This is a genomic window from Methylobacterium platani, assembly GCF_001653715.1.
Lineage (GTDB): Bacteria > Pseudomonadota > Alphaproteobacteria > Rhizobiales > Beijerinckiaceae > Methylobacterium > Methylobacterium platani.
This window is the reverse complement of the sequence record NZ_LWHQ01000041.1, coordinates 1-52,665: the sequence shown is the minus strand read 5'-3', so window position 1 is coordinate 52,665 and position 52,665 is coordinate 1. Positions and strand designations below refer to the sequence as shown.

Sequence of the window (52,665 nt, the reverse complement as noted above, 5' to 3'; positions counted from 1 at the left end):
TTTCAGACACGACGCTCTAGCCGGCAATCTCGAATCACCATAGCTTCCAAATAAAAGAAGCCCCGCGGCTCGCGCCGCGGGGCTTCTTTATTGCTCATAGGGTCGGACGGCCTCAGCCCACCCGCACCCGCCAGATCTCCTCGGCGTATTCCCGCATCGTCCGGTCCGACGAGAACCACGCCGTGCGTGCCGTGTTGAGGATCGCCGAGCGCCACCAGGTCTTCGGCCGGCGCCAGGCCGCGTCGACCTCGCGCTGGGCGCGCCAGTAATCGTCGAAATCGGCGGTGAGCAGGAAGCGGTCGCCGTGGGTCAGTTCGTCGACGAGCGGGCGGAAGCGGCCCGGCTCCTCGGGGGAGAACCCGCCCGCGGCGATCATGTCGAGGGCCCCGCGCAGCCGGGGCGAGGCCGCGATGGCCCGTCCCGCGTAGCCCGGCTGGGACTGGACGCGCTGGACGCCGGCCGCATCGAGGCCGAAGATGAAGATGTTGTCGGGACCGACATGGTCCTTGATCTCGATATTGGCGCCGTCGAGCGTGCCGATCGTGAGCGCGCCGTTGAGCGCCAGCTTCATGTTGCCGGTGCCCGAGGCCTCGAGGCCTGCGGTCGAGATCTGCTCCGACAGGTCGGCGGCCGGGATGATCGATTCGGCGAGGCTCACCGAGTAGTTCGGCACGAAGGCCACGGTCAGGCGGCCGGCCACGTCCGGATCGGCATTGACGCGCTTGGCCACGTCGCTGGCGAGCCGGATGATGAGCTTGGCCTGGTGGTAGCTCGGCGCCGCCTTGCCGGCGAAGAGCTTGACCCGGGGCGTCCAGTCGCGGTGCGGCTCGGCCTTGATCGCCTGGTAGAGCGCGACCGTCTCCAGGATGTTGAGGAGCTGGCGCTTGTACTCGTGGATGCGCTTGATCTGGACGTCGAACAGCGCCTCGGGATCGAGGGCGATGCCGGTCCGCTCCTCGACGACGCGGGCGAGCGCCTCCTTGCGCTCGCGGCGAACCGCCGCGTAGCGCGCCTGGAAGGCGGCATCGTCGGCGAAGGCGGCCAGTCCCTCGAGGTGGCGCGGATCGTCGAGCACCTTCGCGCCGACCGCCTCGACGGCGAGCGCGGTGAGGCCCGGATTGGCGTTGTGGAGCCAGCGCCGGAAGGTGATGCCGTTGGTCTTGTTGACGATCTTGTCGGTGTCGAGGGCGTGGAGCGGGGCGAACACCGTCTGGCGCATCAGCTCGGTGTGCAGCGCCGAGACGCCGTTGACGCGGCGCGCGCCGAGGAACGCCAGATGGCCCATGCGGACCCGCTTGCCGTGGCTCTCGTCGATCAGCGAGACCTCGGCGAGCCCCTCGGGCGAGGCGCCGTGCTTCGACACCTCCTCCAGGTGCATCCAGTTGATCAGGTAGATGATCTGCATGTGGCGCGGCAGCAGCCGCTCCATCAGCTCGACCGGCCAGGTCTCCAGCGCCTCCGGCATCAGGGTGTGGTTGGTGTAGCCCAGCGTCTGCGTGGTGACGTGCCAGGCATCCTCCCAGGACAGGCCGTGCACGTCGACGAGGAGCCGCATCAGCTCCGGCACGGCGATGGCCGGGTGGGTGTCGTTGAGCTGGATCGTCGCGTGGTCGGGCAGCGAGCGCAGGTCGCCGCGCTCGGCGACGTGGCGGCGCACCAGGTCCTGCAGCGAGGCCGAGGTGAAGAAGTATTCCTGGCGCAGACGCAGTTCCTGGCCGGCCGGCGTGCCGTCGCTCGGGTAGAGCACCCGCGAGATCGCCTCGGCCCGGGCGCGCTCGGCGACCGCCCCGACATGGTCGCCGGCATTGAAGCGGGCGAGGTCGATCGCCTCGGGCGCGCGGGCGGCCCAGAGGCGGAGCGCATTGACGTGCTTGGCGCCGCGGCCGATCACCGGGGTGTCGTAGGGCACGGCGCGCACGGTCTCGGCCGGGCGCCAGACGCGCCGCAGCGTGCCGTCCGGCTGGACGCTCATCGCGACGTCGCCGCCGAAGCCGACCTCGCAGGCGGCCTCCGCCCGCTCGAACTCCCAGGGGTTGCCCTCGGACAGCCAGGTCTCCGGCACCTCGCGCTGGACCCCGTCCTCGATCACCTGCCGGAACAGGCCGTGATCGTAGCGGATGCCGTAGCCGAAAGCCGGGATCGCGAGGCTCGCCATGCTCTCCATGAAGCAGGCGGCGAGGCGGCCGAGGCCGCCGTTGCCGAGCGCCGCGTCGGGCTCGGCGCCCGCCACCGCGTCGAGGTCGACGTCGAGGCCGGCGAGGGCCGCCCGGACGGTCTCGGCGACGCCGAGGTTGCCCATCGCGTCGGAGAGCAGGCGGCCGATCAGGAACTCGAGCGAGAGATAATGCACGCGCTTCGCCGGCACGATCCCGGCCGAGATCGCGCTGGCGGCGACGGCGCGGTCGCGCAGCGCCAGCGCCGTCGCCACGAACCAGTCGCGGTCGCGGGCGGTGGCGGGCGTCTTGCCGAGGCCGTAGGCGAGCTTGGCCAGGATCGCGGTGCGCATCACCGCGACCTCGTCGCCGGCGGGCGCGGCGGCCGCGGCCTGAGGCATCCAGGAGCGCGGCGCCGCAGCATCCTGCTGGGCTTCGTCACGCTGGCGACCGGACAGAAGAACTTCGTTCAGCACTTTGGAACCCCCTTCGCTGCCGCAGGTCTCGCGTTGCTGCAGCGCGATCTCGCGTCGCGTGCTATGCAGCAAACCTTGGGCCACGGCAGCATCGTGTGGCTGTGGAACGGCAATGTCGAGACGCCGTGACAAGCTCGAGCACGCCATTGACCGCGTGTTGCTGTCCCGACACGTCTCACGGAAACGAGACTTGATTTTGGCGAAGCGGCCTGAAGCGAGTGTGAACGCGCTTCCCGCCGTCCGCATGCCGGACCTTAGGATTAGCCGATGCCCCTGGGGAAGGCCTGCCCGTCGGGGCAGGGTTGCACCTTCGGTCTAACTCCACGGTCGTCGCGAACCGCTCTTCCGGCGGATCGGTAGCGGAGCGCAGCCGCACCCCGCCCGCCGCAAGGGCGCGGTCGCGCCCCCCTCCCCGTCGGCGGTGTCATGATGGTGTCGCGGCCGCCGGTGATGCAGGCGTGCCACGCTCCGGGCCTCGCGCGCAGGCGCACGGGAACCGGACACGACGGGACGGCTTCCCAGCAGGGCGCCGTCCGGCCTCCGTTATACGGCCCCTCGCCCCTCCGCTCAACCCCAGCGTCAAATTCAATTGCGCCCAATGCGGCGCTCGCCAGGAGCCCAGCATGGCCAGGAGCCCCGCATGACCGAGGACGCGAAGCCCGCAGGCGCGCAAGCGGCGCCGGCCCGGCTGCTGGCCGGCGAGCTATGGTGGAAGGCGGGCGTCGTCTACCAGGTCTATCCGCGCTCGTTCCAGGACACGAACGGCGACGGCGTCGGCGACCTCCGGGGCGTGACCGCCCGGCTCGACTACCTCGCCTGGCTCGGGACCGACGCGGTGTGGCTGTCGCCGGTGTGCCGCTCGCCGATGGCGGATTACGGCTACGACGTCTCCGATTACTGCGACATCGACCCGCTCTTCGGCACGCTCGCCGATTTCGACGCCCTGGTGGCCGAGGCGCATCGCCGGCGCCTGCGGATCATCATGGACTTCGTGCCGAACCACACCTCGCAGGAGCATCCGTGGTTCCGCGAGGCGCGGGCGTCGCGCGACAGCGCCAAGCGCGACTGGTACATCTGGCGCGATCCGGCTCCGGACGGCGGTCCGCCGAACAACTGGATCAGCAATTTCGGCGGCCCGGCCTGGACGCTCGATCCGGCGACCGGGCAGTACTACTACCACGCCTTCCTGCGCGAGCAGCCCGACCTGAACTGGCGCAACCCGGAGGTCCGCGCCGCGATGATGGACGTGCTGCGGTTCTGGCTCGACCGCGGCGTCGACGGCTTCCGGGTCGACGTGATCTGGCACCTGATGAAGGACGATGGCCTTCGCGACAACCCGGTCAACCCGGATTACGTGCCGGGCGAGCCGGAGATCAACCGCCTGCTTCAGCTCCACTCCGCCGACCAGCCCGAGGTGATGGGCGTCATCGCCGAGATGCGGGCGGTGCTGGAGGAGTACGACGCCCGGGTGCTGATCGGCGAGATCTACCTGCCGCTGCAGCGGCTGGTGGCCTATTACGGCGCCGACCTGTCGGGCGCGCACCTGCCGTTCAACTTCCAGCTGATCCAGACGCCCTGGAATGCCCAAGCCGTGGCGGACCTGGTGGCCGAGTACGAGGCGGCCCTGCCGGCCGGGGGCTGGCCGAACTGGGTGCTCGGCAACCACGACCAGCCGCGCATCGCCGCGCGGGTCGGCGACGCGCAAGCCCGGGTGGCCGCCGTGCTGCTCCTCACGCTCCGGGGCACGCCGACGCTGTATTACGGCGACGAGATCGGCCTCGGCCGGGTGCCGATCCCCCCTGAGCGGGTGCGCGACCCCTGGGAGCACAACGAGCCCGGTCGCGGCCGCGACCCGGAGCGCACGCCGATGCAGTGGCAGCCCGGCCCCCAGGCCGGCTTCTCCACGGTCGAGCCGTGGCTGCCCCTCGATCCCGCCGCCCAGACCCGCAACGTCGAGTGCTTGCGCGACGATCCGGCCTCGATCCTGACCCTGCACCGCCGGCTGATCGCGCTCCGGCGCGAACACCCGGCGCTCAGCGTCGGCGCCTACCGGGCGGTGTCGGTCGCGGGGCCCGTCCTCGTCTACGAGCGCCTGCACGCCGACGAGGTCCTGCGGATCGCCCTCAATTTCGGGCACGATGCTTGCACCACCGAGGTGCCGACGGGGTCGGGCTGGGAGGTACTGCTCTCGAGCGCCGGCGGCCGGCGCGGCGAGGGCCCGCGGGACGGGCATTTCGCACTTGCGGGAGACGAGGCGCTCGTCCTCGCCCGGCGCGCTCCGGCGGCGGAAGGCTGACGCGGCCTTTACCCGCCTAAGCTCTGCGCCCGACGCGGCACAGCTTTGCGGATTGGCGGAAACGGGAATTTTTTCTTCTCCTCTACGTCGATTTTTCTTGCCGCCCCGGCGTGCCATGATATTGTGCAGTGCACTGGAACCGGGGCGGGAATGGCGCGTTGTCGTGGCGGTACGCCGCGAACAACGACCGCACGCAATCTGCCCGGCTCGCGGCGTGGGGGCTCTTCATGACATTTCCGGCGTCGGCACGGTCGGCTTCGCAGGCGCCGGCTCTGCCGTCCGGCGGCTCCCCGCGGGGAACCGTCGAGGGCTTGCGCGGCTCGCTCAAGCCGCGGATCCTCTACGCCACGCCGGAGATGGCCGATTTCGTGAAGACCGGCGGCCTCGGCGAGGTCGCGGCCTCCCTCCCCCGGGCCCTGCGCCAGCACTACGACGTGCGCATCCTGATCCCGGGCTACCGCCAGGTGGTCGAGCGCCACCCCGACATGGCGGTGGTGGCCCATCTCGCGGGCAGCGCCGAGATGCCGCCCTGCGACCTCGGCCTGATCGAGACCGGCGACGGCCTGCCGGTCTACGTCATCCTCAACGCCGCCCTCTACGAGCGCGACGGCTCGCCCTACGGCGACCAGGGCGTCGATTTCTGCGACAACGACCTGCGCTTCGGCCGCCTCAGCCTGGCGGCGGCCGAGATCGCCGGGGGCGTCGACCTCGAGTGGCGCGCCGACCTGCTGCACCTCAACGACTGGCAGACGGCGCTCGCCCCGGCCTACCTCGCCTGGCGCGGCCAGCGCACGCCGAGCGTCTTGACCATCCACAACCTCGCCTATCAGGGCCTGTTCCCGTGGGAGAATCTCGGCCGCCTCGGCGTCCCGGAGAGCGCCTTCCAGATCGACGGCGTGGAATTCTACGGCAAGCTGTCCTTCCTCAAGGCCGGCCTGTTCTACGCCTCCCATGTCACCACGGTGAGCGAGACCTACGCCCACGAGATCACCACGCCGGAATTCGGCTGCGGCCTCGACGGCCTGCTGCGCACCCGCGCCCACCAGGGCCGGCTCGCCGGCATCCTCAACGGCATCGACGAGAGCTGGGATCCGCGCACCGACCCTCACCTCGCCACCCGCTTCGAGCCCGACGACTGGAAGGGCAAGCGCGCCAACGCCGATGCGGTGCGCACCCGCTTCGGCCTCGGCGTCTCCCGCGGGCCGCTCTTCGCCATCGTGTCGCGCCTCGTGCACCAGAAGGGCGTGGACCTCACCCTCGCGGCGGCCGAATCGATCGTCGCCGAAGGCGGGCAGCTCGTCGTCACCGGCCAGGGCGAGCCGCGCTTCGAGGCCGCCTTCCTCGACCTCGCCCGGCGCCATCCCGGCGCGGTCGGCGTCCGCGTCGGCTTCGAGGAGACCGACGCCCACCGGATGTTCGCCGGCAGCGACTTCCTGCTGATGCCGTCGCGCTTCGAGCCCTGCGGCCTCGCCCAGATGTACGCCCAGCGCTTCGGCTCGCTGCCGATCGCCCACCGCACCGGGGGGCTGGCCGACACGGTCGAGGACGGCGTCACCGGCTTCCTGTTCGGCGAGGCCTCGCTCAAGGGCCTCAGCGGCGCGATCCGCCGCGCCTTCGACACCTTCGCGTCGAAGCGCCGCCTCGGCACGATGCGCCGCAACGCGATGTCGCGCGAGTTCGGCTGGGACAAGGCCGCCGACGGCTATTCCTCGCTCTACACCCGCGTGGTCGGCAACGGCCCGGAGATGATGCGGTCGCGCGCCGTCGCCTGACGCAGCCGCTCGCCGTTCCGACCGTCGCCCGACCCCGCGGTGCCCACGGCACCGCGGGGTCGATTGCGTTCGCGGCTTCAACGCCTACCGGCATGGGGGAAAAGCGTCGTCCACCAGCCGGCGGAACCTCCGGCCCGTCATCGGGAATGCCCGCGACCCGCCCCTCTTCCGCGCTTGACATCTCTCCCTGCGGCAGCAACACATGAGCACGTGTTCATGCGTTGATATGAGGTGAGGCGTGCGCCAGCTCTCACCGGAGCAGGTGGGCGACGTGGCGGAGGTCTTCCGGCTCTTGGGCGAGCCGAACCGCCTGCGCATCGTGCTCGGCTGCCTGGAGGGGGACCGCACCGTCGGCGAGATCGGCGAGGCGCTCGGCCTGTCGCAATCGCTGACCTCGCATCATCTGCGCCTGCTGCGGACGGCGCGCATCCTGCGGGCAATCCGCCACGGCAGGCACGTCGCCTACGCGATCGACGACGATCACGTCCGCGACGTGCTGCGCAACATGGTCGCCCACCTCACCGAGCCGCACGAGCACCGCCACGACCACACCGACCGAGAGGAACCCGAACCATGACCAGCCCCACCACCGAGACCGTGAAGTGCGCCTGCGAGGATTGCGTCTGCGTCGTCCCGGCCGCGAAGGCGGTGTCGCGCGACGGCAAGTCCTTCTGCTGCGAGGAATGCGCCGAGGGTCACCCCCACCATGCCGGCTGCGACCACGCCGGCTGCACCTGCCACGGCTGAGTGGAGGCTTGAGCCTTCACCGGGGTCGCATCGGCCCCGAAATGGTCTAGACAAGCGCCGACCAAGGATGCCCGGGCCCCCGCCCGGGCCGGGACGGACGACGTGCGATGATCGCGGGCTGGACGGTGGTGCTGACGGCCCTCGTCTATATCTGCGGCCTGTTCGCGGTCGCCCATTGGGGCGACGTCGCCGGGCGGGCGCTGATGCGCGACGCGCGGGTGCGGCCGACGATCTACGCCCTGTCGCTCGCGGTCTACTGCACCTCCTGGACCTTCTTCGGCTCGGTCGGCCTCGCGAGCCATGCCGGCCTCGACTTCCTGACGATCTATGTCGGCCCGGTCCTGGTGGTGGGCCTCGGCTACCGGCTGGTCGCCCGGGTGGTGCGGATCGCCAAGGCGCAGAACTCGACCTCGATCGCCGACTTCATCGCCGCCCGCTACGGCAAGAGCGAGCGCATCGCCGCCCTCGTCTGCCTGATCTCGGTGGTCGGCGCGGTGCCCTACATCGCCCTGCAATTGCGGGCGGTGGCCGCCTCGCTCCAGGTCTTCCTGCGCGCCACCGACGGCATCGGCGCGCCGGCCGGCATGCTGGGCGATCTCGGGTTGTTCGTCGCGCTGGTCCTGGCGGGCTTCGCGGTCGCCTTCGGCACCCGCCACGCCGACGCCACCGAGCACCAGGACGGGCTGACCCTCGCGGTGGCGCTCGAATCCCTCGTCAAGCTCCTCGCCTTCCTGACGGTCGGCGGCTTCGTGGTCGGCTGGATGCTGCGCGACCTGCCGGCGGCCGCGAGCGCCGTGCACGGGGTCGGGGCGCTGGCCGGGCAGACCTCCGGCCCCGCGACGCTGGTCGTGCAGACCCTGCTCTCGGCGGCGGCCGTGCTGCTGCTGCCGCGCCAGTTCCACATGGCGGTGGTGGAGAACCGCGCGGTCGCCGATGTCGGCCGGGCGGCCTGGACCTTCCCGCTCTATCTCGTACTCATCAACCTGTTCGTGGTGCCGCTGGCCCTCGCCGGCCTGGCGCTGTTTCCGGACGGGACGGTGCAGCGCGACATGACCGTGCTGGCGCTGCCCCTGCACGAGCGCGCCGACGGCATCGCCCTCGTCGCCTTCATCGGCGGCCTCTCGGCCGCCACCGCGATGGTGATCGTCGAATCGGTCGCGGTGGCGATCATGATCTCGAACCACCTCGTCATCCCGGTCACGCTGCGCCGGCGCAACTTGGTGGCCGGCGCCGCGCCGTCGCCGGAGCCCGGCGCGCCGGATCTCGGCGGCTACGTGCTGGCGGTGCGGCGCGTCGCGATCGTCGCGGTGGTGCTGGTGGCCTACGCCTATTCGCGGGTCGCCGGCGAGGTCGCGCTCGCCTCGATCGGGCTCCTCTCCTTCGCGGCGGTGGCGCAGATCGGCCCGGCCTTCGTCGGCGCGCTCTACTGGGGCCGCGGCACCGGCACCGGCGCCGCGGCCGGGCTCACCGTCGGCTTCGCGGTCTGGCTCTACACCCTGCTGCTGCCGAGCCTGATCACCGGCGACGGCTGGGGCGCCGCGCTCATCGCCGACGGGCCGTTCGGCATCGAGGCGCTGAGCCCGACGGCCCTGATGGGCATCGACGACTTTCCCCGCCTCGTCCACGGCACGCTGTGGAGCCTCGGCCTCAACACCCTGGCCTATGTCGGCTTCTCGCTCCTGCGGCCGCCGACCGCGATCGAGCGCCTGCAGGCCGAGGCCTTCGGGCAGGTCTCGGGCTTCGACGAGGCGGGCCCCGCCGCGCCGAGCTTCCGGCTGTTCCGCAGCGCCGTCACCGTGGGGGAGTTGCGCGCGACCGTGGCGCGCTTCCTCGGCGAGGAGCGGGCGGTGCGGGCCTTCGAGGAATTCGCGCAGGGCCAGGGGCGCGGCCCCTTCCGGGGCGATGCGGTGGCGGGCCTGCCGGAGCTGCGCCACGCCGAGCACCTGCTCGCCTCGGCGATCGGGGCGGCCTCGGCCCGGCTCGCCCTGTCGCTGCTCCTGCGCCGGCGCAACGTCTCGCCGAAGGCCGCGCTCAAGCTCCTCGACGACGCCTCGGCGGCGTTCCAGTACAGCCGCGACGTCCTCCAGCACGGCCTGGACCACGCCAAGCAGGGCATCACGGTCTTCGACCGCGACATGAAGCTGATCGTCTGGAACCGCGCCTTCGCCGACCTCTACGACCTGCCGCCGGACATGATCCAGACCGGCATCGGGCTCGAGGCGATCGTGCGCTTCAACGCCGGCCGCGGCGCCTACGGGGCGCGGGACGCCGACACCCTGGTGCGCGAGCGCATCGCCGCCTTCCGGCTCGAATCCGGCCCCCAGCGCCTGCGGCTGCACCCGAGCGGCCGGGTGATCGAGATCCGCGCCAACCTGCTGCCGAACGGCGGCGTCGTCGCGACCTATACCGACGTGACCGACTCGGTCGCCGCCGAGGAGGCCCGCACCCGCCTCAACGAGGAGCTCGAGACCCGGGTGCGCGAGCGCACCGAGGAGCTGACCCGCCTCAACGCGGCCCTGACCCGGGCCAAGGCCGAGGCCGACGCGGCCAATGCCTCGAAGACCCGCTTCCTCGCCGCCGCCAGCCACGACATCCTGCAGCCGCTCAACGCGGCGCGGCTCTACGCCAGCGCCCTCGTCGAGCGCGACCGCGGCACCGACCCGACGCTGGCCGAGAACGTCGACGCCTCGCTCGACGCCGTCGAGGAGATCCTGACGGCACTGCTCGAGATCTCGCGGCTCGATACCGGGGCGCTCAAGCCCCAGCTGTCGATCGTGCGGGTGTCGGACCTCTTTCGCCAGGTCCAGCGCGAATTCGGCCCGACGGCGCAGGAGAAGGGCTTGCGCCTCACCGTCCTGCCCTCGTCGCTGGCCCTGCGCTCCGACCGGCAATTGCTGCGCCGGCTGCTGCACAACCTCGTCTCGAACGCCATCAAGTACACGCCGGAGGGACGGGTCCTCGTCGGCGCGCGCCGGCGGGGCGACCGGGTGGTGCTGACGGTGGGCGATACCGGCCTCGGCATCCCGGCGGCGCAGCAGACGCTGGTCTTCCGCGAGTTCCAGCGCCTCGACCAGGGCGCGCGGGTCGCCCGCGGCCTCGGCCTCGGCCTGTCGATCGTCGAGCGGACGGCGCGCCTCCTCGACCATCCGGTGACCCTCGCCTCCCAGCCCGGCCGCGGCTCGGTCTTCTCGGTCTCGGTGCCGGGCGCGCCCTTGCGGCCGGCGCTCGAGGCGCAGGGCGAGGCGCCGCGCCCCGCCGTCGTGCCGCTCGCCGGGCTCACCGTGCTGGCGGTCGACAACGAGCCGGCGATCGTCGACGGGATGCGGGTGCTCGTCGGCAGCTGGGGCTGCGCGCTCCACACCGCCGGCTCGCTCAGCGAGGCCCTGGCCCTCGTCCTCGGCGGCCAGGTCCGTCCCGACGTCATCGTCGCCGACTACCACCTCGACCGCAGCACCGGCCTCGACCTGATCGCGGGCTTGCGGGCGGCGCTCGCCGCCGACATCCCGGCGGTCCTCCTGACCGCCGACCGCTCGCCGGACGTGCGCGACGCGGCGGCCGCGCAGAGGGTCCAGGTGCTGGGCAAGCCGCTCAAGCCGGCCGCGCTCCGCGCCCTGCTGACCCAGTGGCGCGGCCGGCAGGCGGCGGAATAGGACGCTACTGGCGCACCCACATCACCCGGGCCATCCAGGCGATGTCGGCGGACGGGATCACCCGGTCGGGCTCGCCCGGCACCGGACCGCACAGCTCGGCCGCCCGGGCGGTGCGCCGCTTCAGCTCCGCCGCCAGGATGCCGCCGTCGCCGAGGCAGGTCACGACGCGGTCGCCCTTGCGCATCACGGCGGTGGGCGAGACCACCAGCACGTCGCCGTCCCGGTAGAACGGCGTCAGGTCCCCGTCCTGCACCGCGATGGCAAAGCAGCTCTCCGGCCCGAGCCCCGGCAGCTCCATCTCCTGGAGCGCGCTGCCGTTGCCCGGCAGCCCGTTGGCGCCGATCTGGCCGGTCGCGTTCCGGCTGGCGATCAGCGGCACCACGATGCGGGAATCCGTTCCCCGCGGCTCGATCAGGCGCAGGAAGTCGTCGAGCGTGGCGCCGGTGGCGGCCAGGATCTTGGCGACCGATTCGGTCGACGGCCAGCGCTTGCGCCCGTCGGGACTGACCCGCTTCGAGCGATTGAAGCTCGTCGCGTCGAGACCGGCGCGCTTCGCCAGGCCGGACGCCGTCAGGTTGTGGCGCTGGGCCAGCAGATCGATCGCCGACCAGATTCGCTCGTGGGACAGCATGGGGGCCTGGCCTGACGCGGGGCGGTGTTCACCGCCGAACTAACAAATGTAAACTACCGAACCCTCACCGAAAGGCAACGGCGTTGCCGACCTGTCCCGCCGCCGTTATCGCTCGCGGCCGAACCGCCGAGGAGGCCCGCGCCGCCCATGCCCCTGATCTACAAGATTTGCCCCCGCGCCCTGTGGCGGGACGCCGAGGCCGCCGGCCGCTTCGACGGCGCGCCGGTCGATCTGGCGGACGGCTTCATCCACTTCTCGACCGCCGCCCAGGTCCCCGAGACTGCCGCCAAGCACTTCTCGGGACAGGACGATCTTCTCCTGATCGCGGTCGACGAGGCGGCCCTGGGCGAAACGCTGCGCTACGAGCCGTCCCGCGGCGGCGCCCTGTTTCCCCATCTCTACGGCCCGCTGCCGCTCTCGGCGGTGACGAGCGTGACGCCGCTGCCGACCGGACCGGACGGCCGCCACATCTTCCCCGGCTCCATCAAGGGTTGACCGTGATCCCGGCCCTCTTCCCCCTCGTCCGCCCCCTGCTCCACGCGCTCGACGCCGAGACCGCCCACGGCCTGACCGTCGGGGCCCTCGCCCGGCTCCCTCTGCGGCAGCCGCCGGCCGACGATCCCCGTCTCTGCGTAACCGTTATCTCGCGGCAATTTCCCAACCCGATCGGCCTGGCCGCGGGATTCGACAAGGGCGCGCAGGCCCCCGACGCGCTGCTCGGGCTCGGCTTCGGCTTCGTCGAGGTCGGCGGCGTGGTGCCCCGGCCGCAGCCCGGCAACCCGCGCCCGCGGGTGTTCCGGCTGCCGGAGGACGGCGCGGTCATCAACCGGTTCGGCCTCAACAGCGAGGGGCTCGACGTGGTGCGGGCGCGGCTCGCCGCCCGGCGGGACCGTCCGGGGATCGTCGGGGTCAATATCGGGGCCAACAAGGACGCGACCGACCGGCTGGCCGATTACGTCGCCTGCACCCGGGGACTGGCCGGCCTCGTCGACTTCATCACCGTCAACGTCTCGTCGCCCAACACGCCGGGCCTGCGCGACCTCCAGGGTGAAGCCTTCCTCGACGACCTGCTCGCCCGGGTGGTCGCGGCCCGGGACGAAGCGGGAGCCGGCACGGCGGTGCTGCTCAAGATCGCCCCGGATATCGGCCTCGACGGCCTCGACGCGATGACCGCGACGGCGCGGCGCCGGGGCATCGACGCCCTCGTCGTCTCCAACACCACCGTGGCGCGGCCGGCGAGCCTCAGGGGCGCGTCCAGGGCCGAGACCGGCGGCCTGTCGGGCCGGCCGCTCTTCTCGCCCGCGACCCGGCTCCTCGCCGAGACCTTCCTGCGCGTCGGGGCCGGGCTGCCGCTGATCGGCGTCGGCGGGGTCGATTCGGCGGAGGCCGCCTGGACCAAGATCCGGGCCGGCGCCAGCCTGGTCCAGCTCTACTCGGCCCTGGTCTATGCCGGCCCGGGCCTCGTCGGCGAGATCAAGGCGGGGCTGGTGCGCCGGATGGAGGCGGAGGGGCTCCGCAGCCTCGCCCAGTTCGTCGGCCGGGACGCCGCGGAGCTGGCGCGGACGGCGTGACGCCTCCTCACAGCTCCGGATTGGTCGGCTCGGTGCGCCGGGCCACCACGGTGTAGCAGAGCCGCTTCTGCCCGAGCAGCGTCTGGCGGTGATACGTCACCGCCGATTCGCCGAAGCCCAGGATGGCGAGCAGCTCCTGCATCGTCGTCGGCGCGATGGTCCACCAGGCGTCGAAGCGGATGCGCTGGTTGCTGCGGGGCAGGAGGAAGACCGGCAGGCCGAGGCTGCGCGGCAGGAAGCGCAGGAGATGGAGCGATTTCGGCAGCATCTCGGTGACCACCACGGTCTCGCGGGTGAGCCGCAGGACGCCGTGGAGCGCGCGGAACGGGTCGCGCAGGCGCGTCAGCGCGTTGCCGAGGACCGCGACGTCGACCGGGCCGACCGCCTCCGGCACCCCGTAGAGCGAGCCGCCGGCCCGCCGCGCCCGCGAGTCCAGGGCCGCGTGGGCGTACCACCAGGCGTTCTCGAACCGGTGCAGGTGGTTGCGGATCTCCGGGGCGATCACGGCGCGCTCGAAATCGGGATAGGGCACCATCTCCCAGACCGCCTCGCCGGCGAAGTCGTAGGCCACCACCTCGGCGCCGCGCGCCTCCATGGCGAAGCCGAGGAAGCCGCTGGTGGCGCCGAAATCCAGCACGCGCTTGCCCGCCACCGCGACGCCGCCGAGATAGGCGTCGAGCCCCGCCCGCAGGTCCCAGGCCCCCTCGACCGTGCCGTGCCCGGGCAGGTCGATCGTGTGGTTGAAGGCGCAGGTCGACAGGTCGTCGACCGCGCGGGGCGCCAGGTACGGATCGTCGGGGGGCGTGCTCGGGTCCGCCGTCGTCATGCGGGAATCGTCTCGGGAAGCGGCGGGAATGGTGCGGGCGGGCTCAGGCGTCGCCCCGGGCCCGCGGATGGGCCGGCATCCCGTCCGGCAGCGCGACCCAGGACAGGCGGCGGGAGACCCAGACATGGTCGCGCGGGGGGAAACGCTCCGGGTCGTCGAGGCTCGCCAGGGTCAGGTCGATCTCGTCGGGCGTGTCGTCGGACCGGAAGGCGAGCGGCGTGCCGCAGGCCGGGCAGAAGGCGCGCTCGGCCCGCGGGCTCGAGCGGGACCAGGCCGGGGCGCCGGAGAAGCGGCATCCCTGCCGCGGCACCGTGAGCCAGCCGACCATCGGCGCGCCGGTGGCGGCCCGGCAGTCGCGGCAGTGGCAGATCGTGGCGTTCCGGGCCTCGCCCTCCGCCGCGTAGCGCACGGCACCGCAGCGGCACCCGCCGGAGAGGCCTTGATCTGCGCTCATCGCGTCGCGCCCGTCAGGACGGGCTCCCGCACCGGCGGGAAGGCGCCGGCCGCGAGCCGCGGATAGAGCAGGGCCTGGCCGAGGCCGCGCGCGGCGAGGAAGGCGAGCATCGACAGCCACAGGCCGGCATTGCCGAGGTCGCGGGTCAGCGCCAGCATCGCGGCGTCGACGGCGAGCGCCGCCAGCATCAGGTTGCGCATCGCCCGGGTCCAGGTCGCCCCGACATAGACGCCGTCGAACGCGAAGGCGGCCGCCGCCGCGAGCGGCGTCAGGGCGGCGTAGGCGAGGTAGTCGCGCGCGAAGGCCCGCACCTCCGGCGCGGTGGTGACCGCGTCGACGAACGGGCCGCCGACCGCGAGGAACAGGGCCGAGACCGCCAGCGCGAAGCCGAGGCACCAGCCGAGCGACAGCCGCACCGCGCCCCGGAAGGCGCCCTCGTCGCGGGCGCCGAGCGCCTGGCCGCACAGGACCTCCGCCGCGGTGGCGAAGCCGTCGAGGAAGAAGCTGCCGACGAGGAAGAGGTTCTGCAGCACCGCGTTGGCCGCCAGCGTGACGTCGCCGGCGCGGGCCCCGAGGCCGGAGAACAGCGCGAGCGCGGTGATGAGGGCGAGGGTGCGCACCATCACGTCGCCGTTGACCGCGAGCATCCGGGTCAGGCCGGCCCGCTCGACGATCTCCGCGGCCGGGACGCGCCAGGGCCGGGCGCCGAGACGCCGCAGCACGACGAGGCCCAGAGCCGTGCCGGCCATCTCGGCCAGCACCGTGGCGAGCGCCGCCCCGGCGACGCCGGTGCCGAGGCCGAGGACGAGCAGCAGGGTGAGGACGACGTTGACGACGTTGATCGCGACCTGCAGCCCGAGGCCGAGATCGGTGCGGCCGCGGCCGAGCGTCGAGCCGAGGATGGCGTAGTTCGCGAGCGTGAACGGCGCGCACCAGATCCGGACCGCGAAGTAGCCGGAGAGCGCCGCGTTCACCGCCGGGCTGGCGCCGAACAGCCGGAACGCCGCCGCGGCGAGCGGTCCCTGCAGCGCCACCATGGCGAGGCCGACCCCCAGCGCGACCGCCAGCGCCCGGGCGAGGGTACGATCGACCTCGCGGCGGTCGCCGGCCCCGGTGGCCTGCGCGGTGAGGCCGGCGGTGGCCATGCGCAGGGCGCCGAAGGTCCAGAACAGGGTGTCGAAGATCACCGCCCCCAGCGCCAGGGCGCCGAGGAGCGCCGCGTCGCCGAGCCGCCCGACCGCCGCCGTGCCGACGAGGCCGAGGAGCGGCGTCGTGACGTTGGCGAGCGTCATCGGCACGGCGAGCGCCAGCATCCGGCGATGCGTGATCTCAGGGCTCGCGCCGTGCGGGCCCGCGACGGAGGTCATCGGTCGCTCCCGGTCAGCGGCCGCGGGCGAAGACGCGCGACAGGAGCCAGAGCGGCACCACCACCACGGCGCCGGCGACGAACCAGCGGCCGGCATCGTGGAAGGTCTCGAAGCCGAGCGCCATCAGCGAGTGCAGCGTCTCGTAGGCCTGGGCGAACAGCAGGCCGGGCGTGACCCCGAGCATCGCCATGCCGGCCCCGACGAGGAGCGACAGGAACACCAGCCGCACGAACACCGCGCCCGGCGAGCCGCCGAGGAAGCGGTGCAGGCCGGAGGACCGGCCCTCCCGGAAGCCGCCGGGCCCCGGATCGTAACCGGCCGGGCCCTGGCCGTAGGATCCCGTCTCGCGGGGGCCCTGGCCGCCGAAGGGACGGTGGAATCTCTGCTCGCTCATGCTTCCTCGCGACCCTGCCTCTGCGGAATCGGCCCGACCGTTGCCAAATTGCCACGGTTTCGACGAAACCCGGCGCAGGCTGACGCATTGCACCGTTTGGCAATCCCGACCTGAGATGGCAACCTTCGCGGATTATCCCAAGATGCCCGACAGCCCGCGATGCCTGTCAGCCCATCGAGGGCCGCAGGGCGGCCCGACCGCAACCCCGAGACGCTCCGCCGCCCGCGCCGGCGGCGCAGCGCCGCGAGATTGATACCCCGAGCATGATCGACCACGCGCTCTTCGACCCGGCGAAAACCGATCCCGACGCCGAACGGCTGAACCGGGAGATCGCCGCCGCTCAAGGCCAGGCGCCGGACCCGTGGTCCATGCCGGTGGCCGAGGTGCGCGAGCGCCGGCGGCGGGGCAGCCTCGCCTACCCGGCGATGCCGCGCAGCAGCCGGGCCGAGACGATGACGATTCCCGGCCCCGGCGGGCCGCTCGCCCTGCGGGTGATCCGGCCGCAGCGGAAGGCCCGGGGCGCCTACCTGCACATCCATTCCGGCGGCTGGGTCTGGGGCGGGTCCGACGAGCAGGACCCCTGGCTCGAGCGCATCGCCGAGCGCTGCGGCTTCGTCTGCGTCTCGGTCGAGTACCGGCTGGCGCCGGAGCACCCCTACCCGGCCCCGATCGACGATTGCGAGGCCGCGGCGCTCTGGCTCTACCACGAGGGCCGCAAGCTGTTCGGGGTCGAGGCGCTGACCATCGGCGGCGAATCGGTCGGCGCGCACCTGAGCGTGATGACGCTGCTGCGCCTGCGCGACCGCCACCGGCTGCCGAAGGCCTTCAGGGGCGCCAACCTGTTCTCGGGCCTCTACGACCTCGGCGTCACCGCGAGCGCCCGCAACTGGGGCGATGAGCGCCTGGTCCTCAACTCCACCGACATACGCCGCTTCGCCGACGGCTTCGTGCCCGAGGGCGTCGCCCGGCGCTCGCCGGACGTGTCGCCGCTCTACGCCGACCTCGCCGGCCTGCCCCCGGCCCTGTTCTCGGTCGGCACCCGCGACCCGCTCCTCGACGACACCCTGTTCATGTCGATGCGCTGGGCCGCGGCCAACAACGGCGGCTACACCTCCGTCTATACCGGCGGCTGCCACGTCTTCATCCGCTACCCCCTGGCCATGACCCAGCGGGCCCTGGAGCTGATCGAGCGCTTCCTGATGGCGCTGGCGTGAGACGAGCGTCGGCCGCGACGGCCTACGCGCTGCTCGCCTTCGCGACCCTGCTCTGGGCCGGCAACGCGGTGGCGAGCAAGGTCGCGGTCGGCCTCGTCTCGCCGCAGGCGCTGGTGGCCCTGCGCTGGTCGATCGCGCTCACGGCGATCGCGGTGCTCGCCGGGCGCGAGACCTGGGCGCACCGGCGCACGCTCCTGGCGCACTGGCCGATGATCCTGCTGATGGGCGGGGTCGGCTATACCGGCTTCAACGCCCTGACCTACGAGGCGGGCGCGCTGACCAGCGCCGTCAACCTGTCCCTGATCGAGGGCACGATCCCGGTCCTGGTGCTCGTCCTCAACTTCCTGGTCCGCGGCGTCCCGGTGCGGCCCGGCCAGGTCCTCGGCTCCGCCGTCACGCTCGCCGGGGTGGTGCTGGTGGCGAGCCACGGCGACCTCGCGCGGCTCGCCGCCCTCGACCTCAACCGCGGCGACCTCCTGGTGGGGCTCGCCTGCCTGTTCTACGCCGGCTACACCGTCGCCCTCCCCTCGCGGCCGGCCGTCCCGGCCCTCGCCTTCTTCGCCGCCATGGCGGTCGCCGCCTGGGCGACCTCGATGCCGCTGCTCGTCGGCGAGTGGGCGAGCGGCCGGGTGCTCTGGCCGGGCCTCCCCGGCTGGGCCCTGATCGCCTTCACGGCGCTCGGGCCGTCGCTGGTCGCGCAGCTCGCCTACATGCGCGGGGTCGAGACGATCGGCCCGAACCGCGCCGGCCTGTTCAACAACCTGGTGCCGGTCTTCGGGGCGATCCTGGCGGTGGGGCTGGTGGGCGAGCCGTTCGGTGCCGTCGAGGCCCTGGCCCTCGCCCTGGTGGTCGGCGGGATCGCGGTGGCGGAGGTCTTCGGGCGCAAGGCGGCGTGAGACTGCATCCTGAGCCGATCGACGCACGACACTCGATGAACCGGCACGGCCGGTCTCCGGGACGAGACCGGGGATGCCGAGACTGTCGAGGCAGTCCCGACATCCGTCGGTCAGGCACCATCCGGCGAATGACCGACCGACGCCCGCCTCACCCCTCCATCGCCTCCAGCTCCGCGATCATCCCCTCGATCATCGAGAGGCCGATCTGCCAGAAGGCCGGATCGCGGGCATCCAGCCCGAAGGGCGCCAGCAACTCGCCGTAGGGCCGGCTGCCGCCGGCCGCCAGCAGCGCGAAGTAGCGCTCGACGAAGTCGCCCTCCGCCGCCGGATCGCCGTTCGCCCGCTGGTAGACGCCGTAGAGCGAGTTCACCAGGCAGTCGCCGAAGGCGTAGGCGTAGACGTAGAACGGCGAGTGGATGAAATGCGGGATGTAGGCCCAGTACGGCTCGTAGCCCTCGTCGAGGCGGATCGCCGGGCCGAGGCTCTCGGCCTGGACCGACATCCAGAGCTCGCAGATCCGCTCGGCGGTCAGCTCGCCCTCGCGGCGGGCGAGGTGGACCTTGCGCTCGAAGGCGTAGAACGCGATCTGGCGCACCACCGTGTTGATCATGTCCTCGACCTTGGCGGCCAGCATCGCCCGGCGCTGCACCGGGTCGGTGGTGGCCTCCAGCACGCGCCGGAAGGTCAGCATCTCGCCGAACACGCTGGCGGTCTCGGCCAGCGTCAGCGGGGTCGGGGCCATCAGCGCGCCGTTCGGGCCCGCCAGCACCTGGTGCACGCCGTGGCCGAGCTCGTGGGCGAGCGTCATCACGTCCCGCGGCTTGCCCTGGTAGTTGACCAGCACGAAGGGGTGGGACGAGGGCACGGTCGGGTGCGCGAACGCGCCCGGTGCCTTGCCGGGGCGCACCGGCGCGTCGATCCAGCCGCCGTCGAAGAAGCGCCGGGCGATCTCGGCCATCCTCGGCGAGAACGCCCCGTAGGCCGACAGCACGGTCTCGCGCGCCTCCGCCCAGGGGATCGTGCGCTGCTCGACCTTCGGCAGCGGCGCGTTGCGGTCCCAGTAGGCGAGGCTGTCCCGGCCGAACCAGCGCGCCTTCAACCTGTAATAGCGATGCGACAGGCGCGGATAGGCGGCCTGCACGGCGGCGACCAGCGCCTCGACCGTGTCGCGCTCGACCCGGTTGGCGAGGTGGCGGGCATCCGAGACGTCGGAAAAGCCGCGCCAGCGGTCGGAGATCTCCTTGTCCTTGGCCAGCGTGTTGGTGATGAGGGTGAAGACCCGCAGGTTCGACCGGAACACGCTGCTGAGCGTGCCCGCCGCGTCCCGGCGCACGGCCTCGTCGGGGTCCTGGAGCTTGTTGAGGGTGGGCTCCAGGGTCAGCTCCTCGCCGCGCAGCGGGAAGCGCAGGGATGCGATGGTCTCGTCGAACAGCCGGTTCCAGGCCGCCCGCCCGGTCACCGACTTCTCGAGGAAGAGCTTTTCCGCCTCGTCGCTGAGCTGGTGCGGCTTCTCGCGCCGGATGTCCTCGAGCCAGGGGCGGTAGCGCGCGAGCGGCGGATGGGCGGCGGCCGCGTCGACCGCCGCGTCGTCGACCCGGTTGAGCTCCAGGGTGAAGAACAGCAGGTCGCTGGCGGCAGCGGTCAGGCGCTCCTGGGTGTCGCCGTAGAACTTCGCCCGGGCCGGGTCGGTGGTGTCGCCGGAATAGACGAGACCCGCATAGGACATCAGCCGGCCGAGCCGGTCCTCGATCGCCTCGTAGGCGGCGACCGCGGTGCCGAGGCGGTCGGAGGCGCCGTCGCCGGCGGCGAGCGCGGCGATCCGGCCGCGGTAGCTCTCCGCGAAGGCGCGGCACTCGGCCTCGGCTTCGCCGAGATCGGCGGCGAAGGCCGGGTCGTCGAGGCCGGCATAGAGGTCCGTGAGGTCCCATTCCGGCAGCGGCCCGAGATCGACGGCGCGGGCGGTGGCCTTCGCGGTGCTCAGGGCGCTGTCCGACGGCGCGGCGGCACTCTGCGGCATGGACGATGTTCCTCTCGGGGCGCGGGAGATTGCGTGCGCGGTGACATATCGGCCCCGACCGGCCCGCGATCAACCGAGGCCGTGGCGATTGCGGCCTCGCTGCCGCAGCCGGGAAACCTCGCATTGGCGTTAAGGGCGACTTTACGGTTGTGACGCACCCTACGGCTCGAAACGAAACACCTGCGTGATTCGCGTCCCCGGCATGCCGGACGGGAGGCGGGCCGCCGGAGGCAGGAGACAGGCCCGGGGGCTCGCCGCCCCGCGGAGTCGGTCCTTCGAGGAGCTTAGATGACCACCACGGTCCTCATCGTCGACGACGATCCCGTGCAGCGCCGGCTGGCGGAGGCCATGGTGCGGCGCCTCGGATTCGAGGCCGCGGTGGCCGAGAGCGGCGCGGCCGGGCTCGACGCCCTGCGCGCGCCCGATGCCGGCATCGACGTGGTGCTGCTCGACCTCGCGATGCCGGGCGGCCTCGACGGGCTCGGGGTGCTGGCCGAGCTGCGCCAGGCCGGCATCGACACGCCGGTCATCGTCCAGACCGCCAACGGCTCGATCGACGCGGTCGTCAACGCCATGCGGGCCGGCGCGGTCGACTTCGTCGTCAAGCCCGCTGGCCCCGAGCGGCTGCAGGTCTCGATCCGCAACGCCCTCCAGGTCGACCAGCTCCAGGACGAGATCCGGCGGATGCGCCGACGGGCCTCGGGCGCCCTGTCGTTCCGCGACCTGACCTCGAAGAGCCCCGACATGGGCCGGGTGATGCGGCTCGCCGAGCGGGCGGCGAAGTCGAACATCCCGGTGCTGATCGAGGGCGAATCCGGCGTCGGCAAGGAGGTGCTGGCCCGCGCGATCCAGGGCTCGGGCGAGCGCCGCGGCAAGCCGTTCGTGACGGTCAATTGCGGGGCGATCCCCGACAACCTCGTCGAATCGACCCTGTTCGGCCACGAGAAGGGCGCCTTCACCGGCGCCACCGAGCGTCATCTCGGCAAGTTCGTCGAGGCCTCGGGCGGCACGCTGTTCCTCGACGAGATCGGCGAGTTGCCCCTCGACGCGCAGGTGAAGCTGCTGCGCGCGCTGCAGGAGGGCGAGGTCGATCCCGTCGGCGGCCGCAAGAGCGTGCGGGTCGACATCCGGCTGATCTCGGCGACGAACCGTTCGCTCCTCGACCTCGTCAAGCAGGGCCGGTTCCGCGAGGACCTGTACTACCGTCTCAACGTCTTCCCGATGACCCTGCCGCCCCTGCGCGCGCGGCGCGAGGACATCCCGGACCTCGCGCGCTCGTTCTGCGCCCGGTTCGCCGCCGAGGAAGGCAAGCGGGTCCGCGGCATCGCCGCGGAGGCGATGGCGCTGATCACCCGCTACGACTGGCCCGGCAACGTGCGCCAGCTCGAGAACGCGCTGTTCCGCGCCGTGGTGCTGGCCGACGGCGACGAGCTGACGGTGGCGGAGTTCCCGCAGATCGCCGCCCAGGTCCAGGGCTTCGACGTGCGCATCCCGCCGGCGCCCGCGGCCTCGGAGCCCGGCGCCGGCCCCGCCCCGGTGCGCGAGATCGTCCGGGTCGAGGTGCGCGATCCCCACGCCCTCTCCCTCGTCGCCGAGGAGACCGGCGAGATGAAGACGATGGACGGGCTCGAGGGCGAGATCATCCGCTACGCCCTGCAATTCTACCGCGGGCGGATGTCGGAAGTGTCGCGCCGGCTCGGAATCGGCCGCTCGACGCTCTACCGCAAGCTGAAGGAACTCGGCCTCGACGACGAGAAGGCCGAGGACGCAGCCTGATCTTCGACGGTCGAGGTCAGAAGAAAACCGCATTTGGCGGGTCATGGGCGGCCCCTCCGGGCCGTGCGGCGGAGCAGCCGGGCGCGGGGCATGTGCCGCGATCACTGTCCTTGTGCGCTACGGCACGTTGCGAACGCCCGCAATGGTATGCCGCCGGAGTGTGGCTGCCGTGCGATTGCCCATCATGGGCCGGCGTGATGACTAACCTAGATTCAGAGCGTGGCCGCTGTCCCGGCCGCGGCTTCGAGGAGAGGACCATGGCTCCCAGGCGCAGGACCGGCCGGAATGCTGGCGCAGCGGCGACCCTCGCGGTGCTGCTCGCCGCGCAGCCCGGCCTGGCGCGGGCCGAGGGCCTCGCCGCCGCTCCCGAGGCGATCAGAGCCCCGGCTCCCGCGGCGGCCGCGGTCACGACGATCCCCGACGCGCCCGCCCCGGCGGCGCCCGCAGCACCCGATCCGGCGCCGAAGGCCGCGACCGCCGCAGTCTCCCCCGACGCCGTCCCGGCCCCGCCCGCCCCGCAACCGGACCCGGTCGCGCCGGCCTCCGCGCCGCTCCCCGCGCCCGCCGACGCCCCGCCGGCCCCGGCCGAGGCCGCGGCTCCCGCCCTGCCGGCGCCCGCCCCCGGCGACCCGGTGGCCGAGGTGGTGGCGGCGCGCCTCGCCGACCCGGCCTTCAGCCTGATCCGCCGTCTCCCGGGGAAGCAGCGCGAGGCGATCCAGGCCTTCTACGCGCTCGGCGCCTTCAAGCCGGTCTGGCTCGCCGAGAACGGCTGGAGCGACGCCGCCAAGGCGGTGATCGCGCGGCTGCAGACGGCGGAGGAGGACGGGCTCGATTCCCTCGCCTACCCGATCCCGCTCCTCGACCCGCCCCACGCCACCGCGGCCGACCGGGCCGAGGCCGACCTGAAGCTCTCGGCCGCCGCCGCGCTCTACGCCCGCGACGCCCGCGGCGGGCGCCTCGAACCGTCGCGCCTGTCGCGCTTCATCACCCCGAAGCTCGACCTGCCGGCCGCCGACGCGGTGCTGACCCGCCTGACCCCGGCGGGGCGCGCCGCCGGCACCCTGCTCCAGTCCTACAATCCGGGGCAGCCCGGCTACCTCGCCCTCAAGGCGAAACTCGCCTCCTTGCGCGCCCAGCAGCCGAACCGCGCCGTGCCGATGGTGCGCCTGCCCAAGGGCCCGGCGTTGAAGACCGGCATGCGCGATCCGCGCGTGCCGCTGATCCGCGCCCGGTTCGGGCTCGGCGGCGCCTCCGACGCCACCGCCTACGACGAGGGCGTGGCGACCGCCGTCGCGAGCTTCCAGCGCGAGCGCGGGCTGAAGGCCAGCGGCGTCCTCGATCCGGCCACGGTGGCGGCGCTCGCCGGGGCCTCGCCGGGCCGGCAGGAGGCGGACCTCCTCGCCAACATGGAGCGCTGGCGCTGGCTGCCGGCCGATCTCGGCCGCACCCACGTCTTCGTCAACATCCCCGAATACAAGGTGCGGGTGATCCGCGACGGCCGCGTCCTCGACGAGGCGCGGGTGATCGTCGGCAAACCGGATTCCCCGACCCCGATCTTCTCCGGCGAGATGACCTACGCGGTCGTCAACCCGTCCTGGACGGTGCCGCCGTCGATCCTCAAGAGCCAGTTCCTGCCGGGGCTCGCCCGCGACCCGAACTACGCCGCCCGCCTCGGCTACCAGGTGGTCAAGCGCGGCAACGGCATCGCGATCCGGCAGCCGCCGGGCGAGCGCAACGCGCTCGGCTTCATCAAGTTCATGTTCCCCAACGACCACGCGGTCTACCTGCACGACACGCCGAACCGCAGCCTGTTCTCCCGCTCCGAACGGGCGCTGAGCCACGGCTGCGTGCGCGTCGACGATCCGTTCCGGTTCGCCCAGGTGGTGCTCGGACCGCACTGGCCGCAGGAGCGGCTGCAGAAGCTGATCGGCAAGGGCGAGCGCACGGTGATGCTGCCCGAGAAGCTGCCGGTGCACCTCGCCTATTTCACCCTCGAGGCGGATCAGACCGGGACCTTGCGCAGCCTGCCCGACCTCTACGGCGTCAACGCCCGGGTGAAGGTGGCGCTCGGCCTCTCGACCGAGGCCCTGCCGGCGGAGGCCCACCAGAAGCCGAAGGCCCCCCCGAAGCCGCCCGCCGCCTCGCCGCATCGCCCTGCGCGCGACCTCGCGCAGCAGCAGCAGGCCGCGCCCCGCCCGGCCCCGCGCCGCCCGGTCGCGACCGCGACCGAGCCCGCCGACACGGCGGTGGCGCAGCCGGCGCCGGACTATTTCGGCGAGACCGGGGCGATCCGGCGGGGGTGGTGGTAGGGCCTCACCTCACCTGACTCCTCGATGTCGTCCCGGGCTCCGCTGCGCGGCCCCGGGATGACCTGGAGAGTTTCGGCGACGTCGAGGGGGAAAGATATTCGCCCCTCACGCCCGCGATGCGTCGATCGTGTTGGTCAGCCAATAGGAATACCCCACCGTCGCGCTCTCGATCAGCTTGGCGGTGCGGGTCGTGGTGTCGAGCATCAGGTCGCCGACCTGGCCGGCCAGGTTGAAGTCCTGCTCCACGATCTTCGACAGGGTGTTGGCGTTGCGCAGCGAGACGGCGCCCTCGGCGATCTGCCACCACCCGGCGCTCCACTCCTCGCCGATCGTCCAGACCTGGTGCATGAAGGCGGCCTGCATCGCGACGATCTCCGCGAGGATGTCCGGGCGGGGGCTTTCCGCCAGGAGCCGCACGGTGCCGGCCGCGTTGCGCGCGCAGACCGAGGCCAGCTCGGCGGCGAGCACGCCGTGCTTCAGGGGGGCGCCCGCCCCGAGCGGCGCGGCATCGACGGCCTGCCGCAGGAAGGCCGCCAGGGGCGGGGCGTTGCTGTCCGACATCGTCACCCTCCTGCCCGGCCCTCAGCCGCCGAGCCGCGCCAGCATCGCCTGGATGGCCTCGATCTGGATCGCGCGCTTCGAATAGTAGTCGGGGTTGCGCGGGTCGGGCGAGGAATAGCCCCACCAGTCCCAGCACCCGTCGGGGTTCTGCATCGCGCCGCCGTCGCTCCCCTCGGCCTGCGGGTAGAGCACGATGATGTCGTTGCTCTCCGCGATCGCATTGTAGCCGGTGGTGGTGATGAAGCGGTTGCCGTAGGGCGGCTGGTTCGAGATGTCGGGCAGGCCCCGGATGAAGTTGACGTAGTTGTAGCCCTGCTTGCAGCCGTGCAGCACGATATGCACCCGCGCCGGCCCGCCCGCCAGCACCCCCGAGGGGATGTAGGCGTAGCCGAACCGGCTCATGCTGGCGCGGGGCTCGCCGCCGAAGAATTCCCTCTGGTCGAAGCGGATCAGCCGCCCGGCGAGCCGGTCGGTCGGCGGGTTCAGGGGCCCGTGGATGTGGCGGAGGATCTCGTGCGACTGCATGAAGCCGCCGTCGTTGATGTAGGGCGGGCGGTTCGCGTCGAGGGGCGAATCCTCGGGATTGTCGGTGATGATCGCGTGGCCGGCCGCGAGGTCGCCGCGATACTCGATGTGGGCCTCGGGGACGCCGAGGGCGAGGTAGAAGTCGCGCGTGCGCGCGACCACGTCGGAATAGACCACGCGGTCGGCGCTGCCGGTGAAGATGTAGAGCCGCTGGCGCGCCAGGTGGCGGACGGGATCGATCCCGCCGTGATGCGCGGTCTCGCGGGCCAGGGCGGCGAGGCGGCCGGCATCCGGCGCCATCGCGGGGATCAGCGGGGTCATGCCGATCGCCATGGCCGACCGCGTATAGGCGTCCGCCGCCAGGAATCCGGCGCCGCGGAACGACTCGGCGCAGCGATACGGGCCGCCCGCGATGATGCCGGCGCCGAGAAAGCGCGCCGAATGCGCGAGATGGACCTGCACCGCCATGAAGGCGCCGGACGACAGGCCGGAGATCGAGCTCTCGCCGGGCCGGACGTCGAACGTGGGCAACGGCTCGATCTTGCCCTGGCCCTCGCCGCCCATGCCTCTGATCCCGCGCTTCTCACCCAGACGAGACATGAGCAGAGCACGGGACCATGCCCCTCGCAAGCGCGAGAAAACGGAATTTTGCTCTTGCGACGCGACGCAACTCGTCTCCGTCCGCGCCATCGACTTCGCCGGACAATCGATCGCTGCAATGTCCGGCACGCCGGGCCGTTCTTCTGCTGGCGCGAGGCAAGGCTATGCTCGCGGGAAGTACCGGCCGGCCCCGATCCGGCCGACTTCGTCTCGGCGACAGTCCCGCCTGGACGACCCGTCCTCGACGTCGCCGACCCAATCGCACGAAAACGTGAAGCCCGGCCGATTTTCGCCACGGTTGAGGCTTAGCCCTGCGAACCATCCTGTCGCAGGGACCCGGTAACCGTTTGTTGACGGTTCTCGGCAACCTTGCGTTCACCATGACGGCCACGCGGCCCGAGCGAGGATGAGGGATCGTGCGAGCGCTCAAGCGTGCCGGAAACGGGGCGGCCGAACCGGCGGCCGAGGGATCCCGGTCTGGCTCCCGCTCCGGATCGCGCTCCTGCCGGCGCGGCGCGCTGGCGCTCGTCGCCTGCCTCGCGGCGATGATCGGTTCGACCAGCGACACCCAGGACGCGGTCGCCAACGGCGACACCCGCACGATCTCGATCTTCCACGAGCATACCAAGGAGAGCGCCGCGATCACGTTCAAGCGTGACGGGCGCTACGACCGCGCCGCCCTGGAGCAGCTGAACTGGCTCCTGCGCGACTGGCGCCTCGACGAGCCGACCAGGATGGACCCGCGCCTGTTCGACGTGGTGTGGGAGGCCCATCGCGCCGTCGGCTCGCAGGACGCGATCCACGTCGTCTCGGCCTACCGCTCGCCGAAGACCAACGCGGCCTTGCGCCGGCGCTCCCGCGCGGTGGCCGAGCACAGCCAGCACATGCTCGGCAAGGCGATGGACTTCTACCTCGCCGACGTCTCGATCGACCAGATCCGGGCGATCGGCATGCAGATGCAGCGCGGCGGCGTCGGCTGGTACCCGCACGCCAACAGCCCCTTCGTCCATCTGGATGTCGGCTCGGTGCGCTCCTGGCCGCGGATGAGCCACGACCAGCTCGCGCGCCTGTTCCCCGACGGCCGCACCGTCCACCTGCCCGCCGACGGCCGGCCGATGCCGGGCTACGAGATGGCCAAGGCCGAGATCCTGTCCCGCGGCGGCAGCGTGATGGGCGTGAGCCAGGCGATCGCCGCGGCGGACGAGGAGGACAGCCCGAACGTCGTCGGCCAGTTCTTCGCGATGCTGTTCGGCGGGTCGAAACCCGCCGCTCCCGCGCCGGCGCCGGTGGTGCTGTCCGGGCGCGCCGGCCGGGTCCGCCCGGTAGCGCTGGCGAGCGCCGCGCCGGAGGATGCCGGCACCCGCAACGCCCTCGCTTACGCCGACGCCGCCGCTCCGGCCGCCCTCCTGCCGCAGGCCGCCTCCCGGCAGGCGGCCCTGCCGCCGGCGCAGGAGCCGGCACCGCGAGAGACCGTGCCGCAGGAGGCCGCGCCGACCGCCGCCGCGCCCGAGCCGGACACCGTCGCCGGACCGGCCGCGTCCGGGCGTCCGGCGGCCCCGCTGCCGCCCCGCCGCCCCTCGGAATTCGCCGCCCTGGCGGAGGCGCTGGTCGCGGCGCCGCCTCCCGTCTCGGTGCCGCTGCCCCCGGCCCGCCCGGGCTCGGTGAAGGTCGCCTCCGCCGAGGCCGACCCGGCGGCGCTGGGCGCCCTGCTTCATCCCCATCTCCGCTCGGGGCCGGCGGCGCCCTCCCCGGCGGAGCCCAGATCCTCCGATGCCAAGGCCTCCGACCCCAAGGCCTCCGACCCCAAGGCATCGGATGCGAAGCCGTCGGATTCGAAGGCGCAGCTGCGCGCCCTGTTCAGCGCCGCCACGGCCGCGCCCGCGGCCGAGGCCGCGACGGTCCACCTCGTCCAGCGCGCCAAGCCCGGCACGCCGCCGGCCGGCCTCGTCTCCGCCCCCGCCGGGACCGTGGCGACCCGATTCAAGCCGAAGGCCGCGGACGACGTCCCGGCCGGCCGCTTCGCCGGCCCGGCGGTCGGGCGGCGCTGACGCGCCACCGTCCGACGCCGCCCGCCCTCACCCCTCGATGATCGACCGGATCTTGGTCGCCAGGCCCTCGACCGGGAACGGCTTGGTGATCATCTGCATGCCGACGCCGAGATGGCCGTTGCCGAAGGTCGCGTTCTCGGCGTAGCCGGTCATGAACAGCACCTTGAGCTGGGGGCGCACGAGGCGGGCCTGGTCGGCGAGCTGGCGGCCGTTGAGGCCCGGCAGGCCGACATCGGTCACCAGAAGGTCGATGTGCGAGGCCGATTGCAGCAGGCGCAGGCCCGCCGGCCCGTCGGCGGCCTCGAGCGTGCGGTAGCCGAGCTCGTGCAGCACCTCGACCACCAGGGCCCGCACGGTCGAGTCGTCCTCGACCACCAGCACCGTCTCGCCGCGCTCGGCCCGCGGCGCCTCGCCCCGCTCCTCGGTGCCGACCTCGATCTCGCCGTGGTAGCGTGGCAGGTAGAGCTTGACCGACGTGCCCTGGCCGGCCTCCGAGTAGATCTTGACGTTGCCCTCGGACTGCTTGGCGAAGCCGTAGATCATCGACAGGCCGAGGCCCGTGCCCTGCCCGAGGGGCTTCGTCGTGAAGAACGGGTCGAAGGCCCGCGCGATCACGTCCGGCGGCATGCCGGTGCCGGTATCGGTCACGCTGACGCAGACGTACTGCCCCGCCCGCACGCCGATGTCGCGGGCCGCGTAGGCGTCGTCGAGATGGGCGTTGGCGGTCTCGATCGTGAGCCGCCCGCCCTCCGGCATCGCGTCGCGGGCGTTGATCGCGAGGTTGAGAATGGCGTTCTCGAGCTGGTTGGGGTCGCAGAGGGTCAGCCACAGGCCGCCGGCCACCACCACCTCGAGCTGCACCCGCTCGCCGAGCGTCCGGCGCATCAGGTCGTCCATCGAGCTGACCAGGCGGTTGGCGTCGACGGGCCTGGCCTCCAGTGGCTGACGGCGCGAGAAGGCGAGCAGGCGGTGGGTCAGGGCCGCGGCGCGCTGGGCCGAGGCCATGGCGAGGCCGGCATAGCGGGTGAGGTTCTGCGTACGGCCCTCGTTGATGCGGGTCTGCATCAGGTCGAGGGAGCCGACGATGCCGGTGAGGAGGTTGTTGAAGTCGTGGGCGATGCCGCCGGTGAGCTGGCCCACCGCCTCCATCTTCTGCGACTGGCGCAATTGCTCCTCGGCCCGCTCGCGCTCGGCCACCGCCTCGCGCACCCGCGCCTCGAGGGTGTCGTTGAGCTCGCGAAGCGCCACCTCGGCCCGCTTCGACTCGGTGACGTCGTAGATCACCCCGACATGGCGCAGGCCCGAGGTCTCGGTGTCGCGGATCGCCTCGCCGCGGCGCACCAGCCAGCGCACCTCGCCGCTGTCGGCGAGGCGCACCCGGGTCTCGATCGGCGGCAGCTCGCCCTCCTGGCGCTGGTCGGGCGCCAGCAGCGGCGGGTCGCCCTCGACCACGAGGGCGTTGACCGCGCTCGCCGCCACGGTGCGGGCCGAGACGAGGCCGAGCAGGCTGCAGAATTGCGGCGAGGCCGCCACCGTGGCGAAGCCCGGCACGTGCTCGAAGGCGCCGACGCGGCCCGCCGACTGGGCGATGCGCAGGCGTTCCTCGACCCGCTTCTGCTCGGTGACCTCGACCAGCACGCCGGTGAAGCGGGCGGGCCGCCCGTCGGCGCCGAAATGGCAGCGGCCGCGGGCATGGACCCAGCGCACCGAGCCGTCGGAGGCCAGCAGGCGGTACTCCTTGTCGAACACCTCGGCCCCGCCGAGGATGCCGCTCACCGCCAGGCGCACCCGCATCCGGTCGAGGGGGTGGATGCCGGTGAAGAAGGCGCTCGCCGGCAGCGGGCCGGGCGCGAGCGGCACGGTGCCGGGCCGCGGCGCCGGGGTCAGCCCGGTGAGGGCCGCGAAGCGCCCGTCGACGTGCAGGCGCTTGGCCTGGATGTCCCAGTCCCAGGTGCCGGCGATGCCGGCCGAGGACAGCGTCAGGGAAAGCTGGCGCTGGGCCTCGGCCAGGCGCCGCTCGATGTCGGCGAGGCGGGTGCGCCCGGCCTCGGCCTCGTGGACATGCGACATGTCCACCTGCGAGGCGAAGTAGTTGACGAGCCGCCCGTCCTCGTCGCGGATCGGGCAGATCAGCAGCTGGTTCCAGAACCGGCTGCCGTCGCGGCGGTAGTTCAGGATCGTGACCCGGACCACGCGCTCCGCGCGCAGGCCCTCGCGGATCGCCGCGATCGCGCCGGGATCGGTCTCGGGCCCCTGCAGGAAGCGGCAGTTCTTCCCCACCACCTCGGCGGCCTCGTAGCCGACGAGCGTCAGGAAGGCCTGGTTGGCGAAGACGACCGGGTTGTCGGGCAGGCGCGGATCGCTGATCAGCATCGGCTGGCGCGAATGCTCCAGCCCGGCGAGGAACGCCCCGGCCCGGTGTCGCGTCGCCGCGACCGCGGCGGCGAGCGCCTCGGCCCCGATCCGGCCGGTCTCGTCCGGGCCGCTCATGCCCGCCCGCCCGGGTCCGGAAGCGCGCGACCGGCCATCATGCGTCCAGGTCGCCGAGGGCGCGGGCGATGAACTCGTCCACCAGGGCGCGCAGGCTCTCCAGGGAGGGCAGGTCCATCAGCATCGCCAGGTAGCCGCGGATGTCGCGCTCGCTCACCGAGAAGTCGATGTAGAGGAACAGCACCAGGGAATCGGCGTCCCCCGCCTCCGTCCCGAAGATGCGCGGGCCGTCCCCGCGCTGGATGCCGGGCAGCGACATGGTCAGCGTGCGCTGGAGCATGTTCGCCATGGTGGCGAGGCAGCCGTTGAGGATGATGTTGCCGGTCTCGGCCAGGGCCTCGTCCTCGAGGGCGGCGACCTCGTCGGGCGAGAGTTCCTCGCCGGCGACGGCCCGGACCAGCTCGCGGCCGTTCTCCTGCGGGAAGATCAGCAGGGCGCGGCCCGCGAAGGCGCCCTCGAAATCCTGGTGCACCACCACGAGGGGCGCGGCCTCGCGCTCGCCGATCAGCCGGGCGGCGGCCTTGCGCGAGACGATCTCGACCGAGGGCACCGAGAGCAGCACCTGGGTGCCGATCATCGTGCGCAGGCTCGCCGCGGCCCGGCTGACCCCGATGTTGACGAGCTCGGTGAAGGCGTCCTGCTGCAGCTCGGTCAGGCCGATCGCATCCTGGCTCACGGGGCGGCGCTCCGGCGCAGGCGCAGGGACGCCCCGGCGAGAAAGCCCGCGAGCGCCTCCCCGTTCAGGGGCTTGGCCATGAAGGTGGCGTCGAGCTGGCGGGCGCGGGCGATCACCTCGTCCTGGATGTTGGCCGAGATGACGGCGATCGGCATGTCGGCCTTGGCGGCGCGCAGCTCCTCGGCGAGGGCGAGCCCGTCCTTGCCCGGCATGTTGAAGTCGAGGAGTGCGACGTCGACCGGCTCGGCGCCCGCCACCGCCAGGGCCTCGTCGGCATTCGCGGCCTCGCGCAGGGACCAGTCCGGCCGCAGCTGCCGGAGCAGCCGCAGGGCGACCGCCCGGGCGAGCTTGCTGTCGTCCACCACGAGGACGGTGACGGGCGCGGGTGCGGTCGGTGTCTGCGACATGGACGGCATCTAAGCGGTTTTCGGTGAAAGGGGAATGGATCCCCGGCGATCTCCCGGGGACGTGACGGCCGGCGCGCCGGCCCCGGGGGTGAATCCCGGCATAGAGGAAAACTGGTAGAAGCGCCTCCGGTTTTCTACGTCAAGCATCGCGCCGGTCAGGGCGGATCCTCGGCCGCCAGGACGGGGGCGAGCCAGCGCGCCGCGAACGGGTCGCCGCAGGAGCCCTGCAGCCTCGGGCGTAGCCGCAGCAGGACCTGCACCACGGCGGTGTGCAGGACAGTGCAGCCGCTCCATTCGACCGCCGCCTTCGGCCGGGCGAGGAGCAGGGCGGCCAGGGTCTCGGCCTCCTCGACCGGGCAGGCGCCCTCGAGCCGGATCAGGTCCCCGTCGCGGCGCACGCTCATGCTCGCTCCTCCCCGTCCCCGACCAGGGTCTCGGCATCGAGCACCAGGACCACCCGGCCGTCGCCGGCGAGGACCGTGCCGGCGAGGCCGGGCGCGGCCGCGAGACCCGGGAGCGGCCGCACCAGCCCGTCGAGGCGGCCGGCGAACCGGTCGACCTCGACCGCGACGGTCTCGCCGCCGGCCTGCAGCACCGCGAGCCGGGCCTCGGGCGGGCTCGCGCCGCGGGGCAGGTCGAGGAGATCCGCGAGGTGCAGCACCGGCACCGTCCGGCCGCGCAGGACCGTTGCGGCGCCCGGGGCGAGGTCGCGGATGCGCCCGCGCGGCACCCGGGCGAGCTCGGCCACGGCCGCCATCGGCAGGCCGTACAGCTCCGGGCCGATCCCGACGAGGAGCAGCCGGGCGAGGCTCTGCGCCCGGGGCAGGGCCAGGCGGACCGTCGTGCCCTGCCCGGTCCGGCTCTCGACCGTGCAGGTCCCGCCGAGGCGCGCGAGGGCGGCGCGCACCGCGTCCATGCCGACGCCGCGGCCCGACACGGCGCCGACCGCCGCCGCGGTCGAGAAGCCGGGAGCGAAGATCAGGTCGATCGTGCCGGCCTCGTCGAGGGCGGCGAGGGCGGCGGGCGTCCCCAGGCCGCGCTCGGCGGCGCGGCGGCGGATGAAGGCGGGGTCGAGGCCGCGCCCGTCATCGGCGATCGCGACGACGATCCGCTCGCCCCGGCTCTCGGCGGAGAGGACGATGCGCCCCGCCGCCGGCTTGCCGGAGGCGACGCGCAGGGCGGGCGGCTCGATCCCGTGGTCGACGGCGTTGCGCAGGAGGTGCAGCAGCGGCTCGAACAGCCCCTCGGCGACGTCGCGGTCGATCTCGGTCGCCTCGCCGGCGAGGGTCAGCGTCACCTCCTTGCCGAGCTGGCGGGCGACGTCGCGCAGGGCGCGGGGAAAGCGGCGGAAGACCCGCGCCAGGGGCTGGAGCCGCAAGGCCACCGCCTCGCGGTGCAGCTCGGCGGAGAGCCGGCCGATCCGCTCGTCGCTCGCCCGCAGGGCGGCGAGGCAGGCGGCGGGATCGTCCCCGGACGCGGCCCGGGCGACCGCCTCGCCGAGGGCCGCGCGGGCGGCGGCGAGATCGTCGGCGAGCGCCACCAGGGCGTCGATCCGGGCGGCATCGACCCGCAGGGATCGGGGAGCCTCCGGGCCGGACGCCGGCTCGGCCTCCTCGACGTCCTGCGTCCCCTCGGCCTGGACGGCGAGGCTCGCCACGCTCACCTGGTCGCGCACCAGGCGGAACACCGCCTCGACCTCCGCTCGCGGATCGGTCGTCAGCAGCGTCACCGCGAGGTTGCAGGCGAAGACGTCGAGCGTCGCGACAGGCGGCCAGGGCGCGGCGGGGTCGAGCCGCAGGGCGACGAGCCCCGGCAGCCGGCGCACCAGGCCGAGGGGGTCGTCGCCGGAGAAGAAGCAGTCGGGCCGCGGGACGTAGCGCAGGGCGGTGAGGACGCCGCCGGGGCGCTCGGCCAGTCCCGCCAGCAGGCCTTCGGCCCAGTCGGGCGCCGGCCCGGCCGGGTCGGGACCGGCCGGTGCCGCCCCGCCCGCGGGGGCGAGCAGGTCGCGGTAGCGCGCGACGAGCCGCGCCGATTCCGCCTCGGCGCCCGTCGGCAGCGTGCCGGTCGCGGCGATCGCCTCGGTCCAGCGCGCCGTCGCGTCGAGAGCGGCGAGCGACAGGTCGACGAGGCCGGAGGCGCCGGCCGCGAGGGTGCCGGCCCGGGCGGCCGACAGGCCGTCCTCGGCGGCGTGGAGCAGGACCAGCATCGCCGGCCAGTCGAACAGCGCGACCGAGCCCTTGAGGGTGTGGAAGGCGCGAAACACCCGGTTGAGCGCGCCCGGACCGGCGCCGTCGTCGAGGGCGAGCAGGTCCTCGGACGCGGCCTCGATCAGGTCGCGCGCCTCGGCCACGAATTCCGCCACGAGGTCGGCGGCGGGCGGGAGCGGATCGGGGGGCGCCTCAGTCACGCGCATCCTCCGGGCGCTGGTAGACGATCGCCTCGGGGAAGCGGCGGATGCGGAACCGCGACGGGATGCGGGCCATCGATTCGGTGTGGCCGAGGCAGAGGAATCCGCCCGGCCGCAGGGCGGCGAACAGGTTGGCGGCGGCGACCGCCCGCGAGGCGTCGTCGAAATAGATCAGGACGTTGCGGCAGAACACGATGTCGAAGCGCCCCTCCTGCGCCATCCCGGCGGCGTCGACGAGGTTGCGGCGGGTGAAGCGCACCGAGTCGCGCAGGTCGGGCAGGATGCGCCAGGCCCCGTCCTCGGGGGTGAAGTAGCGCGCGACGAGCGCAGGCGGGAGCCGGGCGAGCGCCCGGGCGCCGTAGCGCCCGGCCTGCGCCGCGGCGAGCGCCCGCGTGTCGATGTCCGAGCCGACGATCTCGATCTCCCATCGGTCGACCTCGGGCCAGTGCTCGAGGAGCCGGATCGCCACCGAGTACGGCTCCTCGCCGGTCGCGCAGGGCATCGACCAGATTCGGATCGGATCGTCCGGCGCCCGCCCGGCGGCGACCGCCCCCATCAGCGAGGCGGTGAGGCAGCGCAGCTGGTGGTCCTCGCGATCGAAATAGGTCTCGTTGACCGTGAACGCATTGACGAAATGCTGCACCTCCCCGTCCGCATCGGCCTTCAGCCGCGCCAGGTAGGCCGGAAGCGTACCCGCGCCCGTCGCCCGCATCCGCTCCAGCACCCGGCGCTCGATGAACGGGCGCCGGTTTCCCGGCACCAGGATCCCGGTCTGGCGGTAGAGCAGGTCGCAGACCCGGGCGAGGTCGGTCGCGTCGAAGGTCACGGCGAAGGTCCTGGCGAAGGTCCTGGCGAAGGTCCTGGGACGAACGCCCGCAGCGCGGCGGCGATCGCCTCGAGGGGGACGACCACGTCGGCCCCGCCGGCCCGCACCAGCTCGCCCGGCATGCCCCAGACCACCGCCGTCGCCTCGGATTCCGCGATGGTGCGCCCGCCGCGACGACGCAGCTCCGCCAGGGCCCGGGCGCCGTCGCGGCCCATCCCGGTCATCAGCACGCCGACGAGGCGGTCGGGCGGGACCAGGCCGAGGGCGCTCTCGACCAGCCGGTCGACGCTCGGATGCCAGGGATAGGCCGCCTCGGCCGGGGCCGGGGCCGCCATCAGGCCGGCGGGCCGGCGCACCACGATCACGTCGGCATCGCCGCGCCCGACATAGACCCGGCCCGGCGCGAGGGCGACGGGCCTCGTCACCTCCTCGACGGCGAGCGCCGAGAGCCCGTCGAGGCGGCGCGCCAGCGGCCCGGTGAAGGTCGCCGGCATGTGCTGGGCGACGACGATCGGCCAGGGGAAGTCGGCGGGCAGGTCGGAGAGCAGCGCGGTGAGCGCCGGCGGACCGCCGGTCGAGGCACCGACGAGGACGAGGCCCCCGGCGGCGTCGCGCGGCGGCGGGCCCGTCGGGCCGGGCTCTGGCTCCGGCACGGGCGCGACCGGCGGTGCGGTGCGCGGCGGGGGGGCGGGATTCGGGCGCGGGTCCGGCGGCGCGAGGCCCTGAGACCCGAGGCCGGCATGGCGGGCGCGCAGCCGGGCAGCGAGGCCGTGGGCGATGCGCGGCCGCGCCTTCGCCGCCGCCCGCACCGTCCGTACCAGGACCGGCGCGAACCGGTCGAGTTCCAGCGACACCGCGCCGGCGGGCTTCTCCAGCACGTCGACCGCGCCCCGCGCCAGGGCGTCGAGGCTCGTCTCGGCGCCGGCGGCGGTGAGGGTGGAGAGCATCACCACCGGGCAGGGCCGCTCCAGCATGATCCGGTCGAGGCAGGCGAGCCCGTCGAGGCCCGGCATGGTCACGTCGAGGGTGACCACGTCGGGCGCGAAGCGGGGCAGGAGGTCGAGGGCCTCGAACCCGTCGCGGGCGAAGGCGACCTCGAAATCGCCCTCGGCGGCGAAGACGCTCCCGATCACCTTGCGCATCAGTGCCGAGTCGTCGACGACGAGGAGGCGGATCACGACGGCCTCCCGGTCGCGTCTGGTACCGGCCGCGCGAGGAGGATCGCGGGGTCGATCAAGGGCAGGGAGCGGTTCCCGAGCCCGAGGATCCGGGTCACCGCGGCGTCCCGCCCGTCCCCGGGGGCCGTCCGGATCGCGTCGGCCCGCGGCCGCAGCAGGCGGACCGCACCGTCGACGAGGAGGCCGGCCCGCAGGCCCGCGGCCTCGACCACCACCATGCGGCGACAGGCGCCGCCTGACGGCGGCAGGCCGAGGCGGCGGCGCAGGTCGAGCACCGGCAGCACCCCGGTGCGGGTGCCCAGCATCCCGGCGAGCCCCTCCGGCGCCCGCGGCACCCGCACCAGCCGCTCCGGCGCCCGCGTCACCGCATGCACGGTGCCGGCGGGCAGGCCGTAGGCGTCGCCGGCGAGGTCGAGCGCCAGCACCGGTTCGGCCAGATCCGATGTGGCTCGGCTCGATCCGGCTCGGTTCGATTCGGCTCGGCTCGCGACGGGGACGGTGCCCGGCTGTCCGGAGAGCAGGGAGCGGGCCGACAGGATGCAGACCAGGGTCCGGCCGTCGTCGAGGCGGGCGAAGCCGGCGGCCGGACCGGCGCGCAGCGCCCGCGGCACCGGGTCGATCGCCTCGCGCGGCAGGCGCAGGACCGGCCCGACCCGCTCGGCCACCAGCCCGACGCCGCCGACCACCGCGACCCGGGTGCCGGGCGCAGGGCCGCGGCCGAGCAGGACGGAGAGGGAGAGGAGCGGCAGCGCCCGGCCGCGCCACGGCATCGTGCCGAGGAACGCCATCGGACCGGGGAGAGCCATCGTGCCGACGGTGAAGGCCGCACCGTCCCCGTCGTCCGGCGCGAGCGGCGCGGGCAGGCTCGCCACCGCCTCGACCTCGTCGAGCGGCAGGGCGTAGGACGCGCCCGCGACGGTGAGCGCCACGAGGGCGACCGGCGGCCCGGCGGCGCCGGCATCGGCGCGCGGGGCCGAGCCCGCGACCGAGGCGCCCAGGGGCCGCCCGGACCGGAGACCTGCGACGACAGCGGGCAGGTCGATGATCCGTGCCGGGCCGGGATCGACGGTCGGCCCGGAGACCCGGCCGACGAGGAGCCCGACCGGCCCGTCGATCTCGGCCAGGACCAGCCGGCCCGGCGGGAACGGCGCCGCCGCCGGGGCGAGCAACCGGGCGAGGTCGAGGACCGGCACGACGCCGCCGCGCAGCGCGGCGAGGCCGGATACGGCCGGCGGCGCCCCGGGCAGCCGGATCAGGGCCGGGACCGGCGCGACGGCGCGCACGAGACCGGCCGGAAGGGCGACGCGCTCCGCGGACGGGCCGGAACCGAGCGAGACGACGAGGAAGCGGTCGGGCGCGGACTCAGGCATCCGCGCCCTGCAGCTCGTCGGCGAGCAGCGCGATCTCCTCCACCGCCGCCGCCAGGTCCTCGGCGCCGCGGGCCTGCTGGCGGGCGGCGGTGGCCGCCTCGCTCGAGGCCCGGTCGGCCTCCTCGGCGGCGGTCGCGATCTGGCGGGCGCCGGCGGCGATCTCGCCGGCGGCGGCCAGCATCGCCTCGGCCCCGTCGGCGATCTCGCGGTTGGCCCGTTCCAGCTCCGCCACGTCGGCGGCGACCGCGGCGAGGCCGGCGGTCAGCGTCCGGTTCTTCGCCACCTCCGCCTCGCCGGCGGCGACCGAGCGCTCGAGGGCGCGCAGCAGGGCGCCGCTGCCGTCGCGGATCCCCCGCACCGCGGCGCGGATCCGGTCGGCGCCGCCGGCGGCGTCCCGCGCCAGGGTGCGGATGTCGGCCGAGACGACCGCGAAGCCCTGGCCCGCCTCGCCGGCCCGGGCGGCCTCGATCGCGCCGCTCACCGCCAGCATCCCGATCTGCACCGCCACGAGGGCGATCGCCTCGCCGATCGTCTCGATGCGGCGGGCCTCGTCCTCGACGGCGCCGAGGCGGTCGAGGGAGCCGCGCATCCCGGCCACCGCCTGCCCGACCCCGTCGGCGAGGCCGTCGATCGCGAGGCGGGCCTGCCGCAGGGTGTCGCCGAGGGCGCCGGCCTGCGCCAGCGCCTCGGCGGCACCGGCCCGCGCCCCGGCGGCCATCCGCTCGATCTCGGCCATCGCGGCGGCGGATTGCCGGGCGGCGGCGCTCTGCAGGGCGAGGCCGCGGCTGATCTGGTCGATGGCGGCCAGGATCTCGGCGGCGGCGCCGGACACTTCCTGGATCGAGGCCGAGAGCGCGTCGGCGGCGCCGCCGATCTGCGCGATGCCGGCCTGCCCGCCATGGGCCTCGCCCAGCGTCTCGGCGAGCCCGGCCAGCGCCTCGGCGGTGGCCTGGCCGCGGTCGAGGGCCTCGGTCTGCTGCGCGACGGCGCGTTGCGCCTCCTCGGCGGCCGCGGCCTGCTGCTCGGCCGCCGCGGCGACCTGCTCGGCGCCGGTCCGCGCCTCGCGGGTGGTCGCCTCCGCCCGCAGGGCGGCGGACAGGATGCCTTGCGCGCCCTCGGCCAGGGTTCCGAGATCGGTCCGCGCCTCCTCGAGCTGCCGCGCGACGCGCCCGCCCACCGCCGCCTCGGTCACCGCCCGGGCCGCGGCGTCGCGGATCGCGGTGCCGAGGGTCCGGATCTCGGCCCGGATCGTCGCGACCCGGCCGGCGACCTCGCCGGCGCTCGCCTCGGCGGTCTCGGCCAGGGCCCGCACCTCGTCGGCCACCACCGCGAAGCCGCGTCCGTGCTCCCCCGCCCGGGCCGCCTCGAGGGCGGCGTTGAGGGCGAGGAGCCCGGTCTGGTCGGCGACCCCCGCCACCGTGCCGGTGACCTCGCCGATGCTCGCGGCACCGCGGTCGAGGGCGTCGACGATGGCGACCGTCGCGTCCTGGCGCCCCGCCTCGGCCTCGATCGCCGCGACCGACTGGGTCGCCTGGGCGCTCGCCTCGGCCAGCAGCGCCTGGAACGCGGCGGTGCGCCGGCGCGACAGGTCGGCCCGCTCCCGCGCCTCGCCGAGGCGCCCGCCGATCGCCTCCACGGCGGCGAGGGATTCCTGCGCGGCGCCCGCCGCCTCCTCGGCCCCGCCGGCGATCTGCTCCATCGCCCGGCGCAGCTCCTCGGCCGCCGCCGAGGCCTCGGTCACGCCGGCGGCCAGCTCCTCGGTGGCGGCGCCGAGCCGCTCGGTCGCCTGCTGCCGGCGGGTCCGCATCCCGTCGCGCCGCTCCCGGGTCCGGCCGCGCCGGTCGGCGCCGGCGGGCCCGGTCTTCGCAGGCGCGGTCTCGGCGGGACCGGCTTCGCCGGCATTCCCGGCGAGGGCCCGAGCCAGCTGCGCGGCTGCGTCGTCCCGGCGGTCCGACCCCGCGAGCTTCGCCTTCTTGACCAATGCCATCGCAGCCCGACACCCGCCCGCGCCCTCCGTCCCGTGTGCCGGAGCCGGGCGGCGGGGGCAAGCGCCGTGGGGGTATCCGGCTGGGGAGCGGCGCAGCCTAGCCCGACCAGCCGAGATCGCGGCTGATCGCGCGGGCGACCTCGCGCACCGTGCCGGCGAGCTCCTCCATCCGCGCCTCGTCCATGTACTGCACGGTGCTGGTGACGCTGAACGCCGCGACGATCGCGCCGCTCGCGTCCCGGATCGGGCCGGCGATGCAGCGCACCTCCGGCTCGTTCTCCTCCCGGTCGTAGGCGATGCCCCGGGCCGCGTAGGCGCGCATCCGCGACAGCCAGGTCTCGAGATCGGGGCTGTGGCCGCCCCGCGCGTCGCCGAGGCGGTGGAACCCCCGCCAGCGTGCCTCGTCGAGGTCGAGGATCAGGGCCTTGCCGAGGCCCGTCGACCAGACCGGCTGGCGCTCGCCGACCCGCGAGCTGATCTCGATGCGCCGGCGCCCCGGCAGCTTGTCGAGGTAGAGCGCCCAGTCGCCCTCCAGCACCCCGAGATGGATGGTGTCGCCGCAATCCGCCGAGAGCCGCTCCAGATGGGGCCGCGCGACCCGCGTCACCGGCGCCTCCTGCTGGGCGCGGAAGCCCAGCTCGAGGAGCTTCGGCCCGAGCCCGTAGCCCTCCCGCGGCGCGAAGGTGAGGTAGCGCTGCTCGACGAGGGCGGCGGCGAGGCGGTGCGTGGTGCTGCGCGTGGTGCCGAGCGCCGCCGAGAGGGCCGCGAGGTCGCGCGCGCCGCCCGCCACCGCTTCCAGGATGGCAAGACCGCGCAGGAGCGTCTGGCTTCCCGGCGCGGCCCCCTCTCCCCCTGTTGACGGGCTCACGGCCATAAGCGTATCGTCCCACATATAAGAACACGATCCCAATATATGGGATCGGATGGTGCGGCGCCAGGGCCGTGCCGGAGGAAACCGAGCGCTGCCTTCGACCTCCGTCCCGCCCTGCCGCGCGCCCGGCAACTGCGCGCCCGAGATGCACGTCGCGGCGCGTCCCGACGGAGGTTCGATCCCATGAAGCTGTTGCGCTACGGCCCCGCGGGCCAGGAGAAGCCCGGCCTGCTCGATGCCGAGGGCCGCATCCGCGACCTCTCCGGCCATCTCGCCGATCTCGGCCCCGACGCGCTGGGCCGCGAGGCGCTGGCCCGCCTCAAGGCGATCGATCCGGCGAGCCTGCCGGCGGTCGACGGCTCAGCCCGCCTCGGGACGCCGGTGGCGAACGTGGGCAAGTTCATCGCCATCGGCCTCAACTTCGCCGACCACGCCGCCGAGTCGAACCTGCCGGTGCCGAAGGAGCCGATCGTCTTCACCAAGGCGATCTCGTCGCTGTCCGGCCCGAACGACGACGTGATGCTGCCCAAGGACTCGGTGAAGAGCGACTGGGAGGTCGAGCTCGGCATCGTCATCGGCACGCGGGCATCCTACGTCGAGGAGGCGCAGGCGCTCGACCATGTCGCGGGCTACTGCCTCGTCAACGACGTCTCCGAGCGCGAGTACCAGATCGAGCGCGGCGGCACCTGGGACAAGGGCAAGGGCTGCGACACCTTCGGGCCGGTCGGGCCCTGGCTCGTCACCTCCGACGAGGTCGGCGACCCGCAGAGCCTCGACATGTGGCTCGACCTCAACGGCCGTCGCATGCAGACCGGCAACACCCGGACGATGATCTTCACCTGCGCGCAGATCGTCGCTTACGTCAGCCGCTTCATGACCCTGATGCCCGGCGACGTCATCACCACCGGCACTCCCCCCGGCGTCGGCATGGGGATGAAGCCGGACCCGGTCTTCCTCAAGGCCGGGGACGTGATGACGCTCGGCATCGAGAAGCTGGGCGAGCAGCGCCAGGACGTGACCGCCTGGCGGCGCCGGGAAGGCTGAGCCGATGACCTACCCGAACCGCTTCGCGGGCCGTACGGCCCTCGTCACCGGCGGCGCCTCAGGCATCGGCCTGTCGGTCGCTGCGCGCCTCGCGGCCGAGGGCGCGAGGGTCGCGCTCTGGGACCTGAACGCGGAGGCCCTGGCCAAGGCCAAGGCGGAGACCGGCGCCGCCGACGCCCGCGCCCTCGACATCGCCGATGCCGCGGCGGTCGAGAGCGCGATGCGCGAGACCCTGGCGGCGCTGGGAGGCCGGCTCGACGTGCTGGTCTGCAGCGCCGGCATCACCGGGCCGAACACGGTGCTCCGCGACTACCCGGTCGACGCCTGGCAGCGGGTGATCGACGTCAACCTCAACGGCCTGTTCTACTGCAACCGCGCCGCGGTGCCGGCGATGGAGGCGGGCGGCTACGGCCGCATCGTCAACGTCGCGTCGATCGCCGGCAAGGAGGGCAACCCCAACGCCTCGGCCTACTCGGCATCGAAGGCCGGGGTGATCGGTCTGACGAAGTCGCTGGGCAAGGAACTGGCGAAGTCGGAGATCCGGGTCAACTGCATCACGCCGGCGGCGGTGCGCACCGCGATCTTCGACCAGATGACGCAACAGCACATCGACTTCATGCTGTCGAAGATCCCGATCGGCCGGTTCGGGGCGATCGACGAGGTGACGTCGCTGATCTGCTTCCTGGCGAGCGAAGAGGCGTCGTTCTCGACCGGTGCGGTGTTCGACGTCTCGGGCGGGCGGGCGACGTACTGAGCGTCCACAGCTCGCGCCGCTCGTCGATGTCTCGGTAAGGCACAGGTTGTCCCCTCTCCCCGCCCGCGGGGAGAGGGGGCTGCGCGTATTTCGTTGCGCGTTCATGCGACCCCGACGGGGTCCGATCATTCAGAGTTGCAGGAACCCCGCATCGCCCCCGCGCGGCCCATCACGCGCCCGCGGGCGATCCATCGGGAGGACCCCCCCATGACACCCGCCACCATGACACCCGCATCCATGACCGCCGCCGCGGGCGCCGCAGCGCCGGCGCGCGGCGACGAGGCCCTGCGCCGCCAGGTGCTGGCGAAGCTCCGGCCGCGCATCGTGCTCTACTGCTTCGTCCTGTTCATCATCAATTACCTCGACCGGGTGAACGTCGGCTTCGCGGCGCTTCACATGAACAAGGACCTGGGGCTGTCGGCGACCGCCTACGGGCTCGGGGCCGGCATCTTCTTCCTCGGCTACATCGCGTTCGAGGTGCCGAGCAACATGATCATGCACCGGGTCGGGCCCCGGCGCTGGATCGCCCGGATCATGGTGAGCTGGGGCCTCGTCTCCGGCGGCATGGCCTTCGTGCAGGGGGAGTGGAGCTTCTACGCCATGCGCTTCCTGCTCGGGCTGGCCGAGGCCGGCTTCGTGCCCGGGATCTTGCTCTACCTGACCTACTGGTACCCGGCCCGCGACCGCGCCAAGGCAACCGCCGGCTTCATGACCGCGACCGTGCTGTCGAGCGTCGTCGGCGCGCCGCTCTCCGGCTGGATCCTGTCGGCCAACCCGCAATGGTTCGGGCTCGCCGCCTGGCAGTGGCTGTTCATCCTCGAGGCGGCGCCCGCGGTGGTGCTCGGCGTGGTGACGTTCTTCTACCTCGTCGACCGGCCCGAGGACGGGCGCTGGCTCGACGCGCAGGAGCGCGCCTGGCTGATCCGCACGCTGGCGGAGGAGAACCGCCAGGTCGAGAGCGTCGGTTCGCACGAGTTCCGCACGATCTTCCGCGATCACCGGGTGTGGCTGCTCACCCTCGTCTACATGTTCAACGCGGTCGCGGTGTACGGCGTGGTCCTGTGGCTGCCGCAGATCGTGCGCAGCATCGGCGGCCTCTCCGACCTGCAGACCGGCTTCGTCACCGCGATTCCCTTCGTCTTCGCGGCGATCGGCCTCGTCGTGGTGGCGCGCTCCTCCGACCGCACCGGCGAGCGCAAGCTCCACACTGCCCTCTCGGCGCTGGTCGGCGGCCTGTTCCTGGCCGCCAGCGCTGTGGCGCCGACGCCGCTCATGAGCCTGCTGCTGCTGTGCGCCGCCGCCTTCGGGGTCTGGGCGCTCCTCGGGGTGTTCTGGGCCCTGCCGACGCAGTTCCTCACCGGAGCGGCCGCGGCCGGGGGCCTCGCGATGATCAACGGGCTCGCCCAGATCGCCGGCTTCGGCGGGCCCTACCTGGTCGGCTGGATCCGCGACGCGACCCAGAGCTTCACCCCGGCCCTCCTGGCGCTCGCCGCCGGGCCGGTCATCGCCGCCTTCCTGTGCCTCGCCGTGCGGGTACCGCGGGAGCCGAGGGGCTGAAGGCATGCCCGCGCGTCCGGCGACGGTCGCCGGACGCGCGCCGTCGGGCCGGGACCTCTACGCGACGAGGTCCCGCCGCATCAGCGCGTACATCCGCTCCCGGTAGGGAAACGCCTCCACGGTCCGCCACCCGATCCGGGCGTAGAGCCCCTCGGCGCTGCGGGTGTAGAGCCACAGGGTCGCGACGCCGAGGGCGGCGGCCTGCGCCTCGACGGCCGCGACGAGTCGCACCGCGTGGCCGCGCCCCCGGGCCTCGGGGGCGACGTAGACGCCGGCGAGCCACGGGGTCAGGTCGGGCCGCGGGTCGAGGTCGCGCGCCGCGAGGCTCGCCATGCCGACCGGTGCGCCGTCGACGAGGAGCACGCAGGTGCGGGGCATCGGGCCGGGCCCGGCGGCGGTCGCGGCCTCCGAGGCCGTCACCTCGGCGAGGGAGCGGCCCTGCCCGCGCGCGAAGGCCTCCCAGCGCCAGCGCGCGGTCAGGGGCGCGAGGTCGGGACGGTCGGTCGTGGTCACGATCGCGTGCGGCATGGCCCGCCGGTTCCCTGGCGAGGCCGGCGCCCGGCGGGACGGCCCCGCCCGGCATCCTAGAGTATTTTCTGGCGAAGTGAATGCCGGGGGTTCGAAAGAAAAAAAGCATATGATCAAACACATAAAAAAAATGGCGCGATATTGCTGAGATACCCTGCATGAAACCATCATATTTCTCAAAAATATCAGATGTTTATAGATGAAAATTCGTCTCAGTCGGCAAAATTATACTGAATAAGATCTAACAATAGATATTACTTATATTTGTATTGGATAAAATAAAATATAACATTCTAGATTTGCAATCTGATATTGCCAGCGATCTCACGACGGAGCCGCGAATTGCCGATCAACTCGCCATGATACCACCCATATCATGCCGCATGCCGTGCCGCAGGGCGGGCAACCGCGTCTCTAGTGCCAGCCCTGCCCGAAGCGGCCGGTCGAGTGCAGCAGGGTGTGCCCGCATTCGAGACAGAGGTAGCGGGTCTCGACGCCGCCGCCGAACGCCTCGACCACCGGAGTCGAGGCCACCACCATCAGGCGGGCATGGGGCCGCTCCTGCCAATGCGCCCGCATCTGGCCGCGGCAGGCCCGGCAGGCCGCGTCGTCGGCGCTCATCGTCGGCGGCCCGGGACGGGTCTGGAAACTCTGCTGCGCCATGGGGCTTCGGTCTCGCGGGCGGCTGTCGGTCCGGTGCGGCGGGCCGCATCGCACGATCCCGGGGCGGGACGCCCGGCGGCCCCGCGGGATCGGCACGAACGGGACCGGCGAAGGGTGGACGCGGGTGCGCGGCGGAACGGTCCACCCGGAACGGACCGAGCGGAAGCTCCGCCGCGGCGCCAGACAAGGCCAAGCCTATCCGGCTCCGCGGCGTGAATCGGACGATAGCACTGTTCCAGAGGATTGCGGCAAGACTGCGCGGCAGCGCAGCCGGACGATCGCCCCGAGACTGCGCGGCAGCGCAGCCGGACGCGGGCGAAGAGACGGCGCGGCCGCCCGGTGCGGGGAGTTGGCGCAGGAACCGTGGCCGGACGCACCGGTTGTCCCGGCGCCGGAGGGACGGGCCTTCCGGCGGATCCAGGTCTCGCGGGAGGTCCCAGCGCGTGAGGCGTCGCCGCATCGCCGTCGGGCTCGCAGGGGCGCTGCTCCTCGCGGGCGCGGGATTCGGGCTGGCGAGCTGGCGTCCCGCCCTCGCGCCGGGCGGTCCCGGCCCCGGCGAGACCACGCCCGAGCGGGTCGGCCGGGGCGCGGTCCTGGCCTCGCTCGGCTACTGCGCCTCCTGCCACACCGCGCAAGGCGACCGGCCCTATGCCGGCGGGCGCGGGCTCGCGACGCCGTTCGGCACGATCTACGCCACCAACATCACGCCGGATCCCGAGACCGGACTCGGCCGCTGGACGCTCGCCGCCTTCACCCGGGCGATGCGCGAGGGCGTCGACCGCGAGGGCCGCCACCTCTACCCGGCCTTTCCCTACACCCACTATGCCGGCCTGACCGAGGCCGACATCGCCGCCCTCTACGCCTTCGTGATGACCCGCGAGCCGGTACGGCAGGCGGCGAGGCCGAACGCCCTTCCCTTCCCGCTGAACTGGCGTCCGCTCCTCGCCGGCTGGAAGCTCCTGTTCGTCCGCGAGCCCCGGATTCCGGGCACGACCGCCCCGGCCGATCCCCGCCGCGATTCCGAATGGCACCGCGGCGCCTACCTCGCCGAGGCCCTGAGCCATTGCGGCGCCTGCCACACCCCCCGCAACTCTCTCGGCGCCGAGGTGAAGGCGAAGCCCTATGCCGGGGGCGAGGCCGACGGCTGGTGGGCGCCGCCCCTCGACCGCTCCTCGCCGGCGCCGCTCGCCTGGAGCGAGGACGCCCTCGCCCGCTACCTCGCCGAGTGGGACCCGCAGCACGGCGGCGCCGCCGGCCCGATGCGCCCGGTGGTCGACGCGCACCGGACGGTCCCGGCGGGCGAGATCCGGGCGCTCGCGGCCTACACCGCGTCGCTCTACGGAGCCGGCCCCGCCGGCAGCCGCACCGGTCCGGTCGACCGGGCGGTCGGGACCGACGACCCGGCGCTCGCGCGGGGCGCGACGATCTATGCGGGCGCCTGCGCGACCTGCCACGAGAGCGGCGGCGGGGTACCCTACACCACCGCCTCCCTCGGCCACCGTACCACCCTGCGGGCGCCGGACCCGCGCAACCTGCTCCTCGTCCTGCGCGACGGCGTCGCGCCGCGGGAGCACGCGGCGGGGCCGATCATGCCGGGCTTCGGCGCCGCGCTGACGCAGGGCCAGATGCGCGATCTTGCCGCCTACCTGCGGGCCCGCTTCAGCCCCGACGGACCGTGGCCGGACCTCGATGCGACGATCCGCGACCTGATGCGGGACAGTCCCGGCCCCGGCGCCCGCGCCGGGGCGGGAGGGTGAGGAGGAGAGCCCGATGCCGACCCTGACGGTGAACGGCCGGAGGCAGGTCGTCGCGGCGGAGCCCGAGACCCCGCTGCTCTACGTGCTGCGCGACGAGCTCGGGCTCGACGGCGCCAAGTTCGGCTGCGGGCTCGGCCAATGCGGCGCCTGCACGGTGGAGGTCGAGGGCCGCGCGGTCCTGTCCTGCCTCACGCCGGTCGGGGTGCTGGAGGGCCGGGCGGTCACCACCGTCGAGGGATTGGGGACCCCCGAGCATCCCGGCCCGCTCCAGGCCGCCTTCATCGCCGAGAACGCGGCGCAGTGCGGCTACTGCATCGCCGGCATGGTGATGCGGGCCCACGCCCTGCTGCGCGCGGTCCCGCATCCGAGCGAGGCCGAGATCCGCGAGGCGCTGCGGTTCAACCTGTGCCGCTGCGGCACCCACATGCGCATCCTCGCCGCGGTGAGGCGCGCCGCCGGGCACGATCCGGCCGCGACGGGAGCGACGCCGTGACGGCCCTCACCCGCCGCACCCTCCTCGTCGGCGGGGCGCTCCTCGTCGGGATCGGGCTCCCGCGGGGCGCCCGGGCCGACGCCCTTCCCGGCAGCCTGAAGGAGGCGCCGCGGATCGACGCCTGGATCCGGATCGGCGAGGACGGCGCCGTCACGGTACTCACCGGCAAGGCGGAGCTCGGCCAGGGCATCAAGACGGCGCTGATCCAGGTCGCCGCGGAGGAACTCGGGCTCGAGCCGGCCTCCTTGCGCCTCGTCACCGCCGATACCGAGCTGACCCCGGACGAGGGCTACACCGCCGGCAGCCACTCGATGCAGGATTCCGCCACCGCGATCCGGCACGCCGCCGCCGCGGCCCGCGCCCTCCTCGCCGCGGCCGCCGGGCGCCGGCTCGGGGCGGCGCCCGAGACCCTGACGGTGAGCGGGGGCGCCGTGACCGCCCCCGACGGCCGCCGGATCGGCTTCGGCGAACTGGCCGCCGCCCTCGAACCCGACGCCGCGGTGCCGGACGCGGTGCAGCTGCGCGATCCGGCCGATCACACCATCGTCGGCCGGCCGCTGCCCCGGGTCGACATCCCCGCCAAGGTCGCGGGCGGCGCGGCCTACGTGCAGGACATCCGCGCGCCCGGGATGGTGCACGCCCGGATCGTGCGCCCGCCCCGGCCGGGCGCGCGGCTCGTCAGCGTCGAGACCGGGGCGGTGGCGGGAAGGCCCGGGGTGATCCGGGTGCACCGCGACGGGGATTTCCTCGCGGTCCTGGCCGAGCGGGAATACGCCGCCGTCACGGCGATGGGGGCGCTGGCCCGGGTGGCGGTGTGGCAGGGCGGCAGCCCGGTGCCGGAGCCCGACGACCTGTTCCCGGACCTCGCCGGCCGGTCCGCGCAGCGCACGCTGATCCTCGATCGCGGCGCCGGAACGCCCGCGCCGGCCGGGCGCCGGATCGCCGCGCGGTACCGCCGGCGCTACCAGATGCACGGCTCGATCGGCCCGTCCTGCGCGGTCGCCGAGTTCGACGGCGACCGCCTCACGGTGTGGTCGCACGCGCAAGGGATGTTCCCCCTGCGCAAGGCGCTCGCCGAGATGCTGGGGCTGCCCGAGGCGCAGGTCCGCTGCATCCACGTCGAGGGCTCGGGCTGCTACGGCCATAACGGCGCCGACGATGCGGCGGGCGACGCGGCCCTGCTGGCGCGCGCCCTGCCCGGCCGGCCGGTGCGGGCGCAGTATACCCGCGAGCAGGAGCACCTCTGGGAGCCCTACGGGGCCGCGATGCTGACCGAGGCCGCGGCCGTGCTGGGCGCGGACGGGCGCATCGCCGACTGGGACTACGCGGTGCGCAGCCCGACCCACCTCACCCGCCCGCCGGGGGCCGGCCAGCTGCTCTCCGCCCGGATGCTGGACAAGCCCTTCCCGGCGCCGCCCCCGAAGGCGCTGCCGCAGCCGGAGGGCGGCGGCGACCGCAACGCGATCCCGCTCTACCGCCTGCCCCGGGCCCGGGTGGCGCACGACTTCGTCGCCGACATGCCGCTGCGGGTCTCGGCCCTGCGCAGCCTCGGCGCCTACATGAACGTGTTCTCGATCGAGAGCTTCCTCGACGAACTGGCGGAGGCGGCCGGCACCGACCCGGTCGCGTTCCGTCTCGCCCATCTCGACGACCCGCGCGCGCGCGCCGTGATCGAGGCCGCATCCGGGCGCTTCGGCTGGGGCACGCCGCTCGCCAAGGGAAGCGGCGCCGGCTTCGCCTTCGCCCGCTACAAGAACCTCGCGGCCTATTGCGCGCTGGCCGTCGAGGTGGCGGTTGAGCGCGAGAGCGGCCGGGTCCGGCTGGTGCGGGCGCACGCCGCCGTCGATGCCGGGGAGGTCGTCAACCCGCACGGCATCCGCGACCAGATCGAGGGCGGGATCATCCAGGCGATGAGCTGGAGCCTGTTCGAGGCGGTGGCCCACGACGCCGAGGGTCCGACCAGCCGCGACTGGAGCACCTACCCGATCGCCCGCTTCCCCGACGTGCCCGACCGCCTCGACGTCCACCTGATCGACCGGCCGGGCTCGCCCTTCCTCGGCGCCGGCGAGGTCGCGCAGGGCCCGACCGCGGCAGCGCTCGCCAACGCGATCCGGCAGGCCGCCGGCGTGCGCCTGCGCGAGTTGCCGATGCGGCCGGAGCTGGTGAAGGCCGCGATCGGGGTGTGACGCGCCACCCCGGCGCGGGCCGCCGGTCGCGTGCCCGGTCCGGCGGCTTCGCAGCCGCCCGCCGCCGTCTCCGGCCGCGGCACTTCAAATTTATCGCCGCCCCCGCCGCGGCATGATTGTACATTTTCGTTGATAGTCTATAACATTCCCTAGCGAGCCCAACAGCCAAACTTGCAACGGGGGGAACGGATGGCCGTCACAACCAGTCCGAACGGCGTCGCCGTGACAGCGCCCGACCTCGTCGACGTCGTCTTCGAGGCACCCGCCCGGCCCGCGCAGCGCGCCGGCGGCCCCGGTCGCCGCCCGATCGCCGGTCGTGTCGCCGGGCCGATCCCGATGGCCGCCGCGAGCCTCGATGCGGAGTTGCTCGAAGCCCTGGCCCGACAGGACCTCTCGCTCGCCGAGACGGTCCATCTCCGGACCGGGCCGGCGATGGCGACCCGACGGAGCCTGCCGCAGGAGGCCAGCGCCCGGCTGACGGTCCCGGTCGGGCCCGGGGAGGACGCCGTCGTCCTGCTCGAACAGGCCGAGGTCTACAGCTGGTCGCTGCCGGCGGCGCGCCTCGCCGTCCCGGCCGGCGCGCGCCGCGCGGGCGGAGCGGTCGATCAGGTCGCGTTCGATCTTCCCCTCGGCCCAGTGGCACCGGACCGGACCGACCGGCGGATGCTCGGCGGCGCCCTGCTGGCGCCGGTCAGGGCCTACGTGTTCCGGTTCGTCGGTCGACGGCTCGTCGACGGGGCCGTCCGCATCCAGGAGCACAACGTCCGCCCGGGGCTCGTTCGCATCGCCGGCCGGGATCCGGCGGCGTGGGCCGCCGGGGAGCCGATCGTCCCCGCGGCGCCGAAGGCCGGCGGGCGGCATCGGGTTCTCCTCGCGATCCACGGGACGTTCAGCTCGACGGCGGGCGGCTTCGGGCAGCTCGGCCCGACCGCGTGGGGCGGTGCCTTCCTCAATGCCTGCCAAGCCCGCTACGACCTCGTTCTCGGCTACGACCACCGCACCCTCAGCGAGACCCCGGCGGAGAACGCCGTCGCCCTCCTGGCGGCCCTGCGCGGCCTCGACTGGGGCGGCGGCGCGGCACCGGAGATCGACGTCGTCGCCCACAGCCGCGGCGGCCTCGTGGCGCGCTGGCTGATCGAGGCGCTGGCGCCGGGGAGCGGATGGGGGGCCGTCTTCCGGCGCGCGATCCTGGTGGGCGCCACCAACGGCGGGACAGAGCTCGCCCGGCCGGAGAACTGGAGCGCCTTCCTCGACCTCTACACCAACCTGGCGGTCGCCGCCTGTCGCGCCCTCACCTTCCTGCCCCAGGCCGCGCCCGTCGCGACGATCCTCGCCGAGACGATCGCGACGCTCGGCGAGTTCGTGAAGCAGATCCCGCTCTCCGGACTCGATTCCGGCGTGGCGCCCGGCCTCTTCGCGATGACGCCGGACAACCCGTTCCTCAAGGACCTGAACGGCCTCCAGCCCGGCCAGTTCGCGGCGGCGGACGCGATCTACCACGTCGTGTCGTCCTCCTTCGCCCCGACCCTGTTCGGGACCGACCACCAGCCCAAGGAATTTCCCCTCCGCCTCGTCCAGGTGCTGGGCAGCAGCACCGTGACGGCCCTGATGCGCGGCGCGGAGAACGACCTCGTGGTCGACACCCCCTCGATGTCGGCGATCGATTCCGCCTTCGGCGACTTCGTGCGCGACACGCTCCACTTCGCGGCGTCGCCGCAGATCTACCACACCAACTACTTCGCACGGCCCGAGGTCGTGAATGCGCTCACCCGCTGGCTGGACCTGGCGGCGGCCGACGTTCCGGCCGCGGGCGCCCGCCGGGGCGGCGGCCGGGCGCCGGCCGCCCTGCCGGAGCTGGGCCGGGGCCGCACCGACCTGCCGGCCGCCGTGGAGACCGACATCCTCGTGGCCGATCCGGCGAGGAACGCCCCCGAATTCCTGGCCGAGCTCGCCGCCAAGGCCCCGAGCTTCGTCGTCCTGGAGAGCGGCGGGCCGGAGAGCGGGCGCCTGGCGCACGTCTTCGATCCGTCCGAGCTGACGACGGTGCTCGACGGTGCGGCCGGGCCGGTGGCAAGCGCGCTCGGACTGCCCGACCGCACGGGCGACGTCGTCGTGCCGGCCTCCCGGATCGCACGGGCGACCGGACGCGGTCAGTCGGTGTTTCCCTCCGGCCTGACCGCCAGCCGCGACCGGCTCACCCGGCTGGTGGTCTCCTCGGAGGCCGGCCCGGTCGGCGTCGTCCCGAATGCGGCCGAGGTCGTCCTCGACGGCGACATCGGATCGCTCGCCGCGGGCGTCGCCGCCTCGACCGACCGTATCCTGACGCGCCGGGCGATGCCGACCTTCACGTGGTCGGGGACGGCTCGGCTGGAGGGAGGCCAATTCGGGGGAGGCCGGCCCCGGCCGGGCGGCACCTCGCCCATACAAGGACGGCGGGGACTCGCCGCAGAGGGTGGATCGCCGGCCCCGAGCTTGCCGGATACCGTCACACCGCTCGCGCAGGATTCGTCTCCGTCGCCGGACGACCAGCCCGGGCCGGAAACGGCGGAATGCCACATTCAGGCGGAATCGCCGTCGAAGGTGAAAGTCGGAGCGACCCTCACCGTCAGCGTCGCCGTGTCCCGCACGGCCATCGAGGCAACGATGGCCGAGAACGCGATGGGCATAGCCGTGGTCGATCCAGGACGGCCCATCACCATCAATGTCTTGCCGAAAACCGGTTTCACCTTCGGCAACGACGAGGAGCCGGCGGAAATCCGGCTGCCGCCCGTCGGAAAGGTCGAGCAAATCTATTTCGACCTCAAGGCTGCCGAGACGGGCAAGGGAGAGATCTGGGTCGTGGCGCGCCAGGGCAAGCTCCCCCTGCTGACGCTCAAGCTCGAGCCCGAGGTCATCGCCGCGAAAGCGCGGGCGAGCACCAAGAAACTCTCCAGGGGGGCCTCGGCGTCACTGGTGCGTGGACCGGATCCTGACCATACGCTGACCATCATCGAGGTGGAACGGACCGAAGCAGGAACGACCTTCCGCTTCGAATTCAATTCACCAATTCTTGACAAAATTCAGATCGACAAAATAAGAGTTCCAGGAAATCGCGATATTTTCGTTGAAGAATTGTATCATGAAATAGAAAATTATTGGATAAACAATAGTAGAGATGCAGATAATTTTAGAGCGTTTTCGGCTTAGTC

Annotated in this window: 39 protein-coding genes and 2 pseudogenes; 19 read left to right on the top strand and 22 right to left on the bottom strand. The window is 73.4% G+C overall.

Going from position 1 to position 52,665, the window contains the following annotated elements; all coding sequences use genetic code 11:
• Positions 1-112 precede the first annotated feature (112 nt).
• Positions 113-2,554: a glycogen/starch/alpha-glucan phosphorylase gene (locus tag A5481_RS20860; protein ID WP_425339734.1), complete on the bottom strand. Its 2,442-nt coding sequence runs from the start codon at positions 2,552-2,554 to the stop codon at positions 113-115.
• Between the two features lie 766 nt (positions 2,555-3,320).
• Between A5481_RS20860 and A5481_RS20855 the strand changes: the two genes are divergently transcribed.
• The 5 genes from A5481_RS20855 to A5481_RS20835 all read left to right on the top strand — a co-directional run bounded on the left by A5481_RS20855 (position 3,321) and on the right by A5481_RS20835 (position 11,094).
• Positions 3,321-4,925, top strand: coding sequence for an alpha-amylase family glycosyl hydrolase (locus A5481_RS20855; RefSeq protein WP_048434031.1), 1,605 nt, complete (start codon positions 3,321-3,323; stop codon positions 4,923-4,925).
• A 356-nt stretch (positions 4,926-5,281) separates the two neighbouring features.
• Positions 5,282-6,697 carry a glycogen synthase GlgA gene (glgA, locus tag A5481_RS20850; protein ID WP_245238828.1) on the top strand — a complete coding sequence of 472 codons (1,416 nt, stop codon included), beginning with the start codon at positions 5,282-5,284 and terminating at the stop codon, positions 6,695-6,697.
• A gap of 238 nt (positions 6,698-6,935) precedes the next feature.
• Complete coding sequence (locus A5481_RS20845; RefSeq protein WP_048434024.1) at positions 6,936-7,274, top strand: ArsR/SmtB family transcription factor; 339 nt, start codon at positions 6,936-6,938, stop codon at positions 7,272-7,274.
• Positions 7,271-7,444 (top strand): metallothionein, encoded by a 174-nt coding sequence (locus A5481_RS20840; RefSeq protein ID WP_048434023.1) that lies wholly within the window; start codon positions 7,271-7,273, stop codon positions 7,442-7,444. Before A5481_RS20845 ends, A5481_RS20840 begins: the two co-directional genes overlap by 4 nt.
• Positions 7,445-7,551: 107 nt before the next feature.
• The gene (locus A5481_RS20835) at positions 7,552-11,094 is read left to right on the top strand and encodes a NahK/ErcS family hybrid sensor histidine kinase/response regulator (RefSeq protein WP_048434022.1); all 3,543 of its coding nucleotides are present in this window, start codon (positions 7,552-7,554) and stop codon (positions 11,092-11,094) included.
• 4 nt (positions 11,095-11,098) lie between these two features.
• Here the strand turns inward: A5481_RS20835 and A5481_RS20830 are convergent, their stop codons facing one another.
• The gene (locus A5481_RS20830; RefSeq protein ID WP_048434021.1) at positions 11,099-11,725 is read right to left on the bottom strand and encodes a S24 family peptidase; all 627 of its coding nucleotides are present in this window, start codon (positions 11,723-11,725) and stop codon (positions 11,099-11,101) included.
• Between the two features lie 147 nt (positions 11,726-11,872).
• Between A5481_RS20830 and A5481_RS20825 the strand changes: the two genes are divergently transcribed.
• Entirely contained in the window at positions 11,873-12,220 is a 348-nt protein-coding gene (locus A5481_RS20825; protein ID WP_048434020.1) for a DUF952 domain-containing protein, read from the top strand.
• Positions 12,221-12,222: 2 nt separating this feature from the next.
• Positions 12,223-13,296 (top strand): quinone-dependent dihydroorotate dehydrogenase, encoded by a 1,074-nt coding sequence (locus tag A5481_RS20820; RefSeq protein ID WP_048434029.1) that lies wholly within the window; start codon positions 12,223-12,225, stop codon positions 13,294-13,296.
• 7 nt (positions 13,297-13,303) lie between these two features.
• On the opposite strand, the gene A5481_RS20815 is transcribed toward A5481_RS20820, so the two are convergent.
• Genes A5481_RS20815 through A5481_RS20800 form a run of 4 tightly spaced genes read right to left on the bottom strand, consistent with a single transcriptional unit; the run spans position 13,304 to position 16,337 of the window.
• Complete coding sequence (locus tag A5481_RS20815) at positions 13,304-14,122, bottom strand: class I SAM-dependent methyltransferase (RefSeq protein ID WP_053082369.1); 819 nt, start codon at positions 14,120-14,122, stop codon at positions 13,304-13,306.
• A 43-nt stretch (positions 14,123-14,165) separates the two neighbouring features.
• A complete protein-coding gene (locus A5481_RS20810; RefSeq protein WP_048434019.1) occupies positions 14,166-14,576 on the bottom strand; it encodes a GFA family protein in 411 nt (136 codons plus the stop codon).
• A complete protein-coding gene (locus A5481_RS20805; protein ID WP_048434018.1) occupies positions 14,573-15,943 on the bottom strand; it encodes an MATE family efflux transporter in 1,371 nt (456 codons plus the stop codon). The genes A5481_RS20810 and A5481_RS20805 overlap by 4 nt, the downstream gene beginning before the upstream one ends.
• Positions 15,944-15,956: 13 nt before the next feature.
• Positions 15,957-16,337, bottom strand: coding sequence for a DUF6460 domain-containing protein (locus A5481_RS20800; RefSeq protein WP_048434017.1), 381 nt, complete (start codon positions 16,335-16,337; stop codon positions 15,957-15,959).
• Positions 16,338-16,600: 263 nt separating this feature from the next.
• Here A5481_RS20800 and A5481_RS20795 point away from each other — a divergent pair, with 263 nt between their 5' ends.
• Entirely contained in the window at positions 16,601-17,551 is a 951-nt protein-coding gene (locus A5481_RS20795) for an alpha/beta hydrolase (RefSeq protein WP_048434016.1), read from the top strand.
• Positions 17,548-18,447, top strand: a complete 900-nt coding sequence (locus tag A5481_RS20790; RefSeq protein WP_048434015.1) for a DMT family transporter — start codon at positions 17,548-17,550, stop codon at positions 18,445-18,447. The genes A5481_RS20795 and A5481_RS20790 overlap by 4 nt, the downstream gene beginning before the upstream one ends.
• Positions 18,448-18,595: 148 nt before the next feature.
• On the opposite strand, the gene A5481_RS20785 is transcribed toward A5481_RS20790, so the two are convergent.
• Entirely contained in the window at positions 18,596-20,464 is a 1,869-nt protein-coding gene (locus tag A5481_RS20785) for a M3 family oligoendopeptidase (protein ID WP_048434014.1), read from the bottom strand.
• Between the two features lie 288 nt (positions 20,465-20,752).
• Between A5481_RS20785 and A5481_RS20780 the strand changes: the two genes are divergently transcribed.
• Together A5481_RS20780 and A5481_RS20775 are read left to right on the top strand one after the other, a co-directional pair.
• Positions 20,753-22,240: a sigma-54-dependent transcriptional regulator gene (locus A5481_RS20780; protein ID WP_064504266.1), complete on the top strand. Its 1,488-nt coding sequence runs from the start codon at positions 20,753-20,755 to the stop codon at positions 22,238-22,240.
• Positions 22,241-22,497: 257 nt separating this feature from the next.
• Positions 22,498-24,549 (top strand): L,D-transpeptidase family protein, encoded by a 2,052-nt coding sequence (locus A5481_RS20775; protein WP_082984943.1) that lies wholly within the window; start codon positions 22,498-22,500, stop codon positions 24,547-24,549.
• A 105-nt stretch (positions 24,550-24,654) separates the two neighbouring features.
• Here A5481_RS20775 and A5481_RS20770 read toward each other — a convergent pair whose 3' ends face one another.
• Both A5481_RS20770 and A5481_RS20765 read right to left on the bottom strand, forming a co-directional pair.
• Positions 24,655-25,110 carry a hypothetical protein gene (locus A5481_RS20770; RefSeq protein WP_048437094.1) on the bottom strand — a complete coding sequence of 152 codons (456 nt, stop codon included), beginning with the start codon at positions 25,108-25,110 and terminating at the stop codon, positions 24,655-24,657.
• 21 nt (positions 25,111-25,131) lie between these two features.
• Entirely contained in the window at positions 25,132-26,199 is a 1,068-nt protein-coding gene (locus A5481_RS20765; protein ID WP_048437093.1) for an extracellular catalytic domain type 2 short-chain-length polyhydroxyalkanoate depolymerase, read from the bottom strand.
• A gap of 452 nt (positions 26,200-26,651) precedes the next feature.
• Here A5481_RS20765 and A5481_RS20760 point away from each other — a divergent pair, with 452 nt between their 5' ends.
• On the top strand, positions 26,652-28,283 hold the full coding sequence (locus A5481_RS20760; protein WP_245239190.1) for a peptidoglycan L,D-endopeptidase MepK: 1,632 nt from the start codon (positions 26,652-26,654) through the stop codon (positions 28,281-28,283).
• Positions 28,284-28,310: 27 nt separating this feature from the next.
• On the opposite strand, the pseudogene A5481_RS35950 reads toward A5481_RS20760, so the two are convergent.
• The 11 genes and pseudogenes from A5481_RS35950 to A5481_RS20710 all read right to left on the bottom strand — a co-directional run.
• Positions 28,311-29,606, bottom strand: a pseudogene (locus A5481_RS35950) (ATP-binding protein); the annotation flags it as partial.
• Positions 29,607-29,888: 282 nt separating this feature from the next.
• Positions 29,889-30,773 (bottom strand): annotated as a pseudogene (locus A5481_RS35945) (PAS domain-containing protein); the annotation flags it as partial.
• A gap of 37 nt (positions 30,774-30,810) precedes the next feature.
• Positions 30,811-31,449: a chemotaxis protein CheX gene (locus tag A5481_RS20750; protein WP_048437091.1), complete on the bottom strand. Its 639-nt coding sequence runs from the start codon at positions 31,447-31,449 to the stop codon at positions 30,811-30,813.
• A complete protein-coding gene (locus tag A5481_RS20745; protein WP_048437090.1) occupies positions 31,446-31,856 on the bottom strand; it encodes a response regulator transcription factor in 411 nt (136 codons plus the stop codon). Before A5481_RS20745 ends, A5481_RS20750 begins: the two co-directional genes overlap by 4 nt.
• A 155-nt stretch (positions 31,857-32,011) precedes the next feature.
• A complete protein-coding gene (locus A5481_RS20740; protein ID WP_048437089.1) occupies positions 32,012-32,260 on the bottom strand; it encodes a hypothetical protein in 249 nt (82 codons plus the stop codon).
• Positions 32,257-34,263, bottom strand: coding sequence for a chemotaxis protein CheA (locus A5481_RS20735; protein WP_245239188.1), 2,007 nt, complete (start codon positions 34,261-34,263; stop codon positions 32,257-32,259). The genes A5481_RS20740 and A5481_RS20735 overlap by 4 nt, the downstream gene beginning before the upstream one ends.
• Positions 34,256-35,089, bottom strand: a complete 834-nt coding sequence (locus A5481_RS20730) for a CheR family methyltransferase (protein WP_048437096.1) — start codon at positions 35,087-35,089, stop codon at positions 34,256-34,258. The genes A5481_RS20735 and A5481_RS20730 overlap by 8 nt, the downstream gene beginning before the upstream one ends.
• Positions 35,086-36,267 (bottom strand): chemotaxis-specific protein-glutamate methyltransferase CheB, encoded by a 1,182-nt coding sequence (gene cheB / locus A5481_RS20725; protein WP_064504265.1) that lies wholly within the window; start codon positions 36,265-36,267, stop codon positions 35,086-35,088. Before cheB ends, A5481_RS20730 begins: the two co-directional genes overlap by 4 nt.
• Positions 36,264-37,637, bottom strand: coding sequence for a chemotaxis protein CheW (locus A5481_RS20720; protein WP_064504264.1), 1,374 nt, complete (start codon positions 37,635-37,637; stop codon positions 36,264-36,266). Before A5481_RS20720 ends, cheB begins: the two co-directional genes overlap by 4 nt.
• A complete protein-coding gene (locus tag A5481_RS20715; protein ID WP_048436141.1) occupies positions 37,630-39,624 on the bottom strand; it encodes a methyl-accepting chemotaxis protein in 1,995 nt (664 codons plus the stop codon). Before A5481_RS20715 ends, A5481_RS20720 begins: the two co-directional genes overlap by 8 nt.
• Positions 39,625-39,721: 97 nt before the next feature.
• On the bottom strand, positions 39,722-40,498 hold the full coding sequence (locus A5481_RS20710; protein ID WP_048436142.1) for an IclR family transcriptional regulator: 777 nt from the start codon (positions 40,496-40,498) through the stop codon (positions 39,722-39,724).
• A gap of 180 nt (positions 40,499-40,678) precedes the next feature.
• Between A5481_RS20710 and A5481_RS20705 the strand changes: the two genes are divergently transcribed.
• The 3 genes from A5481_RS20705 (at position 40,679) to A5481_RS20695 (ending at position 43,850) form a co-directional block, all read left to right on the top strand.
• A complete protein-coding gene (locus tag A5481_RS20705) occupies positions 40,679-41,539 on the top strand; it encodes a 2,4-didehydro-3-deoxy-L-rhamnonate hydrolase (protein ID WP_048436143.1) in 861 nt (286 codons plus the stop codon).
• 4 nt (positions 41,540-41,543) lie between these two features.
• Positions 41,544-42,293: an SDR family oxidoreductase gene (locus A5481_RS20700; RefSeq protein WP_048436144.1), complete on the top strand. Its 750-nt coding sequence runs from the start codon at positions 41,544-41,546 to the stop codon at positions 42,291-42,293.
• A 222-nt stretch (positions 42,294-42,515) separates the two neighbouring features.
• Positions 42,516-43,850 carry an MFS transporter gene (locus A5481_RS20695; protein ID WP_053082534.1) on the top strand — a complete coding sequence of 445 codons (1,335 nt, stop codon included), beginning with the start codon at positions 42,516-42,518 and terminating at the stop codon, positions 43,848-43,850.
• Positions 43,851-43,907: 57 nt separating this feature from the next.
• Here the strand turns inward: A5481_RS20695 and A5481_RS20690 are convergent, their stop codons facing one another.
• Both A5481_RS20690 and A5481_RS20685 read right to left on the bottom strand, forming a co-directional pair.
• Positions 43,908-44,378, bottom strand: a complete 471-nt coding sequence (locus A5481_RS20690) for a GNAT family N-acetyltransferase (protein ID WP_048436146.1) — start codon at positions 44,376-44,378, stop codon at positions 43,908-43,910.
• A gap of 414 nt (positions 44,379-44,792) precedes the next feature.
• On the bottom strand, positions 44,793-45,041 hold the full coding sequence (locus A5481_RS20685) for a hypothetical protein (RefSeq protein WP_048436147.1): 249 nt from the start codon (positions 45,039-45,041) through the stop codon (positions 44,793-44,795).
• Positions 45,042-45,484: 443 nt separating this feature from the next.
• Here A5481_RS20685 and A5481_RS20680 point away from each other — a divergent pair, with 443 nt between their 5' ends.
• The 4 genes from A5481_RS20680 (at position 45,485) to A5481_RS20665 (ending at position 52,663) form a co-directional block, all read left to right on the top strand.
• On the top strand, positions 45,485-46,798 hold the full coding sequence (locus A5481_RS20680) for a cytochrome c (RefSeq protein ID WP_048436148.1): 1,314 nt from the start codon (positions 45,485-45,487) through the stop codon (positions 46,796-46,798).
• Positions 46,799-46,811: 13 nt separating this feature from the next.
• Positions 46,812-47,291, top strand: a complete 480-nt coding sequence (locus tag A5481_RS20675; RefSeq protein WP_048436149.1) for a (2Fe-2S)-binding protein — start codon at positions 46,812-46,814, stop codon at positions 47,289-47,291.
• On the top strand, positions 47,288-49,477 hold the full coding sequence (locus A5481_RS20670; protein ID WP_048436150.1) for a xanthine dehydrogenase family protein molybdopterin-binding subunit: 2,190 nt from the start codon (positions 47,288-47,290) through the stop codon (positions 49,475-49,477). The genes A5481_RS20675 and A5481_RS20670 overlap by 4 nt, the downstream gene beginning before the upstream one ends.
• A gap of 189 nt (positions 49,478-49,666) precedes the next feature.
• Entirely contained in the window at positions 49,667-52,663 is a 2,997-nt protein-coding gene (locus A5481_RS20665) for a DUF7379 domain-containing protein (protein WP_053082533.1), read from the top strand.
• Positions 52,664-52,665: the final 2 nt, after the last annotated feature.

What these genes read in the sequence shown, in the direction of transcription:
- A5481_RS20860 (WP_425339734.1), bottom strand. Translation starts at nt 2,554, where the DNA reads ATGCCTCAGGCCGCGGCCGCCGCGCCCGCCGGCGACGAGGTCGCGGTG.
- glgA (WP_245238828.1), top strand. Translation starts at nt 5,282, where the DNA reads ATGGCCGATTTCGTGAAGACCGGCGGCCTCGGCGAGGTCGCGGCCTCC.
- A5481_RS20840 (WP_048434023.1), top strand. Translation starts at nt 7,271, where the DNA reads ATGACCAGCCCCACCACCGAGACCGTGAAGTGCGCCTGCGAGGATTGC.
- A5481_RS20835 (WP_048434022.1), top strand. Translation starts at nt 7,552, where the DNA reads ATGATCGCGGGCTGGACGGTGGTGCTGACGGCCCTCGTCTATATCTGC.
- A5481_RS20830 (WP_048434021.1), bottom strand. Translation starts at nt 11,725, where the DNA reads ATGCTGTCCCACGAGCGAATCTGGTCGGCGATCGATCTGCTGGCCCAG.
- A5481_RS20825 (WP_048434020.1), top strand. Translation starts at nt 11,873, where the DNA reads ATGCCCCTGATCTACAAGATTTGCCCCCGCGCCCTGTGGCGGGACGCC.
- A5481_RS20815 (WP_053082369.1), bottom strand. Translation starts at nt 14,122, where the DNA reads ATGACGACGGCGGACCCGAGCACGCCCCCCGACGATCCGTACCTGGCG.
- A5481_RS20810 (WP_048434019.1), bottom strand. Translation starts at nt 14,576, where the DNA reads ATGAGCGCAGATCAAGGCCTCTCCGGCGGGTGCCGCTGCGGTGCCGTG.
- A5481_RS20805 (WP_048434018.1), bottom strand. Translation starts at nt 15,943, where the DNA reads ATGACCTCCGTCGCGGGCCCGCACGGCGCGAGCCCTGAGATCACGCAT.
- A5481_RS20800 (WP_048434017.1), bottom strand. Translation starts at nt 16,337, where the DNA reads ATGAGCGAGCAGAGATTCCACCGTCCCTTCGGCGGCCAGGGCCCCCGC.
- A5481_RS20795 (WP_048434016.1), top strand. Translation starts at nt 16,601, where the DNA reads ATGATCGACCACGCGCTCTTCGACCCGGCGAAAACCGATCCCGACGCC.
- A5481_RS20785 (WP_048434014.1), bottom strand. Translation starts at nt 20,464, where the DNA reads ATGCCGCAGAGTGCCGCCGCGCCGTCGGACAGCGCCCTGAGCACCGCG.
- A5481_RS20780 (WP_064504266.1), top strand. Translation starts at nt 20,753, where the DNA reads ATGACCACCACGGTCCTCATCGTCGACGACGATCCCGTGCAGCGCCGG.
- A5481_RS20775 (WP_082984943.1), top strand. Translation starts at nt 22,498, where the DNA reads ATGGCTCCCAGGCGCAGGACCGGCCGGAATGCTGGCGCAGCGGCGACC.
- A5481_RS20770 (WP_048437094.1), bottom strand. Translation starts at nt 25,110, where the DNA reads ATGTCGGACAGCAACGCCCCGCCCCTGGCGGCCTTCCTGCGGCAGGCC.
- A5481_RS20765 (WP_048437093.1), bottom strand. Translation starts at nt 26,199, where the DNA reads ATGGGCGGCGAGGGCCAGGGCAAGATCGAGCCGTTGCCCACGTTCGAC.
- A5481_RS20745 (WP_048437090.1), bottom strand. Translation starts at nt 31,856, where the DNA reads ATGTCGCAGACACCGACCGCACCCGCGCCCGTCACCGTCCTCGTGGTG.
- A5481_RS20740 (WP_048437089.1), bottom strand. Translation starts at nt 32,260, where the DNA reads ATGAGCGTGCGCCGCGACGGGGACCTGATCCGGCTCGAGGGCGCCTGC.
- A5481_RS20720 (WP_064504264.1), bottom strand. Translation starts at nt 37,637, where the DNA reads ATGCCTGAGTCCGCGCCCGACCGCTTCCTCGTCGTCTCGCTCGGTTCC.
- A5481_RS20715 (WP_048436141.1), bottom strand. Translation starts at nt 39,624, where the DNA reads ATGGCATTGGTCAAGAAGGCGAAGCTCGCGGGGTCGGACCGCCGGGAC.
- A5481_RS20710 (WP_048436142.1), bottom strand. Translation starts at nt 40,498, where the DNA reads ATGGCCGTGAGCCCGTCAACAGGGGGAGAGGGGGCCGCGCCGGGAAGC.
- A5481_RS20705 (WP_048436143.1), top strand. Translation starts at nt 40,679, where the DNA reads ATGAAGCTGTTGCGCTACGGCCCCGCGGGCCAGGAGAAGCCCGGCCTG.
- A5481_RS20700 (WP_048436144.1), top strand. Translation starts at nt 41,544, where the DNA reads ATGACCTACCCGAACCGCTTCGCGGGCCGTACGGCCCTCGTCACCGGC.
- A5481_RS20695 (WP_053082534.1), top strand. Translation starts at nt 42,516, where the DNA reads ATGACACCCGCATCCATGACCGCCGCCGCGGGCGCCGCAGCGCCGGCG.
- A5481_RS20690 (WP_048436146.1), bottom strand. Translation starts at nt 44,378, where the DNA reads ATGCCGCACGCGATCGTGACCACGACCGACCGTCCCGACCTCGCGCCC.
- A5481_RS20685 (WP_048436147.1), bottom strand. Translation starts at nt 45,041, where the DNA reads ATGGCGCAGCAGAGTTTCCAGACCCGTCCCGGGCCGCCGACGATGAGC.
- A5481_RS20675 (WP_048436149.1), top strand. Translation starts at nt 46,812, where the DNA reads ATGCCGACCCTGACGGTGAACGGCCGGAGGCAGGTCGTCGCGGCGGAG.
- A5481_RS20665 (WP_053082533.1), top strand. Translation starts at nt 49,667, where the DNA reads ATGGCCGTCACAACCAGTCCGAACGGCGTCGCCGTGACAGCGCCCGAC.